At 46.2% G+C, this 57,671-nt stretch carries 54 protein-coding genes and 1 riboswitch (2 of these 55 running past the window's edge); of the genes, 32 read left to right on the top strand and 22 right to left on the bottom strand.

Annotation, left to right across the window (positions count from 1 at the left end; all coding sequences use genetic code 11):
• A protein-coding gene (locus ACRD67_RS14865; RefSeq protein ID WP_430967999.1) for a TonB-dependent receptor plug domain-containing protein crosses the window boundary here: on the bottom strand, positions 1-273 show its beginning. 1,590 nt of this gene lie to the left of the window's left edge; the window shows 273 of its 1,863 coding nt (coding positions 1-273); its start codon is at positions 271-273; its stop codon lies beyond the left edge, outside the window.
• 72 nt (positions 274-345) lie between these two features.
• Positions 346-567: riboswitch (cobalamin riboswitch) on the bottom strand.
• A 69-nt stretch (positions 568-636) separates the two neighbouring features.
• Here ACRD67_RS14865 and ACRD67_RS14860 point away from each other — a divergent pair.
• From ACRD67_RS14860 to ACRD67_RS14835, 6 genes are all read left to right on the top strand, one after another.
• Positions 637-1,782 (top strand): ABC transporter substrate-binding protein, encoded by a 1,146-nt coding sequence (locus ACRD67_RS14860; RefSeq protein WP_430967998.1) that lies wholly within the window; start codon positions 637-639, stop codon positions 1,780-1,782.
• Entirely contained in the window at positions 1,783-2,814 is a 1,032-nt protein-coding gene (locus ACRD67_RS14855) for a FecCD family ABC transporter permease (RefSeq protein WP_430967997.1), read from the top strand.
• 23 nt (positions 2,815-2,837) lie between these two features.
• The gene (locus ACRD67_RS14850) at positions 2,838-3,632 is read left to right on the top strand and encodes an ABC transporter ATP-binding protein (protein WP_430968050.1); all 795 of its coding nucleotides are present in this window, start codon (positions 2,838-2,840) and stop codon (positions 3,630-3,632) included.
• Positions 3,633-3,695: 63 nt separating this feature from the next.
• Complete coding sequence (locus tag ACRD67_RS14845) at positions 3,696-5,027, top strand: DNA recombination protein RmuC (RefSeq protein WP_430967996.1); 1,332 nt, start codon at positions 3,696-3,698, stop codon at positions 5,025-5,027.
• A 93-nt stretch (positions 5,028-5,120) separates the two neighbouring features.
• Positions 5,121-5,456, top strand: a complete 336-nt coding sequence (locus tag ACRD67_RS14840) for an avidin-fold protein (protein ID WP_430967995.1) — start codon at positions 5,121-5,123, stop codon at positions 5,454-5,456.
• A gap of 11 nt (positions 5,457-5,467) precedes the next feature.
• The gene (locus tag ACRD67_RS14835) at positions 5,468-6,016 is read left to right on the top strand and encodes an acyl-CoA thioesterase (protein WP_430967994.1); all 549 of its coding nucleotides are present in this window, start codon (positions 5,468-5,470) and stop codon (positions 6,014-6,016) included.
• Here ACRD67_RS14835 and pgl read toward each other — a convergent pair.
• Complete coding sequence (pgl, locus tag ACRD67_RS14830; protein ID WP_430967993.1) at positions 6,000-6,722, bottom strand: 6-phosphogluconolactonase; 723 nt, start codon at positions 6,720-6,722, stop codon at positions 6,000-6,002. The two genes, ACRD67_RS14835 and pgl, sit on opposite strands and share 17 nt — an antisense overlap.
• A 49-nt stretch (positions 6,723-6,771) precedes the next feature.
• A complete protein-coding gene (gene zwf, locus ACRD67_RS14825) occupies positions 6,772-8,304 on the bottom strand; it encodes a glucose-6-phosphate dehydrogenase (protein WP_430967992.1) in 1,533 nt (510 codons plus the stop codon).
• A gap of 203 nt (positions 8,305-8,507) precedes the next feature.
• On the opposite strand from zwf, the gene gndA reads away from it, so the two are divergent.
• The gene (gene gndA, locus ACRD67_RS14820; RefSeq protein ID WP_430967991.1) at positions 8,508-9,920 is read left to right on the top strand and encodes an NADP-dependent phosphogluconate dehydrogenase; all 1,413 of its coding nucleotides are present in this window, start codon (positions 8,508-8,510) and stop codon (positions 9,918-9,920) included.
• Positions 9,921-9,978: 58 nt separating this feature from the next.
• Here the strand turns inward: gndA and ACRD67_RS14815 are convergent, their stop codons facing one another.
• Positions 9,979-10,650, bottom strand: coding sequence for an RNA polymerase sigma factor (locus tag ACRD67_RS14815; protein WP_430967990.1), 672 nt, complete (start codon positions 10,648-10,650; stop codon positions 9,979-9,981).
• Positions 10,651-10,761: 111 nt separating this feature from the next.
• On the opposite strand from ACRD67_RS14815, the gene ACRD67_RS14810 reads away from it, so the two are divergent.
• The gene (locus tag ACRD67_RS14810) at positions 10,762-11,145 is read left to right on the top strand and encodes a hypothetical protein (RefSeq protein WP_430967989.1); all 384 of its coding nucleotides are present in this window, start codon (positions 10,762-10,764) and stop codon (positions 11,143-11,145) included.
• 152 nt (positions 11,146-11,297) lie between these two features.
• On the opposite strand, the gene carB is transcribed toward ACRD67_RS14810, so the two are convergent.
• On the bottom strand, positions 11,298-14,150 hold the full coding sequence (carB, locus tag ACRD67_RS14805; RefSeq protein WP_430967988.1) for a carbamoyl-phosphate synthase large subunit: 2,853 nt from the start codon (positions 14,148-14,150) through the stop codon (positions 11,298-11,300).
• A 90-nt stretch (positions 14,151-14,240) separates the two neighbouring features.
• A complete protein-coding gene (gene rpmH / locus ACRD67_RS14800) occupies positions 14,241-14,399 on the bottom strand; it encodes a 50S ribosomal protein L34 (RefSeq protein ID WP_430967987.1) in 159 nt (52 codons plus the stop codon).
• 170 nt (positions 14,400-14,569) lie between these two features.
• Between rpmH and ACRD67_RS14795 the strand changes: the two genes are divergently transcribed.
• Complete coding sequence (locus tag ACRD67_RS14795; RefSeq protein WP_430967986.1) at positions 14,570-15,451, top strand: DUF6263 family protein; 882 nt, start codon at positions 14,570-14,572, stop codon at positions 15,449-15,451.
• 4 nt (positions 15,452-15,455) lie between these two features.
• Entirely contained in the window at positions 15,456-15,971 is a 516-nt protein-coding gene (locus tag ACRD67_RS14790) for a DUF2892 domain-containing protein (RefSeq protein ID WP_430967985.1), read from the top strand.
• A gap of 12 nt (positions 15,972-15,983) precedes the next feature.
• Here the strand turns inward: ACRD67_RS14790 and ACRD67_RS14785 are convergent, their stop codons facing one another.
• Together ACRD67_RS14785 and ACRD67_RS14780 are read right to left on the bottom strand one after the other, a co-directional pair.
• On the bottom strand, positions 15,984-16,928 hold the full coding sequence (locus tag ACRD67_RS14785; protein WP_430967984.1) for a lytic transglycosylase domain-containing protein: 945 nt from the start codon (positions 16,926-16,928) through the stop codon (positions 15,984-15,986).
• 44 nt (positions 16,929-16,972) lie between these two features.
• Positions 16,973-17,635, bottom strand: a complete 663-nt coding sequence (locus ACRD67_RS14780; protein WP_430967983.1) for an alpha/beta fold hydrolase — start codon at positions 17,633-17,635, stop codon at positions 16,973-16,975.
• 170 nt (positions 17,636-17,805) lie between these two features.
• Here ACRD67_RS14780 and ACRD67_RS14775 point away from each other — a divergent pair, with 170 nt between their 5' ends.
• Positions 17,806-18,099: a GNAT family N-acetyltransferase gene (locus tag ACRD67_RS14775; protein WP_430967982.1), complete on the top strand. Its 294-nt coding sequence runs from the start codon at positions 17,806-17,808 to the stop codon at positions 18,097-18,099.
• A 31-nt stretch (positions 18,100-18,130) separates the two neighbouring features.
• Here the strand turns inward: ACRD67_RS14775 and mtaB are convergent, their stop codons facing one another.
• From mtaB to ACRD67_RS14760, 3 genes are all read right to left on the bottom strand, one after another.
• Positions 18,131-19,459: a tRNA (N(6)-L-threonylcarbamoyladenosine(37)-C(2))-methylthiotransferase MtaB gene (gene mtaB, locus ACRD67_RS14770; RefSeq protein WP_430967981.1), complete on the bottom strand. Its 1,329-nt coding sequence runs from the start codon at positions 19,457-19,459 to the stop codon at positions 18,131-18,133.
• A 109-nt stretch (positions 19,460-19,568) separates the two neighbouring features.
• Positions 19,569-20,744, bottom strand: a complete 1,176-nt coding sequence (locus tag ACRD67_RS14765; protein WP_430967980.1) for a GlmU family protein — start codon at positions 20,742-20,744, stop codon at positions 19,569-19,571.
• A gap of 79 nt (positions 20,745-20,823) precedes the next feature.
• Complete coding sequence (locus tag ACRD67_RS14760) at positions 20,824-21,096, bottom strand: type B 50S ribosomal protein L31 (RefSeq protein ID WP_430967979.1); 273 nt, start codon at positions 21,094-21,096, stop codon at positions 20,824-20,826.
• Between the two features lie 168 nt (positions 21,097-21,264).
• On the opposite strand from ACRD67_RS14760, the gene ACRD67_RS14755 reads away from it, so the two are divergent.
• From ACRD67_RS14755 to ACRD67_RS14720, 8 genes are all read left to right on the top strand, one after another.
• The gene (locus ACRD67_RS14755) at positions 21,265-21,792 is read left to right on the top strand and encodes a DUF4199 domain-containing protein (protein ID WP_430967978.1); all 528 of its coding nucleotides are present in this window, start codon (positions 21,265-21,267) and stop codon (positions 21,790-21,792) included.
• A 35-nt stretch (positions 21,793-21,827) separates the two neighbouring features.
• A complete protein-coding gene (locus ACRD67_RS14750; protein WP_430967977.1) occupies positions 21,828-22,802 on the top strand; it encodes a glycosyltransferase family 2 protein in 975 nt (324 codons plus the stop codon).
• 30 nt (positions 22,803-22,832) lie between these two features.
• Positions 22,833-24,542: a phospho-sugar mutase gene (locus tag ACRD67_RS14745; protein ID WP_430967976.1), complete on the top strand. Its 1,710-nt coding sequence runs from the start codon at positions 22,833-22,835 to the stop codon at positions 24,540-24,542.
• The gene (locus tag ACRD67_RS14740; protein ID WP_430967975.1) at positions 24,542-26,368 is read left to right on the top strand and encodes an ABC transporter ATP-binding protein; all 1,827 of its coding nucleotides are present in this window, start codon (positions 24,542-24,544) and stop codon (positions 26,366-26,368) included. The genes ACRD67_RS14745 and ACRD67_RS14740 overlap by 1 nt, the downstream gene beginning before the upstream one ends.
• 57 nt (positions 26,369-26,425) lie before the next feature.
• Positions 26,426-26,968 (top strand): RNA polymerase sigma factor, encoded by a 543-nt coding sequence (locus tag ACRD67_RS14735; RefSeq protein WP_430967974.1) that lies wholly within the window; start codon positions 26,426-26,428, stop codon positions 26,966-26,968.
• Between the two features lie 33 nt (positions 26,969-27,001).
• Positions 27,002-27,517, top strand: coding sequence for a hypothetical protein (locus ACRD67_RS14730; RefSeq protein WP_430967973.1), 516 nt, complete (start codon positions 27,002-27,004; stop codon positions 27,515-27,517).
• On the top strand, positions 27,507-27,947 hold the full coding sequence (locus tag ACRD67_RS14725; RefSeq protein WP_430967972.1) for a hypothetical protein: 441 nt from the start codon (positions 27,507-27,509) through the stop codon (positions 27,945-27,947). The genes ACRD67_RS14730 and ACRD67_RS14725 overlap by 11 nt, the downstream gene beginning before the upstream one ends.
• 191 nt (positions 27,948-28,138) lie before the next feature.
• Complete coding sequence (locus ACRD67_RS14720; protein ID WP_430967971.1) at positions 28,139-28,486, top strand: DUF6515 family protein; 348 nt, start codon at positions 28,139-28,141, stop codon at positions 28,484-28,486.
• A gap of 57 nt (positions 28,487-28,543) precedes the next feature.
• On the opposite strand, the gene ACRD67_RS14715 is transcribed toward ACRD67_RS14720, so the two are convergent.
• The 9 genes from ACRD67_RS14715 to ACRD67_RS14675 all read right to left on the bottom strand — a co-directional run bounded on the left by ACRD67_RS14715 (position 28,544) and on the right by ACRD67_RS14675 (position 35,106).
• Positions 28,544-29,572: a WD40/YVTN/BNR-like repeat-containing protein gene (locus ACRD67_RS14715; RefSeq protein WP_430967970.1), complete on the bottom strand. Its 1,029-nt coding sequence runs from the start codon at positions 29,570-29,572 to the stop codon at positions 28,544-28,546.
• 101 nt (positions 29,573-29,673) lie between these two features.
• Complete coding sequence (locus ACRD67_RS14710) at positions 29,674-31,053, bottom strand: cytochrome-c peroxidase (RefSeq protein WP_430967969.1); 1,380 nt, start codon at positions 31,051-31,053, stop codon at positions 29,674-29,676.
• A 168-nt stretch (positions 31,054-31,221) separates the two neighbouring features.
• A complete protein-coding gene (locus ACRD67_RS14705; protein WP_430967968.1) occupies positions 31,222-31,908 on the bottom strand; it encodes an SCO family protein in 687 nt (228 codons plus the stop codon).
• Positions 31,877-32,440, bottom strand: a complete 564-nt coding sequence (locus ACRD67_RS14700; protein ID WP_430967967.1) for a toxin-antitoxin system YwqK family antitoxin — start codon at positions 32,438-32,440, stop codon at positions 31,877-31,879. Before ACRD67_RS14700 ends, ACRD67_RS14705 begins: the two co-directional genes overlap by 32 nt.
• 4 nt (positions 32,441-32,444) lie before the next feature.
• Positions 32,445-33,215, bottom strand: a complete 771-nt coding sequence (locus ACRD67_RS14695; protein ID WP_430967966.1) for a YHYH protein — start codon at positions 33,213-33,215, stop codon at positions 32,445-32,447.
• Between the two features lie 42 nt (positions 33,216-33,257).
• Positions 33,258-33,563, bottom strand: coding sequence for an EF-hand domain-containing protein (locus tag ACRD67_RS14690; protein WP_430967965.1), 306 nt, complete (start codon positions 33,561-33,563; stop codon positions 33,258-33,260).
• A 127-nt stretch (positions 33,564-33,690) separates the two neighbouring features.
• Positions 33,691-34,146, bottom strand: coding sequence for a Spy/CpxP family protein refolding chaperone (locus ACRD67_RS14685; RefSeq protein ID WP_430967964.1), 456 nt, complete (start codon positions 34,144-34,146; stop codon positions 33,691-33,693).
• A 6-nt stretch (positions 34,147-34,152) separates the two neighbouring features.
• Positions 34,153-34,473 (bottom strand): hypothetical protein, encoded by a 321-nt coding sequence (locus tag ACRD67_RS14680; protein WP_430967963.1) that lies wholly within the window; start codon positions 34,471-34,473, stop codon positions 34,153-34,155.
• 51 nt (positions 34,474-34,524) lie between these two features.
• Entirely contained in the window at positions 34,525-35,106 is a 582-nt protein-coding gene (locus ACRD67_RS14675) for an RNA polymerase sigma factor (protein ID WP_430967962.1), read from the bottom strand.
• A 76-nt stretch (positions 35,107-35,182) separates the two neighbouring features.
• On the opposite strand from ACRD67_RS14675, the gene ACRD67_RS14670 reads away from it, so the two are divergent.
• The 8 genes from ACRD67_RS14670 to ACRD67_RS14635 all read left to right on the top strand — a co-directional run bounded on the left by ACRD67_RS14670 (position 35,183) and on the right by ACRD67_RS14635 (position 48,721).
• On the top strand, positions 35,183-36,397 hold the full coding sequence (locus ACRD67_RS14670) for an RsmB/NOP family class I SAM-dependent RNA methyltransferase (protein WP_430967961.1): 1,215 nt from the start codon (positions 35,183-35,185) through the stop codon (positions 36,395-36,397).
• A 117-nt stretch (positions 36,398-36,514) separates the two neighbouring features.
• Positions 36,515-40,183 carry a phosphoribosylformylglycinamidine synthase gene (gene purL / locus ACRD67_RS14665; RefSeq protein WP_430967960.1) on the top strand — a complete coding sequence of 1,223 codons (3,669 nt, stop codon included), beginning with the start codon at positions 36,515-36,517 and terminating at the stop codon, positions 40,181-40,183.
• Between the two features lie 6 nt (positions 40,184-40,189).
• Positions 40,190-40,645, top strand: coding sequence for a GNAT family N-acetyltransferase (locus ACRD67_RS14660; protein ID WP_430967959.1), 456 nt, complete (start codon positions 40,190-40,192; stop codon positions 40,643-40,645).
• Positions 40,646-40,785: 140 nt separating this feature from the next.
• Entirely contained in the window at positions 40,786-42,558 is a 1,773-nt protein-coding gene (locus ACRD67_RS14655; RefSeq protein WP_430967958.1) for an AMP-dependent synthetase/ligase, read from the top strand.
• A gap of 144 nt (positions 42,559-42,702) precedes the next feature.
• A complete protein-coding gene (locus ACRD67_RS14650; protein WP_430967957.1) occupies positions 42,703-43,152 on the top strand; it encodes a MarR family winged helix-turn-helix transcriptional regulator in 450 nt (149 codons plus the stop codon).
• Positions 43,153-43,165: 13 nt separating this feature from the next.
• Complete coding sequence (locus tag ACRD67_RS14645; RefSeq protein ID WP_430967956.1) at positions 43,166-45,571, top strand: 3-hydroxyacyl-CoA dehydrogenase/enoyl-CoA hydratase family protein; 2,406 nt, start codon at positions 43,166-43,168, stop codon at positions 45,569-45,571.
• Between the two features lie 67 nt (positions 45,572-45,638).
• Positions 45,639-46,829: an acetyl-CoA C-acyltransferase gene (locus ACRD67_RS14640; RefSeq protein ID WP_430967955.1), complete on the top strand. Its 1,191-nt coding sequence runs from the start codon at positions 45,639-45,641 to the stop codon at positions 46,827-46,829.
• An 80-nt stretch (positions 46,830-46,909) separates the two neighbouring features.
• The gene (locus ACRD67_RS14635; RefSeq protein WP_430967954.1) at positions 46,910-48,721 is read left to right on the top strand and encodes an acyl-CoA dehydrogenase FadE; all 1,812 of its coding nucleotides are present in this window, start codon (positions 46,910-46,912) and stop codon (positions 48,719-48,721) included.
• 89 nt (positions 48,722-48,810) lie between these two features.
• Here ACRD67_RS14635 and ACRD67_RS14630 read toward each other — a convergent pair whose 3' ends face one another.
• Complete coding sequence (locus ACRD67_RS14630; protein ID WP_430967953.1) at positions 48,811-50,079, bottom strand: hypothetical protein; 1,269 nt, start codon at positions 50,077-50,079, stop codon at positions 48,811-48,813.
• 94 nt (positions 50,080-50,173) lie between these two features.
• Here ACRD67_RS14630 and ACRD67_RS14625 point away from each other — a divergent pair, with 94 nt between their 5' ends.
• Positions 50,174-51,604, top strand: a complete 1,431-nt coding sequence (locus tag ACRD67_RS14625) for a pyridoxal phosphate-dependent decarboxylase family protein (RefSeq protein ID WP_430967952.1) — start codon at positions 50,174-50,176, stop codon at positions 51,602-51,604.
• Here the strand turns inward: ACRD67_RS14625 and ACRD67_RS14620 are convergent.
• On the bottom strand, positions 51,585-53,384 hold the full coding sequence (locus ACRD67_RS14620; protein WP_430967951.1) for a glycoside hydrolase family 15 protein: 1,800 nt from the start codon (positions 53,382-53,384) through the stop codon (positions 51,585-51,587). The genes ACRD67_RS14625 and ACRD67_RS14620 overlap by 20 nt on opposite strands.
• A 103-nt stretch (positions 53,385-53,487) precedes the next feature.
• Here ACRD67_RS14620 and ACRD67_RS14615 point away from each other — a divergent pair, with 103 nt between their 5' ends.
• The 4 genes from ACRD67_RS14615 to ACRD67_RS14600 all read left to right on the top strand — a co-directional run.
• Positions 53,488-55,692, top strand: a complete 2,205-nt coding sequence (locus ACRD67_RS14615; RefSeq protein ID WP_430967950.1) for a bifunctional alpha,alpha-trehalose-phosphate synthase (UDP-forming)/trehalose-phosphatase — start codon at positions 53,488-53,490, stop codon at positions 55,690-55,692.
• 7 nt (positions 55,693-55,699) lie between these two features.
• The gene (locus ACRD67_RS14610) at positions 55,700-56,083 is read left to right on the top strand and encodes a nuclear transport factor 2 family protein (RefSeq protein WP_430967949.1); all 384 of its coding nucleotides are present in this window, start codon (positions 55,700-55,702) and stop codon (positions 56,081-56,083) included.
• Positions 56,084-56,089: 6 nt separating this feature from the next.
• Positions 56,090-57,253 (top strand): MFS transporter, encoded by a 1,164-nt coding sequence (locus tag ACRD67_RS14605; RefSeq protein WP_430967948.1) that lies wholly within the window; start codon positions 56,090-56,092, stop codon positions 57,251-57,253.
• A gap of 62 nt (positions 57,254-57,315) precedes the next feature.
• Positions 57,316-57,671, top strand: partial view of a M28 family peptidase gene (locus tag ACRD67_RS14600; RefSeq protein WP_430967947.1) — the beginning only. 982 nt of this gene lie beyond the right edge of the window; the window shows 356 of its 1,338 coding nt (coding positions 1-356); it begins with the start codon at positions 57,316-57,318; the stop codon falls past the right edge of the window.

Below are 57,671 nucleotides of genomic sequence, written 5' to 3'. Positions count from 1 at the left end.
TACCGTTCCGTCTCGGCCCCGGCTCCCGGTAATCTCCAGGCCACTTTTGGTGTTGATAATCTCTGCAAGGGTCTTGCCCTGGTTCTTCGCCAATTCATCGGCACCGATTTTGATGACCGTTTTACCCGAATTTTCTCTTTTTAAAGGGAAACGGGAATCACTTACCACCACTTCGTCCAATTTTTGAAGTCGCGTAGAATCGTTTTGTTGCTGTGCGGCAACTCCCGTGCACGCCATTACGGCGGTACAAAGGCCAAAAAGTCTTTTGTTCATTTCGTTTAATCGAATAAACGGGAGGTTAGTATGTCTGTACCCATACGCAAACTTTTATCCCGAAAGTTTAACATTATTGTTTTGAATTGGGCAGGTCTCCTGACTTGCGTCTTGCTACGTACCTTCCCACCGGGACCAAAAATGGTTTTACACCGGCAGTGGTTTTGAAGATGTAGCAAGCATCCCTAAAGGGACTTAGCTTACAGTTGCGGGAACAGTTCCGGATTTGCACCGGATTCCCTTTTAATCATATCCATAATTGTACGGATACGAACCTAAATTCGATGCGAAGGTAAACATTTTGTTTAATCTTTTTGGCAGAATTTAAATAATGCTACTTTTGAACGGTAAACAGAACGGGCCTTGAAAAACACCTCCATCTTACTTTTTCTTTTTATCCTTTTTGCCTGTAAGCAGGAAAAAAAAGAGGGCTTCCCTGTGGTGGAAGAATCCCGAAGTGTCAGCATTACCCATGCAAAAGGTTTCCGCATAGAGCACTCGGGTACGGGCCTAACGCTTATCAAAATCACCTCGCCATGGCCCAATTCGGAAACGGCCTTTACCTATGCCTTGGTACCCAAGGAAAAAATGGCATCCATTTCCCTCAGCAGGGATGCCTATGACGCCATCGTCGCAGTTCCCGTGGAACATATCGTGGTCACTTCCACGACCCATATTCCAGCGCTGGAGGCGCTTGGGGTAGCGGACCGTTTGGTGGGCTTTCCCCAAACGGATTTTATTTCATCTGACTATACCAGGAAGCGCATCGATCAGGGCAAGGTACAGGAACTGGGCAGTAATGAAAATATAAACACAGAACGGGTAATTGCCCTAAATCCCGAGGTGGTCGTAGGTTTTGGAATCAACAACAAAAACAATGCGTATACCACCCTGAAAAAATCCAGGGTTCCCGTGGTCTACAATGGGGATTGGACCGAGGAAACTCCTTTGGGCAAGGCCGAGTGGGTCAAATTTTTTGCGCCCTTTTTCGGGTTGGAGAAAGAAGCCGATAGTATTTTCGGGCAGATTGAAAGCGCCTATAACGATGCCAAAAGCCTAGGAAAAAAGGCCGGAGAAAAACCTACGGTCCTAACAGGCGGATTGTTCAAGGATGTTTGGTACGTTGCCGGTGGTAAAAGTTGGATGGCCCGCTTTTTGGAAGATGCGCATACCCAATATTTGTGGAATGAAAACCAAGAGACCGGAAGCCTATCCCTAAGCCTGGAAAGTGTCCTTGATCGGGCAAGCGAGGCAGAATTTTGGTTAAATCCCTCCATGCTTACCAGCTATGACGCCATGAACGAGGCCAACAAGCATTATCAGGAGTTTGGAGCCTTTAAGAACAAAAAAGTGTATTCCAATACGATTGCAAAAGGCGCTACCGGCGGCCTGCTCTTCTATGAACAGGCCCCCAACCGTCCCGACCTGGTTTTAAAGGACCTTATCCATATTTTTCATCCAGAACTGCTACCGGACCATGTCCCTGTTTTCTTTAAGCCCCTAAACTAAGTGTCGACCTCAAAAACATATCGTTCCTCTTTTCTTGTTTTGACCCTTGTACTACTGGGTTGCCTGGGTCTCAATGTTAGTTTGGGGTCCGTGTCCATTCCGTTGAAGGATACGTTCAACGCCATTGTAGGCGGCAAGGTATCCCAGGATTCCTGGAGTTACATCATATGGAACTATAGGATGCCCAAGGCGTTTACCACAATTCTGGTGGGGAGCGGGCTGTCCCTTAGCGGCTTGCTCATGCAGACCTTGTTTCGCAACCCTTTGGCCGGTCCCTTTGTTTTGGGAATCAGTTCTGGCGCCAGTTTGGGCGCGGCATTGCTTATCATGGGGTCTTCCCTCCTTTCTGGCCTATTTTCCTTTGGAATCGTTAGTGATGTTTCCTTGGCCATAGCCGCCAGTATAGGTAGCTTTTTGGTGCTCTTGGCCGTTACCATTGTGGCTTCGCGAATAAAGGACACCATGGCCCTGTTGATCATTGGTCTTATGTTTGGGAGCATCACGGCGGCCATTGTAAGCGTGCTGTCCTATTTTACGGATGCCACCAAGCTGCAGCAGTTTGTCTATTGGTCCTTTGGCAGTGTGGGCAACCTGTCGTGGCAGCAATTACTACTTCTGGCCATAATCATAATAATCGGACTGCTACTCAGTATCTTGTCCATGAAACCGCTGAACGCATTATTGCTGGGGGAAAATTATGCTAGAAGTTTGGGTGTGAACATCAAAAAATCACGACTGATCATCATCATCGCAACAGGCTTACTGGCTGGTGGTATTACAGCTTTTGCAGGCCCCATAGCCTTTATTGGCCTGGCTGTTCCACATCTGACCCGACAGATATTTGATACTACCGATCACCGGGTGCTGATACCCGCGGTGTTGATCTACGGGGCCATTCTATTGCTACTCTGCGATATACTGGCCCAGTTACCTACATCGGCCTATATTCTACCTATCAATGCCATTACCTCCATTATTGGGGCACCTGTGGTCATCTGGTTGTTGGTACGAAAAAAGAAAATGATATTTTAGCATGAACGCAAAGCACCTTATCCATTAGCACAAGCAACCCACATATCGCCCTGGAGGCCCGTGACCTAGGCATAGGATATAACGCCAAGAAAGTACAAAACTACATTCTTAAGGGCATCCGTTTTTCCATACTGCAAGGAGAACTTGCCGCCATAGTCGGCATCAATGGGGTAGGAAAATCCACCCTTTTGAGAACCCTGGGCCGGGTACAGCGCAAATTGGCAGGAAGCATTTGGGTAAACAATATTCCTCTGGAGCACCATACCCCTTTGGAACTTGCATCCAAGATCAGCATTGTACTGACCGAGCCCATAGCGTCCAAAAATCTTACCGTAAGGGAATTGATCGCCTTGGGCAGGCAACCCTATACCAACTGGTTGGGGACCCTTTCCCCGGACGATGCGTCAAAAATTAAAAATGCCATTGCCATGGTAGGCCTGGAAGCACTGCAATACAAAAAGTGCTACGAGCTTAGCGATGGGCAATTGCAGAAGGTAATGATTGCCAGGGCGCTGGCCCAGGACACCTCCCTGATATTGTTGGATGAGCCCACCACCCATTTGGACCTCTACCACAAGGTGCATATCTTAAAGTTATTGAAATCCATTGCGCACGAAACGGGGAAAACCATTTTGTTCACCACTCATGAGATAGACATGGCCATACAACTGTGCGATAAAATGGTATTGTTGGATCAAAAAGGAAATACTTTTGGTACCCCTGGGGAATTGATCCAACAAAAACACTTTGAAGGTCTGTTCCCTCCCGACACCATCCGATTTGACCCGGATACCGCCTCCTTCAAGGTGAACAAATAGCCTTCTTGTCGGGATCTTTTTTTAACGGCAAAGCTTTATCTTTACTCCAAAGACGTTGAACACATGAACGATTTGCTTGTTTATATTATCCTTGGAACACTCTTTCTGGCCATTGGTTACTTTTTAGGCGCTTATATCCAGAATCTCAAGACAAAATCGAAGCAGAGTACACTTGTAGAACGGGAAAAGCAACTGCAACACCATGTAGCCGCATTGGAAGGAAAATTGGAAAACGCAACAGAGGAAAAGGGACAGTTGCGGACAGAAAAGGAGTTCCTTGGCAATAAAATTACCCGCTACGAATCTGACCTGGAAAACCTACAACAAAAAAACGAGGAGCAAAAGGAGGAAGTGGAGCGTTTGCAGGAAAAATTTACCAAGGAATTTGAAAATTTGGCGAACAAGATCCTCGACGAAAAAAGTACCAAGTTTACCGAACAAAATCAGAAGAACATTAAAAATATCTTGAATCCGCTCCAAGAAAAAATACAGTTGTTCGAGAAAAAAGTGGAAGAAAGCCAAAAAGAGAACATCAGCATTCATTCTGCCTTAAAGGAACAGCTGCTTCACCTGCAAAACCAAAACCTCAAGATTACCCAAGAAGCCGAAAATTTGACCAAGGCTTTAAAAGGAGATAGCAAAATGCAGGGAAATTGGGGAGAACTGGTGTTGGAGCGGGTTCTGGAAAAGTCAGGGCTGGAGAAAGACCGTGAATACTCCATACAGCAAAGCTTTACCTTGGACGACGGAACCCGCGTACTGCCCGATGTCATCATCCATCTGCCCGATGGTAAAAAAATGATCGTCGATTCCAAAGTTTCACTGACAGATTACGAGCGCTATGTAAATGCCGAGGACGAAGAGCGGGAGAAATTTTTAAAGGACCATATCCATTCCCTGAGAAAACATGTGGATCAATTATCGGCAAAAAAATACGAAGACCTTTACGAAATGGAAAGTCCCGATTTTGTGCTGATGTTCGTACCCATAGAACCGGCTTTTGCCGTTGCGATCAACAATGACGCTAACCTTTATAATAAGGCTTTTGAGCAAAACATCGTAATCGTTACCCCGTCCACCCTTTTGGCCACGCTGCGGACCATTGACAGCATGTGGAACAACGAGAAGCAGCAAAAGAACGCCATTGAAATTGCCCGACAGGCCGGTGCATTATATGATAAATTTGAAGGTTTTGTGTCCGATTTGACCAAGGTGGGCAAAAAAATGGATGAGGCCAAGACAGAATATAAGGGGGCCATGAACAAATTGGTAGAAGGCAGGGGCAACATCATAATCAGCATCGAAAAACTGAAGAAAATGGGCGCCAAGGCAAAGAAATCCATTCCGGAACCCATCCTTAAAAGGGCGGAAGAGGATGATTTTGATGAAGAGTAAAAAAACAGTTGATGGGATATGGTTAACGGTTGTTGGTTGGATCGCAATCCGAAACGTATGTATCTCCAGTGTTTAATTCCCAATCACATATAAATGAACTACAATAACAAACGATTCAGGCCCATCAGGAATACCAAAAATGCGGAAACCTCCGAAGAAACCATTTTTTGTTATACCCAAGAGGGCAACATACTGACTTCAGCGTATGAAGGGGGCGGAATTCTAAAGGGCCATCTTATCGGATTGGTGGATGAAGCGGGGACTATAGAAATGAGGTATCACCAGGTCAATAAGGATGGTGTGCTAATGACCGGTATCTGTACCTCCCGACCCCAAATTGCTCCTAACGGAAAAATTCGCTTACATGAAAGTTGGCAGTGGACCTCAGGAAATAATTCAAAGGGGAATTCCATTCTGGAAGAATTGTAAACAGGTGAAAAATGGAAAAATATAAAACGGCCCGGGAGTCGCGGGTATCCATTACGGAACTGATGCTGCCCTCCCACTCCAATTTTAGCGGTAAGATCCATGGTGGCTATATTTTAAACCTGATGGATCAAATTGCTTTTGCTTGCGCGTCCAAACATTCGCAAAGCTATTGTGTAACGGCTTCGGTAAACAAGGTGGATTTTAGGAACCCGATAGAGGTGGGCGAGCTGGTAACGCTAAAAGCTTCCATCAACTATACGGGAAGGACCTCCATGGTTGTAGGCGTCCGCGTAGAATCGGAGAATATTACCTCAGGCAAGAAAAAACATTGTAACTCTTCGTATTTCACCATGGTTGCCAAAGATGCCGAGGGGAAAAGTATCCCTGTGCCCGGTCTGATCGTGGTAGACAAACAAGGGATTCGAAGATTCGCAAGGAGTATACAACGAAAGGAACAGGCATCCTCCAGAAGTACCCTTTTTGACGCTTCCAAATTTAAGATGGAGGCCCATTTGGAGTCTTTGGGCAAGGAAAATATCAAAATTAGGTTGAAGCGCTAATTCCTTGGGCAGCGTCTTGATCTAAGAACCACAACAAATTGCCAGATTCTGGGGAAACCAAAGCTGCGGGATAGGCCTCAAAACCTGCTTCCCTATGCATTATTTCCCTGACCTTTTCCGATTTGCTGCTCCCCGTCACAAGAAAGGCCACATTTTTGGCATTGTTGATAATCTTTCCATTTATGGTGATTCTTCGTTGTCCGGAATCGGGGTGCACAGCTACTTTACAATTTTCATCGGCATGCCACAGCCCGATCTCATGCGGAAAAATGGATGCAGTATGTCCATCATCGCCCATGCCCAGGATGACCAAATCAAACTGGGGTATTCCATTCGCCTTGGGTAGCTCGGTGTCCAAAAGTGCACCATAGGCCTTGGCTTCTTCCTCAGGATCTCGCTCACCTTTGATGCGAAAAACCTGCGTGGAGGAAACCGCTACCTTGGACAACAAATGATCCATGGTCATTTTGTAGTTGCTCTCCACATGATCTGGGGGCACACAACGTTCGTCTCCCCAATAGAAACGAACTTTGGTCCAATCGATTACGGTTCCAAACTGCTCGGCCATGAAATCAAAAACCACTTTTGGGGTACTCCCCCCGGACAGGGCCACATGTACTACGGCCGAGTCCTGTGCCAGCGATGCAAAATAACGTGCAAAATGTTCGGCTACTTCCTGCTTATCGGTATAAATTCGTTTTTCCATGTTTTAATTATTGGTTGATGGTGTTGGGAACTTCATTGCCATTCCGTATCTAGCAAATAACACAGAAGCCGGGATCATCCGAGAGATTCTCCCCTGGGTTTCGCCACATGTAGAGGCCGTCAATAAGCTCATCGGCATTGGTTGGTCCCCAAACTCCCGCAGAATACCCGTACACTTTTACATCCTTTCCATCTTCCCAATAGTTTAAGATCGGGTCCACAAACTCCCACGCGGCCTCAACCTCATCCGCCCGAGCATACAAAGTAGCATCGCCTTGCATAGCATCTAGCAAAAGGCGCTCATAGGCTTCCATGACATGGGTCTCTACCAGGCTGGAATAGTAAAAATCCAAATTGGCGCGTTCTACTTTAAAGCCCTGACCGGGAACCTTGACCCCAAACTTCATCAAAATACCCTCATCGGGCTGAATACGGATGATGAGTTTGTTATCCTTATTGTTGGCACTGGAATCCTGAAAAATATGGTGATGGGGCGATTTAAAATGAATAACCACCTCGGTGACCTTTGTCGGCATCTTCTTGGCCGTACGCACATAAAAAGGTACGTCCTTCCACCGCCAGTTATCCACAAAAAATTTAATGGCCGCATAGGTTTCTGTGGTAGACTCGGGGTCCACACCGTCCTCTTCCCGATATCCCTTCACTTTTTCACCATTAACCACGGAAGACACATATTGTGCCCTTATCGTGTTTTTAAAGAGGGTCTTCTCATCGTTCATGATGCGAAGCGACTTCAGGGCCTTGACCTTCTCATTACGGATTTCCTCCGCACCATCGGCGATAGGGGGTTCCATAACCACCAGGGACACAATCTGCAACAAATGATTTTGGAACATATCCCGCAATGCCCCCGATTTATCATAGTAGCCGCCCCGTTTTTCAACACCCACACTTTCGGCATTGGTAATTTCCACATGCCTTATAAAATTTCGGTTCCACAAGGGTTCAAAAATACTGTTGGCAAAGCGCGTCACCAGAAGGTTCTGTACCGTTTCCTTGCCCAAATAGTGATCTATTCTATAAATCTGCGATTCGTTGAAGTATTGTTGCAACCCTTGGTTCAGCTTTCTGGCCGTTTCCAAACTATAGCCAAAGGGCTTTTCAACAATCAAGCGTTTCCATCCTTGCGATTCGTCAGAAAGGCCCTGATCAAAGAGGTTCTTGGCGATTACCTCGTAAATCCCGGGCGGGGTGGACAAGTAGAAGATAAAGTTGTTTCCCGTGCGGTATTTGGAATTTAGATCGGAGATCCGCTTATGGAGTCGATCATAACTTATGTCGTAATCCCTCCCCAGATCCTCATAAAAGAGCTTATCGGAAAACGCTTTTATGAAATCCTCGGCCTCTCCATCCATTTTTTCTTTCAGATAGGTACTTTCCAACACCACTTTTTTTCGGAACTCCTTGTCTGTGAGGTCACTGCGGCTAACACCCAAGACCACAAAATTTTCTGGGAGGTGTTTTCCTTTGTATAAATTGAAGAGGGCTGGTATTAATTTTCTGGCGGTAAGGTCTCCGGATGCACCAAAAATAACGAGCATCTGATGGGCTGTCTTATTCATTTGCGATGGATGGTTCAATGGTTTGTATCATAATCAAAGGTTCCACGTATAAGCAGGAGTTTACAAAACAATAATGTTAAAAGTCGATATTTTAAATTATTTTTGATTTTTGGCTTTACGAAGATAAAGCATATTACGAAATACTTTTTACAAGCAGCATACATAAGCCTTAAAAAGTGGTTGAGCAATCTTAAACCAAACTGATGGAGTACAATACATATGATTTTGGACTGGTAGGCCTTGGAGTCATGGGACGTAATTTTATTTTGAACGTTGCGGACAACAATTTTAAGGCTTTCGGGTACGATTTGGACGCAGAAAAGGTAAATGCCCTGCGTGAAGAAGGTGGGAATACCAAAAAAGTAGATGCGTCCACAGATATCAAGACCTTTGTGAACGCCCTGGCCCGACCGAGAAAAATTATGCTGTTGGTGCCCGCGGGAAAGATTGTCGATGCCGTAATAGACAGTTTGCTGCCCCACCTGGACAAGGATGACATTATCATAGATGGGGGCAATTCCTTCTTTACCGACACCGACCGTCGGGAGGCCTATCTGCAGGAGAAAGGCATTCATTTTTTTGGCGCCGGGGTATCCGGAGGCGCCAAAGGGGCCAGAAAGGGTCCAAGTATCATGCCCGGGGGATCTAAACCCGGTTATAAAGAGGTACAGCCCATTTTTGAGGCCGTCGCCGCCAAGTTCAACGGGGAACCCTGCGTGGCCTACCTAGGACCTAAATCGGCAGGCAACTACGTAAAAATGGTCCACAACGGTATTGAATATGGATTGATGCAGCTAACCTCAGAAATATACGACCTGCTGAAAAAGGCGGGGGATTTCAACAACGATCAGCTGCATGAAACCTACAAGAAATGGAACCAAGGCAGGCTGCAGTCCTTTTTGGTGGAGATTACCGCTCAGATATTCCAGCAGGAGGATGATCAGGGAAACGGACGCCTGGTCGATAAGATTTTGGATCGCGCCAAGCAGAAAGGTACTGGGAAGTGGACCTCCCAAAACGCTATGGACCTCGGAATTCCCGTACCTTCCATAGACGTGGCCGTGAGCATGCGGGAGCTATCCGCATTAAAGGAAGAACGCCTTAGGGCAGATGCCCTGTATGGCAGACCTGTGGTTGAAACCATAGCGCAAAACAAACTGTCCGCCTTGGCCGAAAAAGCCTTGTACTTTTCCTTTATCATTACCTATGCGCAAGGTCTGCACCAATTGGCAGACGCCTCCAAGGAGTACGGTTATGACCTGGACCTGGCCACTATAGCCAAGATATGGAGGGCAGGCTGTATCATACGGGCTGCGCTTTTGGAAGATATTACCAAGGCCTATAAAGAGGATAGCGAACTGCCCAATTTATTGCTTTCCCCTTCCTTTGTGGACAAAGTATCCTCCACCGTGGATGCAGCTCGTGAACTGGTTTCCCATGCCGCCAAAAATGGTATCCCCCTACCAGGGCTTTCCAATTCCCTGACCTACTTTGATGCCTATACCTCGGGGAGACTCCCTTTGAACCTCATACAGGCCCAACGCGACCACTTTGGATCACATACCTACGAACGGGTAGATGTGGAGGGTATTTTCCATACGGAGTGGGGCGAATAGGTTGATGCCCGGAAGGCTTGGGACGGAATTAGGGCCATCGGCATCCCTAGGCTCCAACTTAGTATTCCTTTAGGCCCAGCATTACTTTTTGGACCAAGCGATCACATTTGGTAGACCCAAATTCAAAGACCTCTGTAGTGATGGAGGATTCGTACAGCGCATCCTTGATCATCTTTTTAGCCCGGTGTAGACGGACCTTGACATTGGCATGGGTAAGGCTCAGGCAGTCCCCAATCTCGGCAATGGACATCCCTTCAATCTCCCTCAAAATATAAACTACCCTATACTTAGATTCTAGTTTTGCTATGGTTTTCTCTAACATTTGTTTCGCCTCTTGTTGAATAATTCTTTTTTCGGGATCGAGTTGCGAAGCCTCTGGAATTTCCAGGACCATGGCATCCCCAGCCTTCCGATTAAGTTGCGCGTACTTGCCCTTGTAACGTATTTTAGCCAAAGCCTCGTTAATGGCAATTCGGATCAACCAGGTAGAAAAACTTGCATTGAACTTAAATTGATATAGCTTCTCGTAGGCTTTTAAATAGCTGTCCTGCATAACATCGGCAATATCTTCCCCATCCTTTAGATACCCTATGACCACCCGATAAAGCTTTTGATTATAACGCCGCATCAATAGTTCGTACAGTTCTTTTTCACCTGCCAGTATTCTTTTAATGGCATCTTCATCCGAAATGGTACTGCTACCAAAATCTTGTACACGTATGACCTTCATGAGCATTGGTTTTAGTCTTTGGATGCAAATGCGCCAAAAAAGTTACAAAACTTTGTAACCTTTTTGCACTTCCGCTATCAAAAGCTGTAGAAACTAAAAACAAATAGGACTATGGATTCAAACAAAAACCTTGTTATCAACGTATTAAAATACACCTTCGGACTTGTGCCGATCGTAGCCGGACTGGACAAATTTACAAACATTCTGACCGATTGGTCCCAATATGCCGCTTCAGGAATTGCAGGTGCACTTCCATTTGAATCGGGAACATTGATGGGAATCGTAGGGGTCATAGAAATCGTTGCGGGTGTCCTAGTGCTGGTCAAGACGAAAACTGGATCTATTATTGTCGCCCTGTGGTTGGTCTTGATCGCTTTGGTCCTTATCACAAGCGGTAACTATCTGGATGTTGCTGTCCGGGACATTGTCATGGCCATTGCGGCATTCTCGCTGTTTAAACTGGTAAGTCCGGAAGTTGTTCGCGCCAATAACTAAATGAAGATGAAAGCGGTCTGAAACATTTCCAATAGGGCAATTGCGAGATGGGGTTTGTTCATCAAATCGGAATACTAAAAGAGATGGTATAAAAGGCCATTGAACGTCCGTTCGAGCGCCTGCCTAAGGCACGGCGCTCGATAAGACCGCTTTTATTTACTCAGGTACATCTTACGCCTGGTATACAGATTGTAGAATTCATCATCCTTTAAGTTATCTATAAAAAGGATACTCTCCCCGGTACTCTTCATCTCAGGACCCAAATTTTTATTTACGTTCGGAAATTTGTTGAAGGAGAAGACCGGTTGTTTAATGGCATACCCTTCCAATTCTGGCTTAAAGTCAAAATCCTTCACCTTTTTCTCGCCCAGCATTACCTTAGTAGCATAATTTACATAGGGTTCATTGTAGGCCTTTGCAATAAAGGGAACGGTCCGCGAAGCCCTGGGATTGGCCTCAATGATGTATACCATATCGTCCTTAATGGCAAATTGTATGTTGATCAGACCAACCGTCCTTAACGCCAACGCAATCTTTTTGGTGTGGTCCTTGATCTGCTGCATCACGAATTCTCCCAGGTTAAATGGCGGCAAGGTTGCATTGGAATCCCCGGAATGGATACCGCAAGGTTCTATGTGCTCCATAATACCAATGATGTAAATTTCCTCTCCGTCGCAAATAGCATCGGCCTCGGCTTCAATGGCACCATCGAGATAATGGTCCAGGAGTAGTTTGTTATTGGGTATTTTACGCAGCAGATCAACCACGTGTTCTTCCAGTTCTTCCTTGTTGATTACAATTTTCATGCCCTGCCCACCCAAAACGTAGGAAGGTCGTACCAAAAGGGGGAAATGTAGTTCATCGGCCAGCTGCAAGGCCTCATCGGCAGTTTCGGCCACACCAAATTGGGGATAGGGAATATTGTTCTCCTTTAATAATTTGGAGAAGCTACCACGGTCTTCGGCGAGGTCCAAGGATTTAAAGCTGGTCCCAATGATCTTTATTCCGTATTTGTCCAGTTTTTCGGCAAGTTTCAAAGCGGTTTGTCCGCCCAGTTGCACAATGACCCCTTCCGGTTTTTCGTGGCGGATAATATCATAGATATGTTCCCAGAAAACCGGCTCAAAATAGAGTTTATCCGCAGTATCAAAATCTGTAGAGACTGTTTCGGGATTGCAATTGATCATGATGGTCTCATAACCACATTCCGAAGCGGCCAGTACCCCATGTACACAGCAATAATCGAACTCGATTCCCTGCCCGATCCGGTTGGGTCCTGAACCCAGCACAACGATTTTTTTTCTGTCGGTAACCACACTGTCATTGGTTACGTAACGTACCCCATCGGCCGTTTCCACTTCCGCTTCAAAAGTAGAGTAATAATAGGGCGTCATGGCCTTGAATTCCGCCGCACAGGTGTCTACCAATTTATAAACCCTGTTAATGCCGAGCGCAGATCGTTTTTTGTGTACCTCACTCTCATAACAGGACAGCATATGGGCAATCTGACGATCTGCAAAGCCTTTTTGCTTTGCTTCCAATAATAGTTCCTTGGGTAAGGTTTCAATGTTGTAACCAGAAATTTCTTTTTCCAAAAAGTGTAGTTCCTCGTACTGTTTCAGGAACCACATATCTATTTTGGTGATGTCATGGATCCGTCCCAGTGGAATGCCCAATTGAATGGCGTCATAAATCACAAAGACCCTGTCCCAACCAGGTATGGTGAGTTTTTTAATGATCTTATCATAATCGGTATATCCCTTGCCATCCGCACCTAAACCGTTCCGTTTGATTTCAAGGGATTGCGTGGCCTTGTGCAGCGCTTCCTGAAAGGAGCGTCCAATGCCCATCACCTCTCCCACCGATTTCATTTGCAAGCCCAAGGTCCGGTCAGATCCCTCAAACTTATCAAAATTCCACCGCGGGATTTTAACGATCACATAATCCAAGGTAGGCTCAAAGAGTGCAGAGGTAGACTTTGTTATCTGATTTTCGAGCTCGTCCAAGTGATATCCAATGGCCAATTTGGTCGCAATTTTGGCAATGGGGTATCCTGTAGCTTTTGATGCCAACGCTGAAGAACGGCTAACCCTAGGATTTATTTCTATGGCAATGATATCTTCTTTTTCATCCGGACTAACGGCGAACTGTACATTACAGCCCCCGGCGAAATCACCGATGCTCCGCATCATCTTTATGGCCATGTCTCGCATTCTTTGGAAGGTAGTATCCGACAAGGTCATTGCCGGCGCAACCGTGATGGAGTCACCAGTGTGGATTCCCATAGGGTCCATATTCTCAATCGTACAGATGATGACTACATTGTCATTTTTATCGCGCAGCAACTCCAGTTCATATTCCTTCCAGCCCATAAGCGCCTTGTCTATCATCACCTCATGGATCGGGGAAATCTCCAGCCCACGACTAAGGAGCTCATCAAAATCCTCGGGTCTGTAGACGATGGAGGCTCCTGCACCACCTAAGGTATAGGAGGCCCGTATCACCAGGGGGAAACCAAACTCTTGGGCGATTTCCTTCCCCTGAAGAAAAGAGGTCGCCGTGGCCTGCGGTGCCATCCCAATGCCAATTTTTAACATGAGCTCACGGAACTTCTCCCGATCTTCCGTAATATTGATCGCATTGATATCTACCCCTATGATCTCAATATCAAAGTCCTCCCAAATTCCTTTTTCATCGGCTTCGATACATAAATTCAGTGCAGTCTGTCCTCCCATGGTGGGCAATACCGCATCAATATTCGGATGATCCTTTAAAATCTGAATGATCGACTTGGTGGTCAATGGCTTTAGGTACACATGATCGGCCATGGAGGGATCGGTCATAATCGTAGCAGGATTGCTGTTGATAAGGACAGTTTCAATACCATCTTCGCGCAACGAACGCAGGGATTGTGATCCAGAATAGTCGAACTCACAGGCCTGTCCAATGATGATCGGGCCCGAACCAATGATCAAAATAGATTTCAGATCTTTTCTTTTAGGCATAGGGTATTTTTTTATTTTTAATGGAATAGGACAAAAAAAAGGTGTTACTTTCAGAAAAGTAACACCTAATTATTTTAAAAAGTTCTGTCATTATTTTTTATGTCTCAGCTCAGAGGATACGGATAATTTTTTTCTTCCTTTAGCTCTTCTTCTGGCAAGAACCTTTCTACCACTCACTGAAGCCATACGCTCCCTGAAACCATGTTTATTCTTTCTTTTCCGCTTAGATGGTTGATATGTTCTTTTCATCCCAGAGTATTTTAACTATACAATAACTATTTCGTAGCAGTATGCTTCGACCTTTGCAAAATCTGGGCGCAAATATACGAAGAGTTTTTGCTTTGCCAAACCGAAATATGAAAATGTTTCGAATTGTTTTTAGTACTTTTGCCGCAACGGAATTAGAATCCCTTCCCAGCATGAAATTTTTGATCCCCACACTGTTTTTTGTTCTCTGCAGCACGGTACTCCTTGGGCAGACCTCCTTGCGGTACCAACTTAATACCGGCGACGTTTTTACCATAAAACAGGATGCAGAGCAAATCATTACCCAGGAATTGGACGGTGCCGCCCATGAAATTACAAATCAGATCAGCGGCATCCTCGAATTTAAGGTAATCGGTGAAAAAGAAGAGACTTATCTTATAGAACTTACCTTTAGGGATTTAAACCTGAGGATGAGCTCTAGCATACAGGGGTTGTTGATGAATGTCAACGCCAAGGAAATTGTGGAGGGCGACATGCAATCCAAGGTTTTTAACAGCCTATTGAACACCCCGGTGCAACTCTCTTTGGCAAAAACAGGGGATATCCTGGCCGTACAGGGCGGGGATAGCTTAGTCACCAAGATGGCGCAAGCCTCTGGCCTGGAGGACGAATTCTCCTTGAACCTTTGGAAAAGGTCCCTGTCCAAGGATTTTGGTTCTGAAGCCCTTTCCAATAGCTATAAACAAATGACCTTTATTTATCCGGTTGCGGAACAAAAGATCGGGAACAGTTGGGAGAACGAATATGCGGGCAAGCTCAGCGCGAAAAATACGTGGACGTTGGACGAGGTAACCACAGAAAATGCGAGCATCAGTGGCATCTCCCAGATCATTATGGATGTGAAGGAGCCCGCAACGACCATGAAACTCTCCGGGACCCAGCAAACCAAGATCATCACTGTTTTGGCCAGTGGGTTTATAAAGTCCATGCAGGTGGAAGGGCTGGCCAAGGGTGTCTCCACCGTGGCACAAATGGGCGATCAGGAAATACCTACCACCATAAAATCAAAAATAACCTACGAGTTAATCCAATAGCAACATGTTCAATAAAAATATTAAACTGGTCATTGCAGCCTTGATCATTGCCTATTCAGGCTATCAATTTGTAGAGGGAAACATTGGCAATGGCATTTTCCTAATTCTGCTTTCCCTAATTTTCATCTTCCTTTATTTCAGGAACGAAATGATTCTCCTGGCATTTCTTCGCATGCGCAAACAGGATTTGGAAGGCACCCAGAAATGGTTGGACAGAATCAAAAAGCCAGAGGCGGCCCTAACGACCAAGCAGCAGGGATATTACAATTACCTCCACGGTATCATCTTTTCCCAGAAGAACCTTACCCAAGCGGAGAAGTACTTTAAAAAAGCGCTGAAATTGGGATTGACCATGGATTATGACGTGGCCATGGCGAAATTAAGCTTGGCCGGCATTGCGATGCAAAAACGGAGAAAGCGGGAAGCCACTACCCTGCTACAGGAGGCCAAAAAATTGGACAAGAACAACATGCTTACCGAACAAATAAAGATGATGCAACAGCAGATGAAAAAAATCTGAGGTGGTCTTTCGTTATTTGGACAATTTGTAGTACCCCTTGTTAGGGATTTCAATGATGTATTTCTTTCCGGAACTGTTGTTCAAATGAGGCTCACGGAGCCAAGGATTATGCCTTTTTAGGATCTTATAGTTGATTTCGTATTGTTGGGCAAAATCGGCAAAATTAAATACCGGTTCATCTACCTCTACCCTAAAGGTGGGTATGGCATTATACATGTCTTCCTTGCCAATATCAAAACCGTATTTTTCAGGATTCGATAGGATTTCCTTGATGGCCAATATTCGAAAAACGTAACGTCCGGTCTCCTCGCCCAGGAGCAGATCGTAATAATCTTCCGCCTTTTGAATGCCCATAAATTTGTTTATAGCGCCCGGGCCGGCATTATAAGCGGCGGCGGTTAGTGTCCAACTGCCATATTTTTTCTTATATCTTTTTATATAGTTGCAGGCTACTTCGGTAGCCTTGGCAATATGGTAGCGTTCATCTACATTGGAGTTGATTTCCAAGCCGTATTCCCGGCCTGTGGCTTTCATTATTTGCCAAAAGCCGGTGGCACCTGCCGGTGAAACAACTTGCTGTAAGCCGCTTTCCGCAACCGCAAGATATTTAAAATCCTCAGGGACACCGTTCTTTGCCAAAATGGGTTCTATGATAGGAAAATATTTATTGGCACGTTTCATCAAGAGTAGCGCATTGGACTGCCAATAGGTGTTCACCAAAAACTCCCGGTCTACCCGTTCCATAATCTCCGGGTCTTCCACAGGAACGGCCTCTCCGGCAAAATTCAGGTCTTCGGGAATATCGATTGCAGAAATTCTATATCCGTTAGTATCGGCCTGGGTGTCTTTTTCCGTGGGAGGGTTAGCTTCAAAGGCCTTGTGCTGTACGGCAAAAATTAAGGACCCGACAACAAAAACCACCCCCAAAACCATCAAAACATTCTTCAAAAACTTCATAACACGTATTTTTTCGTTACCCAAAGGTATAAAATAGAACTCCCTTATTCCAAAATAATTGTTGGCAGGTGTTCATTGAACCATTTAAATCGGTGAATGATCATGGTATGGGTGCCATTTTTGACAATCGTGCATTTTTTTATATGGGACAAAGGGAATACCGCATCCTTTTCCCCGTGGATGTGAATCAGGCCAGGAAGCTGTTCGGACTGTTTCCAATTTACAATCTGATCAATGGCCCAATCAATATAATACTTGTCACGAATGGATAGATATTGCTCGTACAGTTCCAGGCGCTTGGTGACGGTTTCCCCAAAGGCGTATTTCGCCAAAAGCTCCACGTTGTTCACCAATCCCGTTGGCAACAGTTTGTGGATTTTGGTGTATTTGGCAAAGATCATCCGTTTGGGAAGTTCGGAACTGTGCTTCACACTGGAGACAATAATTACTTTTCTGGTTGGGATATGTTTGGCCATCTCCTGCACAAGCATGCCCCCAAATGAAACGCCCACAAGAACAGGATTTGGATGTTTCACCGCTTTGCACATCGCTAAGGCGTAGGCTTCCAAGCTCATACCCTTATGGGGAACGAACCAATTGAGCAGGTGTTGCTGGAACCTTTCCGGAGGTAGCGCAATGTTGCCAAAAATGGAGGAATTGGCCGCCATGCCAGGCATAAAGTAGACATGTATTTTGTCGCTGGTCATGTGCTGTTAACGCTATAAAAATCTAGGAAAATAGCTTTTTTTTTGTTACCTTTGCTGTCCTGATTCAAATTTAACCTCAATTTAAGAATAATACAAACCAACTAAGGCTTTAGATTACGATTCGAGAGCGTTGTGATCGCCAAACCTAATCAATTTTAAAATCAAACTATATGAATGAAGTAGAAATTAAGGACAATAGTTTCTTGCGCCAATTTGAAACTAGGGTTGATGGACATTTAGCTAAGATTGAGTATTCTTCCCAGGAGCGCAAGGTCTTTTTGACCAAGCTGGTCATTCCGGAAGAAATCACCGACGAAAGTTTCAAAGAGGACTTTATCAAAGGGGTACTTCACCAGATTCAAGAGAAAAACCTACGGGTTGTTCCAACCAGCCCCCAGATAGCTGGTTTTTTGAGAAAGAACCGACAGTATAAGGAAATGCTTCCGGTCGGAATCCGAATCTAACGATCTTCAACCTCTCCTTCGAGAGGTTTTTTTATGCCTTGACGGCTTCGGCCATCCATTGAAATCGCACTACTCCATCTTCCCCAATCTCGCTTAGCTGCACCTTGTGCAGTGTATTCACAAGCTTGGGGTCCCATGGAGCCTTTACCTTTATGTAGTTTTCCGTAAAGCCATGGATGTACCCTTCCTTGTTTTCTCCCTCAAAAAGTACGGTCCGTTCGCTACCCAATTGACCCTCGTAGAAAGCCCTACGTTTTTTTGCGGATAGCCCTCGCAGCATCCTGCTGCGTTTGCTCCTAATATTTTTGGGTACAGCTCCTGGCATGGAAGTGGCCAGGGTATTGTCCCGTTCAGAATAGGTAAAGACATGCAAATAGGAAACATCCAATTCCTGAAGAAAGTGATAGGTTTCCAAAAAATGTGCTTCCGTCTCGCCCGGGAAACCTACAATGACATCCACCCCGATACAGGCATGGGGCATGGTCTGTTTTATATGGTGTACCCTATCTACGTACAGATCTTTCCGATAACGTCTTCGCATAAGTCCAAGTACGGTATCGCTACCACTTTGTAGGGGAATATGAAAGTGGGGCACAAATGTTTTGCTGCCCGCAACAAAATCTATGGTTTCGTTCTTTAGCAAATTGGGCTCTATGGAAGAAATTCGTAGGCGGTGTATCCCCTGGACCTGATCAAGCGCCCTGACCAAATCCAAAAAGGTGTGCTCGTGCTTTTTGTTCCCAAACTCCCCTTTTCCGTAATCGCCTATGTTGACCCCAGTAAGTACTATTTCCTTGATGTCCTGTGCCGCGATCTGCGCTGCATTTTCCAACACATTCGATAATGTGTCGCTGCGTGATATTCCCCTAGCAAGGGGAATTGTACAATAGGTACACTTATAGTCACATCCGTCCTGTACCTTTAAAAAAGCCCGGGTGCGATCACCGATGGCATAACTGCCCACATAAAAATCGGCTTCTTCTATTTCACAGGAATGTACCTCCCCAAAATCGTTCTTGGAAAGGTCGTTGATATAATCGGTAATCTTGAATTTTTCCGTCGCCCCCAAGACCAGATCTACTCCGCCCACGGCCGCAAGTTCCTCCGGTTTTAACTGGGCATAACATCCTATAGCGGCCACAAAAGCCTTTGGATTGGACTTCTGCGCCTGCTTTACGACAGTCTTAAAACGTTTATCGGCATTTTCGGTCACCGAACAGGTGTTGATCACATACATGTCGGCCGGTTCGGAGAACGGCACACGTTCAAACCCCTCTTCCGTAAACCCTCTGGCAATGGTAGAGGTTTCCGAGAAGTTCAGCTTACATCCCAACGTGTAAAATGCGACCTTTTTTTTCATCTCAATTCGGTAATCCTGTTTTTGGGACTGCAAATATACCAACTTATGGTGGAAGTATAAAGTGTGCAGTGTTTACGGGCTAGCGACCATCGAGCAGCTCCAGGGAAAACTACTCGTTCCGCCATTTTTTGGACGTTTCAAAGACGTGCTCAAGAATCGCAGCCTCCTTGTCATCGAATACCACATTGCGGCGTGCCATCATTACCTCGGCGGCCTCAAAAGCTTTTTTGGTGGAATAGGTAGAAAAACCCGATGCCCCACCCCAACTAAAACTGGGGATAAAATTCCGGGGAAAGCCAGGGACGTATACATTGACATTGACTCCGATTACCGTTCCCGTATTGAACATCGTATTGATGGCCGTTTTACTGTGGTCGCCCATCATAAGGCCACAGAACTGTAGTCCGGTATGATCAAACTTCTCGGTTTCGTAATTCCATAGGCGTACCTTGGCATAGTTGTTTTTAAGGTTGGAATTGTTGGAATCGGCGCCAATATTGCACCATTCCCCCAACACCGAATTCCCCAGATATCCGTCATGGCCCTTGCTGGAATATCCAAAGATGACCGAATTATTGATCTCCCCACAGACTTTTCCATAGGGGCCCACTGTGGTTGGCCCATAAATCTTGGCGCCCATTTTGACGACAGCATTTTCACAAAGTGCAAAACCTCCCCTGATCATATTGCCCTCCATGACCAAGGTGTTCCGTCCCAAGTAGATAGGTCCTTCGGAGGCATTTAAAATACTGTATTCCACCTCGGCTCCCTCCTCAAGAAAAATTTGGTCTGGCCGGATCAACTTATTGGTTTTGGAAATTGGAGCACTTTTTCGGCCCCGGGTAATCAGATCAAAATCGGCTTTTATGGCCTCCCCATTTTTGGAAAAGATATCCCAGGTGTGCTGCAGGCGAAATACCTCTTCCTTGAAGGTGATGGTATGGTTATCCGAATAATCGGTTTTCACCTCGGCCTTCCGGGCATAACAGGCAACCAGTGTTCCCTCATGAAAAATGGCCTCGTTCTCCTTTAACTGTTTCACCTGTGCTACCAAAGCCTCAGTAGGTAAATAGGACGCATTGATCAAGACATTTTCCTCCTTTTCCACAAGGGGGTATTTAGCGGAAAGATAGTCCTCGGTGAGGGTGCTTGTTTTCAATTGAAGATGGTTTTCCCACTTCTCCCGGATGGTCAATATTCCAATTCTAATATCCGCTACCGGTCGGGTATAGGTAAAAGGTAGAAGTGCCTTGCGCACGCTTCCATCAAATAGAATATAGTTCATGGTCGGATTTTGAATAAAATTAAAAAAATAACGCCCTCGATGATCATCGAGGGCGTTATTTTATCGAAGCATATAATTATTATTCTTCCTCTGTTTTGGTATCCTTGGCAAATTTCTTGTATTTGCTCTTAAACTTATCGATACGTCCTGCAGTATCTACCAATTTAGCCTTACCGGTGTAGTAAGGGTGAGAGGTTCTGGAAATTTCCAATTTAACCAAAGGATATTCCACACCATCTACCTCCAAGGTCTCCTTGGTATTCGCTGTGGACTTTGTTATAAAAACATCGTCGTTGGACATATCCTTAAATGCCACCAATCTATAATTCTCTGGGTGTATGCCTTTTCTCATCTTGGAAAACTTTTTCTTTTCTAAATTTTTAGCCGTGCAAATTTACGGTTTTTTCTTTAATGAACAATTTAATTGCCAAAAAATAGAAATAAAAAATAACGGTTTTCATTGTAACAAAACCCTGCATCTTGTAACTAATGAAACAAACAACCTTAAAACCCTTGTAAAATGGAAGAAAATCAACCAAAAACCGGAAAGTATGCCATGACCTTTGGGCTTATACTGGGCGCGGTCAATGTCGTCTTCGGGCTAATGCTGTTCGCCTTGGATATGCACTATCAGGGCGGTATCCCCATCTTTGTGGTGAGCGTTTTGTTAATGCTTACCCTCATCATTATTGGCATGGTTCAGTTTAAAAAAGCCAATAACGGACTTATGTCCTTTGGACAAGGCCTAAAAATCGGGGTAGGTATCTGTCTGATAGGCGGTATCGTTGGGATTATTTTTAATCTGTTGATCACCAATGTGTTGGATCCCGATACCGTGCAAAAGGCCCTGGAATACCAGAAGGGCCAGCTCATGGAGAGCGGGAAACTCACTTCGGACCAAATTGAGGCCCAATTGGATGGGCAAAAGCAGTTCTCCACACCCTTTTGGCAAGTTACCTTTGGTCTGCTTTTCAGCGTAATCTTCGGATTCCTATTGTCCCTAATTCCAACATTGGTAATCAAAAAAAAGGACGAAACTCTTAAGTAATTTGTACTTTTGGGTAGATTTCTCAGAAGTATTCAATGAATTTATCCATAGTAATTCCTTTACTGAACGAAGAAGAATCGCTTAAAGAACTACATGATTGGATTGTACAGGTGATGCAATCCAATCATTTTTTATACGAGATTCTTTTTATCGATGACGGGAGCACGGACGACTCATGGGAGGTTGTTTCACAACTTTCCCGGGAAAACCCAAATGTAAAGGGAATTCGTTTTCTGAAAAACTTTGGAAAATCGCAAGCCCTGCATGCCGGTTTTAAGGCAGCCACCGGCGAAGTAGTCGTGACCATGGACGCCGACCTACAGGACAACCCTGAGGAAATTCCGGCGCTTTACGCGCTGATAACCGAAGAAAGGTTCGACCTGATTTCCGGATGGAAAAAGAAGCGCTATGATGCCATAATCACTAAAAATATCCCCTCAAAGCTGTTCAATTGGGCAGCGAGGAAAACCTCGGGGGTCAAGTTGCATGATTTTAATTGTGGGTTAAAGGCCTATCGAAAGCAGGTAATCAAGACCATTGAAGTTTCTGGTGAAATGCACCGTTATATTCCCGTTCTGGTAAAAAGTGCAGGGTTCACAAAAATTGACGAGAAAGTGGTACAGCATCAGGCGAGAAAATACGGCAAAACCAAATTTGGTATGGAGCGATTTATCAACGGTTTTTTGGACCTCATCACCATCTGGTTCGTTTCCAAATTTGGAAGGCGCCCTATGCACCTCTTTGGGGCCCTTGGAGTAGTCATGTCGCTCATTGGCTTTGGCTTTGCCCTTTATTTGGGTATAGACAAACTCTTCTTAAATCCTACCGGGCGTTTGATCACAGACCGGCCGCAATTCTTTATTTCACTTACGGCCATGATCATGGGAACGCAGCTTTTTTTAGCCGGTTTTTTGGGCGAGATCATGGTGCGTTCCAGAAAAGACCAAAAGCGGTATGAAATTTCAGAAGAAATAAACCTCAGGGCAAGTGAAAAACAATATTCTTCGTAATTTTGGCCCAAAGCTAATCCTCTTCCCACTATGGACCCAGTTATAGATACCGCCAAGACCTGGCTCACGGACACCTTTGATGCCGATACCCAAAAAGAAGTATCCCAATTATTGGAAACCGATATTGAAGAACTCAAAGATCGATTTTATCGGAGCCTTGACTTCGGCACCGGAGGTATGCGTGGTATCATGGGCGTGGGTACCAATAGAATCAACAAATATACCCTGGGGAAAAACACCCAGGGACTTAGCAACTATCTAAAAAAGACCTATGGCGGGCAGCAGATCAAAGTGGTCATTGCTTATGACTGCCGTCACAATAGCGATACTTTGGCCAGAACGGTGGCCGAGGTTTTTGCAGCGAACGGGATAAAGGTTTTTCTGTTCTCCGAACTCAGGACAACACCCGAACTCTCGTTCGCAGTAAAGGAGCTTAACTGTCATGCCGGTATTGTACTAACGGCCTCCCATAATCCTCCGGAATACAACGGGTACAAAGTGTATTGGACCGATGGCGGACAGATTGTCCCCCCGCAGGATAACGAGATCATAGATGAAATCAACGCCCTGGATTATAGCGACGTTAATTTTGATGCGGCACCGGACCTCATAGAATTAATAGATAAGACCGTTGATGAAGCTTTTTTGGAAGCCTCCGTGGCCAACGGAAGTTTTGGTGCCAGGGAAAAAGACAACTTTTCAGTAGTATTTACCTCTCTGCACGGCACTTCCATAACGGCCATACCCGAGGTGTTGAAAAGGGCCGGCTATACAAATGTCACCATTATTGAGGAACAGGCGGTCCCTGACGGTAACTTCCCTACCGTAGCATCGCCCAATCCGGAAGAACCGGAAGCCCTTGCCCTGGCCATCAAAAAAGCGGAAGACATTGGGGCCGACATGGTGGTAGGCACCGACCCGGACAGCGACCGCTTGGGTATCGCGGTGAGGAACCATGATGGAAAGCTAGAATTGCTCAACGGCAACCAGACCATGGTCCTCATGACCAAATTTTTACTGGACCGGCAAAAGGAAAAGGGATTCAAGGGGAACGAGTTTATTGCATCCACCATCGTTTCCACTCCCATGATGGATCAAATGGCGGCCGCCTACGGCGTGGAATGTAAAATTGCACTGACCGGATTTAAATGGATTGCCAAAATGATCAAGGATTTTCCCGACCAACATTTTGTCGGGGGCGGCGAAGAGAGCTTTGGTTTTATGGTGGGCGATTTTGTAAGGGACAAGGATGCCGTGACAGCAACACTCTTGGCATGCGAAATAGCGGCCGATGCCAAGGCTCGAGGGAGCTCGTTTTACCTGGAGCTGCTCCAGTCCTATGTGGATTATGGTTTTTATAAGGAAAAATTGATTTCCCTTACCAAAAAGGGCATGAGCGGGGCGGAGGAAATAAAGCAGATGATGGTCGATTTCCGTGAAAACCCAATCGGTGCACTAGACGGTTCCAAGGTGGTTTGGGTAGAAGACTACAACACCTCTGTGGCAAAAAATAGGGTCACAGGAGAAGAAAGAGCCATAACAATTCCAAAATCGAACGTACTCATCTACAGCACAGAAGATGGCACCCGGATGGCGGCACGCCCCAGTGGTACCGAACCCAAAATAAAATTCTATTTCAGCGTTAATGCGCCCTTGGAACGGGTAGCGGATTTTGAGCAGGTAGAACGTCTATTGGAGGGTAAAATAAACCGCATTCTCGCTGAACTGAAACTCGTTTAATGGATTATTTCAAGAAAATCCTTCGTTTTGCCCTACCCTATCGTAGGTACGGTTATCTCAACATCTTTTTTAATATTCTGTATGCGCTGTTCAGCGCGCTCTCCTTTGCCGCCCTGATTCCCATGCTGGATGTCCTTTTCAAACAGGATGTGAAAATACGGACGGCCCCGCAATACACCAATCTTGGGCATTTAAAGGACTACCTGCAGGATTATATCAATTATCGCGTTACCCAATACTCCGGCGATGATGCCATGAAAGGTCTTGTCTTGGTCATTGGACTGGTGTTGGTGTTGTTTTTACTCAAAAATTTCTTCAACTACCTCGCCATGTACTTCATTACCTTTTTGAGGAACGGGGTACTAAAGGATGTTAGGAACCGCATGTACCAAAAAATCGTGGACTTGCCCATATCCTACTTTTCCGAAAAACGAAAGGGCGATGTAATCGCCCGTATAACTTCCGATGTGTTGGAGATCCAGCATTCCTTTCTTTCCGTTTTGGAACTTATTGTAAGGGAGCCATTGACCATACTCTTCACCATCTTGATCATGTTCGGCATCAGCGCCAAACTCACCCTATTTGTATTTATCTTCATTCCCATCGCAGGGATGATTATTTCCCGTATAGGAAAATCCTTAAAAAAGAAATCTGATCGGGTGCAACGGGAACAAGGTGAGTTTTTGTCCATTGTAGAGGAGACTTTGGGCGGACTCAGGGTCATTAAGGCCTTTAACGCGGAGTCGCGATTTTACCATGTCTTCAAAAGTTCCACGGATCGGTTTTTTAGGTTCTCCAACAAACTGTTGAATCGGCAGAACTTGGCGTCACCCACAGGGGAATTCCTTGGTATCCTAGTGATAGGCGTCCTGCTTTGGTTTGGTGGCAAGATGGTGTTGGTAGACAAGACCTTGGATGCTTCTTCCTTTATTGCCTACATGGGCCTTGCCTATAACATCCTTACCCCGGCCAAGGCCATTAGTAAGGCGTCCTATGGCGTTAAAAAGGGCAATGCGGCGGCCGAGCGGGTCCTGGAAATCCTGGAAACCGAAAACCCCATTGTTGAAAAGGAAAACGCACTTATAAAATCCGGATTGGATACCGGCATCCTGCTGGAAAACATAGCATTCAAATATGAGAACGAATATGTACTAAAGGATTTTACACTTTCTGTCCCCAAAGGGCATACGGTGGCCCTGGTAGGGCAGTCGGGAAGCGGAAAAAGTACCATAGCCAATTTGATTACCCGTTTTTACGATGTTAGCAAGGGCAGTATAAAAATCGACGGACAAGATATACGAGATCTTACCAAAAAATCGCTTAGGGATATGATGGGTCTGGTCACCCAGGATTCCATTTTGTTCAATGATACGGTCAGGAACAACATTGGGTTGGGAAAAAGTGACGCGACCGACGAGGAGATCCAGGCTGCCGCCAAAATTGCCAATGCCCATGAGTTTATTATGGAACTCGAAGGGGGCTACGACTTCAATATTGGGGATGGAGGCACTAAACTTAGTGGGGGGCAAAAACAACGGCTTTCCATTGCCCGGGCCGTATTGAAGAATCCGCCCATCATGATCCTGGACGAGGCTACTTCCGCGCTCGATACCGAAAGTGAGCGCTTGGTGCAGGACGCCTTGGAAAATATGATGCGCAACCGCACCTCCATCGTTATCGCCCACAGATTGTCCACCATCCAAAAAGCGGACACCATTGTGGTACTGCAAAAGGGCAAAATCGTGGAACAGGGCACCCATGACGAGTTATTGGCGGCCAATAAGGTCTATAAGAAGTTGGTGGCGATGCAGTCTTTGGACGCCTAGGAGTTAAACCTTTTGCCATAAAGTGGGTCTTATTTAAAATAATTAAGCCAAATTACGTTGATTACCGAAGCAACTTTAGTACATCAATTGCAACAACCGGATACCCGGGCAAAGGCCTTTGAGGTGCTGGTAAACACCTATAAGGAGCGGTTATACTGGCATATTCGGAGGATTGTTCTGGACCATGATGATACGGATGATGTGCTCCAAAATACCTTTATCAAGGTGTTTCGGAATATCGATGGGTTTAAGGGCGACAGTAAGTTGTTTTCCTGGATGTACAGGATCGCTACCAACGAATCCCTTACCTTTTTAAAGGTGAAGTCAAAAAAATTGGGGATAAGCGATGGGGATCTGCACCAGCGGATGACCGACAAATTGCAGGCCGATGTGTATTTTGAGGGCGATGAGATCCAACTGCGGTTGCAAAAAGCAATTGCCCAACTTCCGGAGAAACAGAAACTGGTGTTCAATATGAAGTACTTTGAGGAACTGAAATACGAGGAGATTTCCGAAATATTGGACACCACGGTAGGAGGGTTAAAAGCGTCCTACCATCTGGCGGTAAAAAAATTGGAGGCCTATTTAACCGAAGACTAAACCTTTTAATATATTGAGGGTCAAATTATACACATGAAAAAAAGCAATAAAAAAGAACCGTTTAAAACACCCGATGGGTACTTTGAAGGTTTTGCCGACCGACTTTCGGATCGCCTGTCCGAAGAAGGGCCCGCATTGCCCAAGAAGGAAGGGTTTAAAGTGCCTGAAGGGTATTTCGAAGGACTTGATGCCAAATTGGCGGAAAAGGTAAATCCATCGGAAACCAAGGTGGTACAGCTGCGCTCTTATAGGAAGTACTATTACATTGCAGCATCGGTAGCTGCAATAGCGGTGTTGGTTTTTACGTTGCAACCCAAGAGTCCTCAGGGAGTTGGCTGGGACGATTTGGCAAATTCGGACATTGAAGCGTATTTTGAGGACAATGAATTTGACATGACCTCCGCTGAACTTGCCGATGTACTCCTGCTCGATCAACTTGAACTCAATGATGTCCTGGAAGATCAGCTGAATGAGGAAAGCATAATTGAATATTTGGATGATCATATTGATGATCTGGAAGACCTAAACCTTATTGAAGATGCATATTAAAAACAAAATAGTGTTGTTCCTTGTTTTGCTCGGTACGTCCATGTGCTTTGGGCAGCAAGGGGAACGGATAAAGACACTTAAAGTGGCCTTTATTACAGAACGTTTGGATTTGACCTCCAAGGAAGCCCAGGCTTTCTGGCCCATTTACAACGCCCATGAGGATAAAAAGGCGGCGCTACGCAGGAAGGAACGTGTGGAGATTCGCAGCAAATTAATCGATTTTGGGACCCTTTCCGAAAGAGAGGCCAATGCACTCCTGCAACAGATGATCGCCCTGGAGACCGAAAAGCACAAATTGAATGTGGCTTTTATCAACGAGTTGGGGACCATTATTTCGGCCAAAAAGACCTTCCTATTGATCAAAGCGGAAGAGGATTTTAAGAAACGACTCCTACAACAGATCCAAAAAAGAAGAAAACTAGGGAATTAAGGGTTTAAAAGCCTACGATTTTCGAAAAAAGCTGTCCAAAAAGTAGTTCGATGTCCGTTCGAGCGCCGTGCCTAAGGCAGGCGGGCCCTCGATGCGACATTTTTAACATGTTATACTTTTTTAGACAGTTTTTTATTAAACCTTTTTCCGGTTTCGGAGTCAAAGCACTATAAACCAATAAAATTTAGGTTATGAAAAATTTAAAAATCGCAATGGTCATATTGGCCATGTTCGGAACTTTGGCTTCGATCAGCGCCCAACGGATAGTAAAAATCTACCCTGCATATGGTACCGTGGTGACCACCATTCACAAACCCAAATTGGTGGTACACCGGGGAACGAGCTTTCATTTTGCCAACGGGGTCTGGTACAGGGCCCAAGGAAGGAAATATGTGGTCTGTGCTGCTCCGCTGGGCGTCTCCGTACGCTTTTTACCCAAGGGAAACCGCGTGGTGTACCATAAGGGCAGAAAACTGTATACCTATAAAGGCGTTTGGTACAAGAAAAGAGGAAGAAACTACATTGTGGTTAATGTATAGTGATTTGGTTTGGTTAATTGGTCAAAAAAGGGGAGGTTGTTCGCAATCTCCCCTTTTTTATTTGAAGGTCAGCTTGGCAATACGACCTCTTCCGGCAGCATAGGCTGTACTGTCATTCAAAAATCGAATGGTATAAAAAGACTCCTCCGAAAGTGTCTCCCAGGTCTTTCCCATGTCCTTGGAGTATGAAATCCCGGTAAAACCCAAAGCAACAATGTCGTTCCCGCCAGCATGGGGCACAAATTGTACACAACTCTTGTATCCAGGTGTTTCTCCATCTGCTATCAAGTGCCAACTACGTCCCCCATCTTTGGTAATGGCCTTATTGGCCTTAGCGTTATCCGGGTCCGTATAATCCCCTCCAAAAACCACCCCCAAATCCGCATTGTAAAAATCAATGGAATAAATACCTTGGGTTGGGGCATCTGCCACTATTGGGGTTTTTACCACCTTCCAGCTTGCCCCCTTATCCTCGGAAATATAGATGGTACTACTTGTCGTAACCAGATAAGTCATATCTCCCACCACCTCAATATTCGTATTGCTGGCCGCAAAAGCCCCCTCCCCTTCCGGGACTTCGGGAAGCTCTGAGCAGGGCGTTTTTTTCCAACGGGTTCCACCATCCCTTGTAATAAGAATGGACAAACATCCCTCCCTACTATCGCCCAGCGCAATACCTTCGTTGTCGTTCCAAAAGGTCATGGAATCGTAAAAAACCCCTTCCCCTTCCTCGGTATAGACCAATTCCATACGTCCCTGATCCCCGGTTTTGTACAAAAGGGCAGGATTCCCCACCGAAAGCATAAAAAAATCCGTTGCCGTATGGGCCACAGATCTAAAGGCAGGCGTTATGCTGTCGTATTGCTGCGTATTTGTACGCACTTCACCACTTTGTAGGTCCACCGAGCCAAAAATACCCCTATTGGCGGCAAAGGCCAGACTTCCGGGCATAAGTTCAATGGCCCGGATACCTATGGAATCCGTATAAAGCGTTTCGATATGGACCGAAGAAAAATGGTGACTACCTTCCTGCGTACCGCAGGAGGCCATCACTACAAGAAAAACAAGGGGAAGAAAAATGCGCATGTCCAAAAGTAGGGATAATTGCCAAACCAATGTGTTGTGCGAAGAAAAAAAGGGAGGGGAAAAAGCCACCTCCCTTTACACACAAATCAACCTCAAAAACCCTAATCGCAACCTAAGTCTTGTTTGGACAGTTCATCATTGGCGGGAAAACAAAAGCCCGAAAGCACTTCCTCGGGCACATACCGTTGCAGATTGGGGTCGCGCAGGGCACTTGCCAGAAAAGCCGTCAGATCTGCCATTTCATCATCTGTTAAATTTAGGTTCCCAAATTCCTCTGCCAACTGCGAATTAGGCACCCTATCGTTTTGTTTTCTCCCATTGTTCTTATAGGTCACCACCTCAAGGATACTGGTAAAGGTCCCGCCATGGCCATAAAAAGGATTGTCGGCCAAATTGTATAGGTTGGGTACCTTAAACTTAAAGTTGTCCTCCTCCCTTTCCGTAAAGGCGCCCCTTCCCCTGGTTACGTCCTTTCTAAAACCCCGCCGGTCCAGGATGATGGCTCCATCGCCTATCAGATCGCCCATACCGAAGGCGTGGAATTCGTTGGATTTCAAGGACGGCCCGGTATGACAATTTACGCATTGGCCCTTGCCCATAAACACCAGGGCCCCACGTTTTTCCTGTTCGCTCATGGCGTCAAAATTCCCTTTCAACCATTCTTGCCAAGGTGCCTGATTGGCCAGGACGGTCCTATTAAAAGCCGCTATGGCAAGTGCGCCCGTGAGGCGGGAATACCGTTCGCCCACCGGAACATCCGGAAAGGCGGCATCAAACATTTCCGTATACCCGAATGCCTCGGCAAATTCCTGATCAATTTTTAGCCGATGCACATCCTGTCCGGCCATTCCCTGTACTTCCAGACCTTCAAAGCCCAATAGGTTATCGGGCAAATCGGTGGCGTTGGTCCCCACGTTTATAAACGGTTCATTAATTCCCGTACCGCCCAGGGCTCCGTTCCACAACATCACTTCCTGATAGGCCACATTGATCAGCGTAGGAACCTTTATGGGCAGGATATCCACGGAATCCAAGGGTACATTGGGGTCAACACTTCTTCCCTCACCCGCCAGACCGAAACCGATACCGCCCTCGCTGATGCCCTGTCTGGCACCTGCATAAAATCCCGAAGCCACAGGATGGCAGGTAGCACAGGCATAGGTGAATTTGGTCGACGCCGTCTTAGGTGCCCCACCAGTAGCTGTTTCATGCACCAAAAGTTTGCCCAGGGCTACTTTTTCGGCGGTAAGCGGATTCATCGGATCCTGGGGGATGCTGGCCAAATCGGTTTCCGAGGGCAAAATAAAGAAAGAGGTGCCCAGGCCGTCCGAAGCAACATCCAAAGCTGTGAGCAATTCCTCATCCAAATCAGTGGGGTCGGTAACTACTTCATCCGGATTGGCATCCACATCCACAAACTCCTCATCGGGCCCGCATGAATACAGGGCCATAAAAACGAAGACAACAAAATACCTTTTCATATAAATACGTGTTAACGGGGTTACTAAATTTTGAAAGGTAATTTTCTGCCATCTTTTGTTTTTTGCTGTATTCTTTTAGATGTGTTCTCCTGAAAAAACTTGTGTTCTTTGGAAATAAAAAAACATTATCCCCAACGAAGCCCTTACGCCACTTGCTTCATTGCCATTTTAGTTTTCAGATTTTAAAGTCTTTATATCGGCGATCAACTGTGCAATCGCAGTTTTATTAAGGCCATTGTAAATGCCCCTTATGTGCCTTTCCGTATCTATAAGTACAAAATTCTCGGTATGCAAAAAATCGTTTACATCCTTAGGAACACCTAAATCCTCCTCGACAAAATAGGCATCCCGTCCCAAATCGTAAATCTGCTTTCGTTCCCCGGTCACCAGATGCCATTTGTTGGGGTCTACCCCTTTGTTTGCCCCATAGCTTTTTAAAACGGGTACCGAATCCCTTTCCGGGGTTACTGAATGGGATAGTAATAAAACCCCATCATCGGCTATAAATTCCTTCTGTAAAAGGGACATGTTGGCCGTCATTTTAGGGCATATGCCCGGACAGGAGGTAAAAAAGAAATCGGCCACATATATTTTATTCCCAAAGGTCTCTTGGGTAATGGTGTCGCCCAATTGGTTCACGAATTCAAAATCGGGAATACGGTGAAAGGACCTGATAGTGTCGCTGTCCTTTTCCAACCAATGGGGGCTAAAGGATGCATCCCTATAATACGGTAGATGGGCTGTCCTACTCAATTTTTCGGTTTCCTTGGTGTCTTTACAGGCAGCTAGGGACCATAAGGCGATGAACACCAAGAAACAGCCATTACCGTTGCACCACTTCATCTTCCAATGCATAACATAAATTTGAACGTTTAAGGCCAAAAAAACGACCGTCCCTGGCCTCATAGTTGGCGTAAAGCTTTCCATTCCTCAGCCAAGCCTGTTGCATCCCCTCTTCCCTACCAAGATTCAATCGGGTTTGTCGGGCCAATTGTCCGTTGGGGTACCATTTTCTCTGGACTCCGTGGGCCACTCCATCCACATAATTGGATTCCATGCTTAACACCCCATTGGGCCACCAACTTCGTACCCTTCCGTTTAACCGATTTGCATGGTAGGTTGCCCACCTGCGAAGGGTGCCATCGGCAAACCATTTCTGGGTCCTTCCCTGTTTTTTCCCCTGATAGTATCCCACGCGCTCTGCAATAGCCCCATTGGGATGGTATACCATAGTATAACCGGTAAAGGCCTTATCCCTATAGAACCATTTGCCCAACTTGGGTCGTAGGGTCAATTCGTTTTTGGCCACTTCCACAGGAGCTATTACTAGCTCCTCCGATCCCCGCCCATTGCCCAAAAGGCTAAAAATTAGCACCGGAATGAGCAATAGCTTAGTTAATACTACTTGGCGTACCCTGATAATCGCCCGGAAAAATGATATAGTATGCATTGAGATATAATTCGTTTTCTATGTGATAATGATACTCCGCCTCCGTAGTATGCTGCGTGGCTGCGGTATGGCCACCAGAGGCGTCAAGATCTGTTGGGTAATCCCCAGTGGAGTTGCACTTTCTGCCGTAGATAAAAAATCCGTCGGCCAGAATACCGATCAGGTTCTCATCGTCTTCCGAAAAGGCCGTGGGTTCCAAATGATAGTGATATTCGGCCGGACCAATATGCCCTCCTGTATAATCCAAACTGACGATGGCATCATCCAGTGCCCCATTTGCCTCCTGATCATTAAAAATAGCGGCACCGCTGACGGATATCCCAATCGCACCCATGTTGGTGGACGTGGATGTATTTGCCAAGTTGGGACTGCTCGAAACCCGCAGGGTGTTAGAACCATCGTAGTTGGGAATAAGGCTGGGCGTTAGGCCAGTTGCCACTGTGGGCTCCACATAAAGCGCATTCCCCTCACCCCAATAAGGTGTCGTATGATTGGGGAGTCCGTTGGTCTCAATGACCACATTGGAGCCATCTAGATAAATATCCGTATTATCGGTGTCAAAGTCCTCAAAAGCAGCGTGTAGCTCTGTGACCACAATATCATCGTCATCTTCGGCTTCCCCATCGGACGTGCTATCACTACTACAGGAGATAAAGGCAAGTATCAGTACCGTGATAACAAAACAAACCGGTAAGATTACCTTGAGCTTCATCAATTCGTTTTTTGTTTTCGCAATCATCATTCAATATTTAAGTTATTGTTTTCCTTTGGGGCCCTTTTTTGGGCGTTTTGATCTGGGCGCGTCCTCCAATTCCTCTTTGGAAAGGTATCCGTCTTCATTGGTGTCGATCTTGGCAAAATGTTTTTTTAAGGGACCCTTGCATTCCTCCTCTGAAATTTGCCCATCCTCGTTCACATCCATTTTGGCAAACAGCTCTTCCACCGTTGGAGGTTTGTTTTTTCCCTTCCTCTCATCCGGGGATTGCCCACAAGCGGTATAACACCCCATTAAGGATGAAAGACCCAGTATCAATACAAATTTGGAACTCCTAATCTTCATGTTTTAAAACTTTTAAATGTTATATGAATCTTTAGAGACCTTTTCCAAAAAAAACTTGCGTTTTATAAAAAAAAAGCCTTTCACAAAAGTGAAAGGCCATGCTTATTGCCAAGGGGGCTGGTTTGTGCTATCTTGGTGGGGGACCGTGGCCGTTTTTCCCAGGACCATGAAGCGCATCCTTGAGAATTCTTCGAAACTGGCGCTTTTGTTTTTCATCACAAAGTTCGTAGATGGCCCTAAAGTGACGGGCCACCTGTTGGTCCTCCTCTTTTGCCAAGGTGCCTATAATCGAGGTCAGGGAATCTATTGCCCTTTCCGCATACCTTTCTTTGGAAATACTGTTGAACAAGGCATCCTTAGTAGTTCGCGTCCTTTCCCTAAGTGGCCTCATGGCACTTTCAAATTCATCTTGAAGCGAATCGTACTGTTGCATCTGCGATGGACTAAACCTCAGTTCCTTTACAATAAACAAATGAGGGGGTGCCGGACGTCCGGGAGCTTTGCTAAAAAACAGGTAGAGCAGGGTGCCGTTCATCAGCACCAGGAAAATTAGCAAAATGAATAGAAGTAAATTTTTTTTCATACCTATTTAGTTCACATTAAAAAAAGAATCATTATCCGAGTTGGAAATACCGTAGGCCTGGGCAAAATTCGCCACACTCTGATCGTAATTATCCGAAGCGTACCAAAGCAGGACAAAGGCATTGACCATAATAATACAAATAAGGGCAGCAACCTGATATTTGGGGGTAAACCACGGTATCAGAGGTCTTTCCTCTTCTCCTTTCCCAGTTCTCATTCGGTTCAGGACCCCTTCCTTAAAAAAAGGCGGCGCTTTTACCTGAGCTATTCGGGAAGCAGCTTCCAGGGTCTCTTCCACTTGCTTTTCTACATTTTCTTGATCCATCATAAATTAGTTTGTTCTTATGTTTTAAGATGTCTTTAACAACAAAAACATGCGCTAAAATCCCTCTTTTTTATAATAGGCCTCCAACAATTGCCTTAAACTTTTCTTGGCCCTGAACATAAGTGATTCAACGGATGAAATGCTCTTCCCGGTCACCTCGGCGACCTCTTTGTAACTTCTGCCTTCGATATTGTGCAGGGTAAAAACCACCCGCTGACTGTCCGGTAGGCTATGAATGGCCCTAAACAGTATTTCATTTTTTTCCTTGTTCTCCAAGAGTATGCCCGGATGGTCAAATTCCGTGAAATAGGAACGTCTGTCTATTGGTATATCATTACCCAGAATGGACTGCATAAAGCCAAAACGTTTTTTTGCCTTTTTCTTTCTAATGAACTCCAGGCTCTTGTTCACCGATATGCGATAGATCCAGGTAGAAAGTTTGGCATCACCCTTAAATTTGGAAACTGAATTGAACACCTCTATAAACACTTCCTGGGCAATATCTTCCGCATCGGCAGCATTGGGCACAAAAGAGATACAGGTATTAAACACCTTTTGCTGATATGCCTCCAGCAATTGAAGGTAGGCCCGCTGATCTCCCTGCCTCAGGGCAACAATAAAGAGCTCTTCTTCCAATGGTTAGCTTTACGGCCAAATTACATAATTTAAACGATTTCAAAATGGTACCTTTGCGGCCAGAATTTATTTCGATATGCGATTACATAGAAATCTAGTGTTTGCGGTCATCAATGCCCTAGAGCTCATTTTCAATGAGGGCAAGTATGCCGACAAGATGGTGGAAAAAGTTTTGAGGTTCGATAAACGTTGGGGTTCCCGGGATAGGGCCTTCATTGCCGAAACCACCTATGACATTGTTCGTTGGAAGCGATTGTATATGGAGATTGCAGAGGTAAAACCGCCTTTTAGTCGACCCAATCTGTTTCGTATGTTCGCCGTTTGGGCTGTTTTGCGCGGTATCACACTTCCAGATTGGAAGCAGCTAGAGCCCACCCCTTCCAGAAAAATAAAAGGAAAATTTGACGAACTCTCCAAAATCAGGAAGTACAGGGAGTCCATTCCCGATTGGTTGGATGTTTTGGGAGAAAAAGCACTGGGAAACGAACTTTGGACAAAGGAAATCCACGCCTTAAACCAGCCGGCGGAGGTAATCCTCCGAACCAACACCCTTAAGACGACCAAGGCGGAGCTCGTAAAGCTTTTACGCGAGGACGCTATTGAGACCGATTCCATTAAAGGATATCCCGATGCACTCAAGTTAAGGGAACGGACCAATGTGTTTGTAACGGAAGCATTCAAAAAGGGTTTTTTCGAAGTACAGGATGCCTCATCGCAACTAGTATCCCGATTGTTGGATGTAAAACCCGGTCAACGGGTCGTGGATGCCTGTGCCGGAGCGGGAGGAAAATCCTTGCACCTGGCAGCGCTCATGGAAAACAAAGGACAAGTGATCGCACTGGATATCTATGCCAATAAACTGAAAGAGCTAAAAAGACGCGCCAAGCGGAACGGTGCTCATAATGTGGAGACACGGGCCATAGATTCCACCAAGGTCATAAAAAAACTGCATGGAAGTGCTGATCGGGTACTGATCGATGCCCCTTGTACCGGTCTGGGCGTACTACGCAGAAATCCGGATGCCAAATGGAAACTACAACCCGAGTTTTTGGATAAAATTACCGAGACCCAACAGCAAATCCTCCAAAGCTATAGCAAAATGGTTAAAGATGGCGGGAAATTGGTATATGCCACTTGTTCCATTTTACCGCAGGAGAATCACGAGCAGGTGAAACAATTTCTGTCCTCGGAGAGCGGTGCCGATTTCAAACTGGCAGAGGAAAAGCACATTTTCGTTTCCCGGCAAGGTTTTGATGGCTTTTATATGGCCCTTTTGGAACGGAAGGCATAGGCAAGTAATCAACAATACCGTGCAAAAACTGTTAGAAACTGCCCCTTCTTTTCGGGTACATAGTTTGGGATAATAGTGTAAATTTGTGTTTTCTTAAACTTAACACGTACCGATCCAATGATTCACTTCTTCGGGGATGTAACCACCAAGGTCTTTGCAGTTCAGACCGAAGCCGAACTGTCACAGGAAGATTTTTTAAAACTTACGTGGTTGTTCGGCAACCAACCTAAAATAAACACGGCGTCTCTGGACGCCTTTTTTGTTGGTCCCAGGGCCGCCATGATCACCCCATGGAGTACCAACGCCACGGAGATTACCCAAAATATGGGTCTTGTGGGCATTATGCGTATCGAGGAATATACTGCGGTAACAGCCGATTTTATGGACTTCGATTCCATGCTCTTGCAAAAATACAAGGGGCTCTCCCAAAACATTTTCAATATCGATGTTGAACCCGAACCTATTTTGGAGGTCGACGACATTGCTGTCTATAATAAACAAGAGGGGCTGGCCTTAAGTCCGGAAGAGGTTAGCTACTTGGAAGAAGTAGCACGGAAAATGAATCGAAAACTGACGGATTCTGAGGTTTTTGGATTTAGTCAGGTCAACTCCGAACATTGTAGGCATAAAATATTCAACGGTACCTTCGTTATTGACGGAAAGGAAATGCCCGCTTCGCTGTTTAAAATGATCAAAAGGACCTCGAAGGAACATCCAAACACCATTGTATCGGCTTACAAGGACAATGTGGCTTTTGTTAAAGGCCCCAAGGCCGTACAATTTGCGCCCAAGCGTGCGGACATCCCCGATTATTACAAGGAGACCGAATTTGATTCGGTCATCTCACTGAAAGCTGAAACCCATAACTTCCCCACAACGGTAGAGCCTTTTAACGGCGCGGCTACCGGGTCTGGGGGAGAGATAAGGGATCGACTCGCAGGCGGAAAGGGATCCCTTCCCCTTGCCGGCACGGCAGTTTATATGACCTCCTATTCGCGCCTCGAAGAAAACCGCCCTTGGGAAAAAGGCATGGAAGAAAGGGAGTGGTTGTACCAAACTCCGATGGACATTCTCATAAAAGCTTCCAACGGCGCATCCGATTTCGGGAATAAATTCGGGCAACCCCTGATCGCAGGTTCCGTGCTCACCTTTGAGCACCAACAAGAACTCAGGCGCCTGGGCTTCGATAAAGTGATCATGCTCGCCGGCGGCATAGGTTATGGGCGAGCGGAGCAGGCGCTTAAGGAGACACCAAAAAAGGGTGATAAAATTATGATATTGGGGGGCGACAACTACCGCATTGGCATGGGTGGTGCCGCGGTGTCCAGTGCAGATACCGGTGCCTTCGGGTCGGTGATAGAACTCAATGCGGTGCAACGCTCCAATCCTGAAATGCAAAAAAGAGCCGCGAACGCTATACGGGGCCTTGTGGAAAGTGAGGAAAACCCCATAGTCTCCATCCACGACCATGGAGCGGGAGGACACCTCAACTGTCTTTCCGAACTGGTGGAGGATACCGGGGGCAAAATAGATCTGGACAAACTTCCCGTGGGCGACCCCACACTTTCGGCCAAGGAGATTATCGGTAATGAATCCCAAGAACGTATGGGCTTGGTCATCGGCGAAGCGCATAAAAATCTGTTACAGCGGGTAGCCATACGGGAGCGATCGCCCATCTACGAGGTGGGCCAGGTAACCGGTGACCACCGCTTTACCTTTCAATCCACTAGCACGGGTAAAAAGCCTATGGACGTGGAACTTTCCGATATCTTCGGCAGCTCTCCCAAGACCATCATGGAAGACCGCTCCGTAACAACTACCTATGACGCTCCCTCCTATGCCCTGGAACATTTCCACGATTACCTGGACCAGGTATTACAGCTCGAAGCCGTGGCCTGCAAGGACTGGCTTACCAACAAGGTAGATCGCTGTGTTGGGGGAAGGGTGGCCAAGCAGCAATGTGCAGGGCCGTTGCAGCTACCCCTGAACAACTGCGGGGTCATGGCAATGGATTTTAAAGGCAAGGAGGGCATAGCAACCTCCATAGGACATTCGCCCATTTCTGGATTGATAGACCCCATGGCCGGGAGCCGAAATAGTATTGTTGAGGCGCTGACCAATATTGTTTGGGCTCCATTAAAAGATGGACTGCAGTCCGTTTCCCTTTCGGCGAATTGGATGTGGCCCTGCAAGAACGAAGGGGAAGATGCACGTTTGTACAAGGCCGTGGAGGCCGTCTCCGACTTTGCTATAGCCCTGGGCATCAACGTACCTACGGGAAAAGATTCCCTATCCATGAAACAACGCTATCCGGATGGGGAGGTCATAGCACCTGGAACCGTAATCATCTCTGCGGGAGCCCACTGCAGTGATATCACCCAAGTGGTAGAACCTGTTTTGAAAAGGCAGGGGGGCGACATCTACTACATTGGCCTATTGAAAGACACTTACAAGCTTGGCGGATCTTCCTTCGCCCAAGTCTTAAACGCTATCGGAAACGAGGCTCCCGATGTTGCCGATGCCCCTTATGTGAAAAGGGTCTTCGATACCATGCAACAACTGATCAAATCGGGTCAGGTCCTGGCAGGTCATGACGTAGCCTCTGGTGGCTTGATAACCACACTGCTGGAGCTGTGTTTTGCGGACACCGATTTAGGTGCGACCTTGGATCTTTCCGACCTCCGTGAACCCGATACCATAAAACTCCTATTTGCCGAAAATGCCGGTATCGTTTTTCAGGCCAAGGATGCCAGCATGGAAAAAGTGCTGGAGGCGGCCAATATCCATTTTGTAAAAATTGGAAAGGTACTTCCCCAGGGAGAACTGCTGCTTAAAAATCATGGTATGGAAATGGGACTGAACATTGCGTCGCTCCGGGACACCTGGTATAGAACTTCATATCTTCTGGATACCAAGCAAACTGCAAATAACCTGGCACAGGACCGATTTGAGAACTACAAAAAACAGCCCCTGGGCTATAGTTTCCCAAAGCAATTCGCTGGCAAATTGCCCCAAAGGGCAACAACAGGCACCAGACCCAAGGCGGCCATTCTCAGGGAAAAAGGAAGCAATTCGGAACGGGAAATGGCCAATGCCATGTATTTGGCCGGATTCGATGTGAAAGACGTGCATATGACCGATTTGATCTCAGGGAGGGAAACCCTGGAGGATATCCAATTTATTGGGGCTGTGGGCGGCTTTTCCAATTCGGACGTATTGGGAAGTGCCAAAGGATGGGCAGGTGCCTTCAAATACAATGAAAAGGCCAACAGCGCGCTACGGAAATTCTTTGCACGGCCCGATACCCTCTCCGTAGGAATTTGTAATGGTTGCCAGCTTTTCCTGGAGTTGGACCTTATCAATCCCGATCATGCGCAACTGCCCAAAATGACCTATAACGATTCCCAAAAACACGAAAGCAGTTTTACCTCGGTCAAAATTCAGGAGAACCATTCGGTAATGCTGTCCTCCTTGGCCGGACATACCCTTGGAGTATGGATTTCCCATGGGGAGGGCAAGTTTAGCTTGCCACTTTCAGAGGACCACTATGCCATTGTGGCGAAATATGGTTACGAGGGCTATCCTGCCAACCCGAATGGCAGTGATTATAACACGGCTATGCTTTGTGACCCCACAGGAAGACATTTGGTCACCATGCCGCATATAGAACGTTCTACCTTCCCTTGGAATTGGGCCCATTACCCTGTAGAACGAAAGGATGAAGTCTCTCCGTGGTTGGAAGCTTTTGTCAACGCAAAAAAATGGGTGGAGAAAAATAAAATGTAGCATCGTATGATCATCAGAAAAGCAACCGAAATAGATATCCCTGCCCTAGTGGAGATGATGGCTAACGATCCCCTGGGCCGTTTGCGAGAGGATTACCGGGATCCATTGCCACAAACCTACTATGAAGCTTTTTATCGTATCGATGCGGACCCCAATCAGGAGTTGGTGGTTATGGAAAATGAGGGCCAACAAATTATCGGAACGCTACAATTAAGCCTTATCCCCTACCTCACCTATCAGGGCGGTATTCGGGCCCAGATCGAAGCCGTTCGGGTACATGAGGACCACAGGGGTAAAGGCATTGGGCAAAAATTGTTCGAGTGGGCCATTGCGAGGGCAAAGGAACGCAGGGCACATGTGGTGCAATTGACTACGGACAAGAAAAGGCCCGAAGCCCTCAAATTCTACGAAAAACTGGGTTTTAAAGCCTCGCATGAAGGGATGAAACTACACTTATCCTGAAAATTCGATATTCGGTGTTGATGACCAATAAGGGTTAACCGCCGACCTCCTTCCATCCATTGTTAATTGATAATTGTTAATTGATAATTGATTATACCGTTCCCTTTTCTTATTTTGCGATTACCTATCAGAAACTTAGTATGCAAAACATAACCCGACTCTTTGATTTTCCGTATTACCAATTGGAGAAATTCAATCTTGAAAAAGCGCTGATTACAAAGTATGATGGTGAATGGGTGGCCACCTCCACACAGGAATACATAGATAAGGCAAATACCATTAGTAGGGCCCTACTACGGATGGGCGTGAGGCCCAACGATAAGATTGCATTGATTTCCATGACCAACAGAACCGAATGGAACATCATGGATATCGGTATTTTGCAATTAGGGGCCCAGAACGTACCTATTTACCCGACCATTTCACAAGAGGATTACGAATATGTACTCAACCATTCTGGAGCCACCTATTGTTTTGTTTCCTGTGCAGAGGTGCACGCAAAAGTAGAGGCCATTAAAGCCAATGTACCCCTCTTAAAGGAAGTATACTCTTTTGATACCTTGAGCGATTGCAAAAATTGGAGCAAGGTTTTGGAATTGGGAGCGGACACTTCCAATCAGGCAGAAGTAGAACAGCTTAAGGATGCCGTACAACCGGAGGATTTGGCTACCCTAATATATACATCCGGCACCACAGGCAGGCCAAAGGGGGTTATGCTCTCGCATAGCAATGTGGTGAGCAATGCTTTGGCGAGTTCCAAGCGACTTCCCATAGTCGGTGGAGAAACCAAAGCCTTAAGTTTCCTACCGGTCTGTCATATCTACGAACGCATGATGATGTACCTCTATCAATACGCCGGGGTAAGCATCTATTTCGCGGAGTCTATGGAGAAGATCAGTGATAATCTAAAAGAGACGGCGCCCCACGTGATGACCGCCGTGCCCCGTTTGTTGGAAAAGGTATACGATAAGATCATCGCCAAGGGAGCGGAGCTCGGTGGCATAAAAAAGAAATTGTTCTTTTGGGCCGTTGAAGTGGGCCTGCAATATGAACCTTATGGACAGAACGGCTGGTGGTACGAACGAAAACTGGCCCTGGCCCGAAAGCTTATTTTCAGTAAATGGAAACAAGGACTGGGCAACAATCTTTCCTTAATATCCTCAGGGAGTGCGGCCTTGCAACCCCGACTGGCACGTATATTCAACGCAGCAGAAATGGGTGTCATGGAAGGTTATGGACTCACCGAAACCTCGCCGGTGCTCTCTGTCAACGATATGCGCGATGGCGGGTTTAAAATTGGGACCGTAGGGAAACTCATCGAAAACACGGAAGTTAAAATTGCCGAAGATGGCGAAATCTGCGTGAAAGGTCCCCAGGTCATGATGGGCTATTACAAAGACCCGGAAAAAACGGCCGAAGTGCTCAAGAACGGTTACTTCCATACGGGCGATATCGGAGAAATGGATGCTGACGGTTTTTTAAAAATTACGGACCGCAAAAAGGAAATGTTCAAGACCTCCGGAGGCAAATATGTGGCCCCGCAACTCCTGGAAAACAGGTTTAAACAATCGCGTTTCATAGAGCAGATCATGGTGGTGGGCGAAGGGGAAAAAATGCCAGCGGCCTTGATCCAGCCCAATTTTGAGTTTCTCTATGAATGGGCAGAACGGCATCAGGTCACCTTGGGCGAAAATTCGGATATCGTCATCAACGAAAGGGTCCTGGAACGCTATCAGGAAGAAGTGGATGTCGCCAATGAGAATTTTGCCAAGTGGGAAAAGGTAAAACAGTTTAGGCTTACGCCCGATGTGTGGAGCATAGACGATGGACACCTTACCCCAACAATGAAATTAAGACGTAAAATCGTTAAGGAAAAATACATCGACCTCTACAACAACATCTATGGTCATTGACCTCTAAAAGTCCTTTTTTTACCCTACTGAACAAGGCCCACTTTTCAAAGGGTGTTTTCTGTTAAAATCTTGTGGAAACTTTTACCAAATTTATTATGCATGCATAATAAATTTTTTATATATTTGGTGTCTTATAAACCAGCCATGAAGGATTTAACGATAGATTATGCGCTTAGAGCTACTTGGCAGGCCGTGGCAAGAATGTACAATGAAGAGGCGAAAACCTTTGACTTAACCATGGCCATCGGCTTTACCTTGCTGAGTATCGACCCAAAAACAGGTACGCCCTCTACCGCCCTAGGACCTAAAATGGGTATGGAAGCCACTAGCCTCTCAAGAATATTGAAGAGCATTGAAGAAAGAGGCTATATTGAACGTAAACCCAATCCGAATGACGGAAGAGGGGTGCTGATCCATCTCACAAAATTGGGCCTTGAGAAAAGGGCCATATCCAAAGAGGTAGTGCTTCGTTTCAACAACGTGGTCAAACAACATTTGACCCAAGAGCAGTTGGATCAATTTTTTGAGGTTGTGGAGACTATTAACAAATTAATCGTGGAAAAGAAGATATATACAAAGGACAAAGCTAATTAATACGGGGTATTTGATGAAGAGACATATAAAAAAGGTAGCGGTAATAGGCTCAGGGATCATGGGAAGCGGTATCGCTTGCCATTTTGCCAACATCGGGGTAGAAGTGCTGCTACTCGATATTGTTCCAAGGGAACTCAACGATAAGGAAAAAGCGATGGGGCTCACCTTAGAGGACAAGGCGGTGCGAAATCGCTTGGTAAACAATTCGCTGGCAACTGCTTTAAAATCCAAACCCTCCCCTATTTATCATCAGAAGTTTGCGCAACGGATCACTACAGGCAACCTGGAGGATGATATTGCCAAAGTGGCCAAGGTGGATTGGATTATTGAGGTAGTCGTAGAACGCCTGGATATCAAAAAGATGGTTCTTGAAAATCTGGAAAAACACAGAAAGCCCGGAACCCTGATTACCTCTAATACTTCAGGTATTCCCATAAAATTTATGAGCGAGGGACGAAGTGATGATTTCCAGGAACACTTTTGTGGAACCCACTTCTTCAATCCGGCCCGATATTTAAAACTTTTTGAGATAATTCCCGGTCCCAAAACTTCCTCGGAAGTATTGGATTTCCTCAACGGATACGGGGAACAATTTTTGGGCAAAACCTCCGTGGTCGCCAAGGATACCCCGGCCTTTATAGGAAACCGTATCGGTATCTTTAGTATTCAGAGCCTCTTTCATGCGGTAAAGGACATGGGGCTTACCATTGAGGAAGTGGACAAATTGACCGGACCGGTTATCGGAAGGCCTAAGTCGGCTACCTTTAGAACGGTAGATGTGGTTGGTTTGGACACCCTAGTACACGTGGCCAATGGCATTGCCGAAAATTGCCCGAAGGATGAACGCCACGAGCTCTTTCAGCTCCCGGATTTCATCAAGACCATGGTAGAAAACAAATGGCTGGGCAGCAAAACGGGCCAGGGCTTCTATAAAAAGACAAAAAAGGCGGATGGCGCTAGTGAGATTTTATCGCTAGACTTGGACTCCCTGGAATACCGCTCCAAAAAACGAGCACAATTTGCCACCCTGGAGCAGACCAAGACCATCGATAAGGTCGTGGATCGCTTTAAGGTATTGGTGCAAGGCAAGGACAAAGCGGGCGAGTTTTACAGGAAGAGCTTCGCGGCCCTTTTTTCATACGTATCCCACCGTATTCCGGAAATCACGGATGAGCTTTATAAGATAGATGATGCCATGAAGGCCGGTTTTGGTTGGGAACACGGGCCCTTTCAAATTTGGGATGCCATCGGGGTGCAGGAAGGACTTGCGCTGATACAGGCAGAAGGCCTGGAAACGGCCAGCTGGATCAAGGATATGGATGCGGCCGGTATCGGCTCTTTTTATTCGGTGACCGATGGAGCGACCCATTATTACGATATTCCAAAGAAAGCCATGGAAAAGGTACCCGGACAGGATGCTTTTATCATCCTGGATAACATCAGGCAATCAAAAGAGGTCTTTAAAAATAGCGGGGTGGTGCTCGAGGATTTGGGTGATGGTATTCTGAACGTGGAATTCCAGTCCAAAATGAACACCATTGGAGGTGACGTGTTGGCCGGATTGAACAAGGCTTTCGATATTGCCGAAAAGGATTTTCAGGGGTTGGTCGTTGGCAATCAAGCGGCTAATTTTTCCGTCGGTGCCAATATCGGAATGATATTTATGTTGGCCGTGGAGCAGGAATACGATGAGCTCAATATGGCCATTAAGATGTTCCAGGATACCGTAATGCGTATGCGTTACTCGGCCATTCCCACTGTGGCGGCCCCCCATGGCATGACCTTGGGCGGAGGTTGCGAAATATCGCTGCATGCTGATAAGGTTGTGGCGGCAGCGGAGACCTATATAGGGTTGGTAGAGTTTGGTGTAGGTGTCATTCCCGGTGGTGGTGGATCCAAGGAATTTGCACTACGGGCTGCCGATACCTTTAAAAAGAACGATGTGGAACTCAATGTACTGCAGGAGTATTTCCTTACGATAGGTATGGCGAAAGTGTCTACTTCGGCCTATGAAGCCTATGATCTGGGCATCCTGCAAAAAGGAAAGGACATTGTGGTGGTCAACAAGGACAGGCAGATTGCCACCGCAAAGGCCCACGCCAAATTGATGGCCGAAGCCGGTTATACGCAACCCCCAAGGCGCAGGGACGTAAAAGTCCTGGGGAAACAAGCTTTGGGCATGTTCCTGGTGGGTACCGATGCCATGGAAGCCAGCCACTACATTAGTGAACACGACAAAAAGATTGCCAACAAATTGGCCTATGTTATGGCCGGGGGAGATCTCTCCGAGCCTACCAGGGTCAGTGAACAGTATTTATTGGATTTGGAACGCGAGGCCTTTTTGTCGCTCTGTACCGAACGAAAGACCCTGGAACGAATCCAGCACATGCTCAAAACGGGAAAACCGTTGCGCAACTAATTTGGATTCAAACCCATTTAGGAAATCAGATTTATTAGGAGGCACAAAAAAATAGAAGATTTAAAAAATGAAGACAGCATATATAGTAAAAGCCTATAGAACCGCGGTGGGCAAAGCGCCAAGGGGAGTGTTCCGCTTTAAAAGAACGGATGAACTGGCTGCTGAGACCATAGAACATATGATGAAACAACTGCCGCAGTTGGATAAAAAACGCATAGACGACGTCATCGTGGGCAATGCCATGCCCGAAGGGTCCCAAGGACTCAATATGGCCCGACTCATTTCCCTAATGGGATTGGACATCGTGGATGTCCCTGGTGTAACCGTAAATCGGTTCTGTTCCTCGGGCATTGAAACCATCGGTATTGCCACGGCCAAAATCCAGGCCGGAATGGCCGATTGTATTATTGCTGGAGGGGCCGAAAGCATGAGCGCCGTTCCCATGACCGGATACAAGACCGAGCTCAACTATGACCTGGTCAATGCCGGCCATGAGGATTATTATTGGGGCATGGGGAATACCGCTGAGGCGGTGGCCCAGGAATTTAAGGTATCTAGGGAAGATCAGGATGAATTTGCATACAACTCCCATATGAAAGCCCTAAAAGCACAGGCCGAAGATCGCTTTCAGGATCAGATCGTGCCCATTGAAGTGGAGCAGACCTACGTAAACGCAGCCGGTAAAAGAGACACCAAGACCTATACGGTAACCAAGGACGAAGGGCCACGTAAGGGCACCAACAAAGAAGCCCTGGCCAAACTACGGCCGGTTTTCGCGGCCGGTGGAAGCGTAACCGCGGGGAACTCCTCCCAAATGAGCGATGGTGCCGCCTTTGTTATGGTGATGAGCGAGGAAATGGTCAAGGAACTGAACCTGGAACCCATTGCCCGTCTGGTGAACTATGCGGCGGCAGGAGTAGAACCCCGTATTATGGGTATTGGTCCGGTAAAGGCCGTGCCTAAAGCACTAAAACAGGCTGGCCTAAAGCAGGACGATATTGAGTTGATCGAATTGAACGAGGCTTTTGCCTCCCAATCCTTGGCGGTCATCCGCGAATTGGGGCTTAACAATGACATCATCAACGTAAACGGGGGTGCCATTTCCTTGGGACATCCCCTGGGTTGTACGGGTGCCAAACTATCGGTTCAACTGTTCGATGAGATGCGCAAGCGTGACATGCAAGGAAAATATGGTATGGTCACCATGTGCGTGGGTACGGGACAGGGTGCCGCCGGTATCTATGAATTTTTAAATTAACAGAATGAAAATAATTGCGGGGAGGAATAAGACGTTCTTGACCCTGCTATCCCAAATACAATATATTAAATACTAGAACCATGAGTACGCAAACTATAGAAAAGGACCTTTTAAGAGGTGGACAGTTTCTGGTAAAGGAGACCAAATGCGAAGACGTATTTACCCTTGAGGATTTGTCCGAAGAGCAAAAAATGATGCGCGACAGCACCAAGGAATTTGTGGATCGCGAATTGTGGAGCCACTGGGAACGCTTTGAAAGCAAGGACTACGCTTATACCGAAGAGACCATGCGGCACGCAGGCGAACTGGGACTTTTGGGCATTGCCGTGCCAGAAGCCTACGGCGGTCTGGGCATGGGCTTTGTATCCACGATGTTGGTATGCGATTATATTTCGGGGGCCACAGGTTCCTTTAGTACGGCTTTCGGAGCGCATACCGGAATAGGTACCATGCCTATAATTCTCTATGGAAATGAAGAGCAAAAGAAAAAGTACGTTCCTAAATTGGCCACAGGCGAATGGTTCGGTGCGTATTGCCTAACCGAACCCGGAGCCGGATCGGACGCCAACTCAGGCAAGACCAAGGCCGTACTTTCGGAAGATGGAAAATTCTACGCCATCACCGGTCAGAAGATGTGGATTTCCAATGCGGGCTTTTGCAATATGTTCATTGTGTTCGCGCGTATAGAGGATGACAAGAACATTACGGGTTTTATCGTGGAAAACGACCCGGAAAATGGAATCACCATGGGCGATGAAGAAAAAAAATTAGGAATCCATTCTTCCTCCACCCGGCAGGTATTCTTCAACGAGACCAAGGTGCCCGTGGAGAACATGCTATCGGAGCGTGGAAATGGATTCAAAATCGCCATGAACGCCCTCAACGTGGGGCGGATCAAATTGGCAGCTGCCTGTTTGGAGGCACAGCGCCGCGTGATTACGGAAGCGGTTAAATATGCCAATGAACGCCTACAGTTTAAAACGCCCATTATCAATTTTGGCGCCATTAAATCCAAAGTGGCCACCATGGCCACCAATGCCTATGCGGGCGAATCGGCCTGCTATAGGGCTGCAAAAAACATTGAGGACAGAATTACCCTCCGGGTGGCCCAAGGTAACCCACACCAGGAGGCCGAGCTGAAAGGTGTAGAAGAATACGCCATTGAGTGCTCGATCCTTAAGGTGGCGGTTTCAGAGGACTGCCAGAGTACCACCGATGAGGGCATACAGATTTTCGGAGGCATGGGCTTTAGTGCAGACACCCCCATGGAATCCGCGTGGCGCGATTCCCGTATTGCCCGTATCTATGAGGGTACCAATGAGATCAATAGAATGTTGGCCGTAGGCATGTTGGTCAAAAAGGCGATGAAAGGACATGTAGATCTTTTAGGACCGGCCACTCAGGTGGGCGAGGAACTGATGGGCATTCCTTCTTTTGATGTGCCCGACTTTTCAGAACTGTTCTCCGAGGAAAAAGATTTGCTGGCACGTTTAAAGAAGGTCTTTTTAATGGTAGCAGGAAGTGCCGTCCAAAAATTCGGACCGGAATTGGAAAAGCACCAACAACTGTTGATGGCCGCCTCCGATATACTTATCGAAGTGTACATGGCCGAATCAACCTTGTTGCGAACCGAGAAAAATGCAAAACGTTTTGGCGAAGAGGCACAAGAGGCCCAAATTGCCATGTCTAAATTATACCTGTACAACGCCGTGGATATCATTATCCAAAAAGGAAAGGAAGCTATTGTTTCCTTTGCCGAAGGCGACGAACAACGTATGATGCTCATGGGGCTAAAGCGTTTTACAAAATATACCAATCAACCCAATGTTGTAGCCTTGCGCACTTTAATTGCGGACAAAGTAGCAGCAGATCAGGGTTATACCTTTGACTAATTCAAATTGAACTTTTGTTTTGAGACAGAAGCTAAACCGCTCCATTATCGGAGCGGTTTTTTATTGTAGCATTCCCAAACAACGCCCCATTACCAGAAAGCATAACCCAGAGAAAGTGCGATGCGGGAGACTTCATCCCTGTTGATTACGCTCAAACCCGGAACGATAATGTTTTGGTTGGTTATAAAGTTGAAACGCAAATAAACTCGCCGGTTATAACTATAGCCCAATCCAAACGAAGCCCCCGAGTCATTATCCTGGGCGGTAGAAACCTCCGAGGTTTCCGTGGGACGATCAATGAGAAGGAATGTCCGCCTGTTATTGAGAACCGAATTGGGATACAAGTTGGTAACAAATCCAGCCTCAAGGAAAACATTGCTTTTTTCAGTAATATCGAAGTAATATCTTGCCCCGAGCATGAGTTCGAGAATCGAAAAATCCCCTGTTAAAATCTGCTCGGTCGATGGGTTGTAAATGAAATCATCCGGTTGCACCAAATAGTCGCTGGTAAATGAGCCGTATTGTGCCGATAGAATCACCGAAGCTTTTTTATAACCGAAATACGGGAAAAACGCTTCCACCTCACCTCCAAATTTGGCACCCGAAGCATTCTCGAATTCATAAACCTCGCCGGGTCGACTGGTTAAGCCCACTTCATAACCGTATTGCTGTACGCCTCCCCAAACCTTAAGTGTTATAGGGAAATTTGCCTTTTGCTTTGCCGTTCTTTCATAGACAACAAAGCTATTGTCCCCTAGGCAGGTGTTGATTTCCTCGAAATATTTAATCAAGGATTTTCTGGAATATTTCACTTTTTGGATATCCAATCTATTATCACAGGGAAAATCCTTAAGTAGTTGTCTCTTAAATATGTTGTTTTCTCGCACCTTCAGATCATCCCCAACATACTTTTTGTAAAGGAGCACTTCAATTGGCCCGTCTTCCTTGCTAAACAGATAAACAATATCAATATCTCCCACATACCAGTAAAATGACGCCTTGCCTTCTATGATGTTTTGGACGAAAACGGTTTTCCTGACCAATTCGGGTTCGGGGTTTTTTTCTTTCTTCTTTAATGTGGACTGGGTAATGGGAAAACCTGCACTTACTCGTTTGTAAGCCCCTTGGCCAGCAATTTTGAACTCCTTGCAGTCGCCTACACTAAAAGACCGTATGTCTGTGCTTCCGTTTAAACGGTAGGATACAATTTCAGGGGAGAAAAGCCATCTTTCATTTTGGATAAGACATTCAATTTTGTTGTCGTCATTGTCAATAAAATAGCCAGGCTCAAATGTAATTTGGGCAATTAGGCCATGAAATGTTAACAAGCAAATAAATAGTGCAAAACAGTTTTTCATTTTATAAGTTTGGTTCAAGTTTTAATTTTTGTCAAAAATGGTGCTTTAATTTCGATTCCGCTAATTTTTGTCGTCAAAAGCTGTAGTATATTATATGAAATACACTATTCTAGAAAAAGCATATTCTCCAGGAGATTTCAGAAAAAGAGGACATAAGCTAATAGATGAACTGGCCGATCATTTGGATCGGACCCTCCATGAAAAATCGGAAAAGGTCATCGAGTGGAATCCGCCCGAAAAGGAACAAATCTTTTGGAAGGATTTTCTAAAAAATGGGGACGCGGAACAGTTCTTCCCAGAAGTATTGAAACATACGATCCATCTGCACCATCCCAGGTATATGGGACATCAGGCAAGTCCAACCGCACCCCTTACCGCCTTATCGAGTATGGTGAGCGCGCTATTCAACAATGGGATGGCCGTTTACGAAATGGGAATGGCCCCTACCATGATCGAGGAAGCCGTCACCGGCTTTCTGTGCGAAAAAGTGGGCTACGGGCCTAATGCCAACGGGTTTCTAACCTCTGGTGGCACCTTGGCCAATCTCACAGCCTTGCTTGCCGCGCGCCGGGCAACCGCCTCCTATGATGTGTGGAACAAAGGCAACGGCAAAGCCTTGGGTATCATGGTCAGCGAGGAGGCCCACTACTGTGTGGACCGGGCAGCCAAGATTATGGGACTTGGAGAACAAGGGGTCATCAAAATTCCGACTACGGAAGATTTCAAAATGGATACCACCTTACTGGAAACCTACTACGAACGTGCAAGCAAAAATGGTATTGAAGTATTCGCCGTCGTGGGCAGTGCCCCAAGTACAGCAACCGGTATCCACGACGATTTGGAAGTGCTCGGGAATTTTAGTAAAAAGCATAAGCTCTGGTTCCATGTGGATGGAGCTCACGGTGGGGCCGCCATTTTTTCACCAAAATACCGTCATACCCTAAAAGGTGTCGAAATGGGGGATTCCATCGTCATAGACGGCCACAAAATGATGATGATGCCCATGATTACCACCGCCCTCCTGTTCAAGGAGGGTGTAAACTCCTATGCCACCTTTAGCCAAAAAGCCGATTATCTACTGGGGCAAACACAACAGGACTGGTTCAATTCGGGCAAACGTACCTTTGAGTGCACCAAGACCATGATGTCCATGAACTGGTACCTGTTGCTCAAAAGCTATGGTGAAGAACTCTTTGATGCCTACGTGACCACCCTATATGATCTAGGGCACCAGTTTGGAGGGCTCATCAATGAGGATGCCCAGTTTGAGCTGGCGGTAAACCCTATGTCCAATATCGTATGTTTTCGCTATATCGAACCTGGTAAGGACAATACTACCTTGGATCGGTGCAATGAGGCCGTTCGGCAAGCCCTTTTGGAAGAGGGGGAATTCTACATTGTGCAGACCAAACTAAGGCAAAGGCACTACCTGAGGGTAACGCTCATGAATCCCTTTACCACGACCACCCATCTTCAACAATTGTTGTCCAAAATAAAGGAGAAGGCTAGCGAATGGACTCCATAATAACCTCCTCGCTTTCTTTTCTCGAAAAATTGAGGGCGCATTCGATTAAGGCAAGATGTGAATAGGCCTGGGGAAAATTCCCGAGCAAACGTTTGGTCTTAAAATCGATATCCTCACTGAAAAGGCCCAAATGATTGCTATAGCTCAACAATTTATCAAAATGGCGCATGGCCTTTTCTTCCTCCCCGATCTTGAAGAGGCTGTTGATGAACCAGAACGTGCAAATGGTAAAGGAAGAGGAGGGCAATCCAAAATCGTCCTCATTTTTATAGCGGTACAATAGGCCATCATTGCAGAGGTTGTCCTCTATGGCCCGTACGGTGCTTACAAACTTGGGGTCTTTGGCATGGATAAAACCATAGGATTCCATTAACAGTACCGAAGCGTCCAAATGTGCCGAACCGTACGACTGGGTAAAGGCGTTTACCTCCGTGTTCCAAGAATGCTTAAGAATGTCCTCCTTGATTTCCTGTTCCAGTTTGGTCCATTTTTCGATCTTACGGGTCTTTCTGAAAATTCTTGCAATCTTTACGGCCCGGTCAATGGCCACCCAACAGAGCACTTTTGAAAAGGTAAAATGCCGATCTTCGGCCCGAAATTCCCATATACCCTTATCGGCCTCCTGCCAATGCTTGGCTACGATCCATACGATGCCCTTGGTAAGGCCCCAAAGTTCCTCCCCATTTTCAACGTCCGTACTAAACTTTGCCAATTGCTCATAGATGACGTCCATTAGGATGCCATAAATGTCGTTTTGCCGTTGTTGATAGGCGGCATTACCGATCCGCACCGGTTTGGAGCCCTTATAACCCGAAAGGTGGTCCAGGGTTTCCTCGGTCAGCGTCTTCTCCTTGTTGATGCCGTACATGATCTGGAGCTTCTCATCCTTGTCGGGAATCAAATCGATGATAAATTGCAAATACCTTTTGGCTACATTTTTGTGTCCCAGTTCGGAGATGACCTTGATGACCATGGAGGCATCGCGTATCCAGCAAAAGCGATAGTCCCAGTTGCGCACCTCTCCGATAGTCTCGGGCAAGGAAGTGGTAGCCGCGGCCAGAACGGCACCCGTCTTATTGTAGCTCAATAGCTTTAAGGTTACGGCACTTCTACTGATCTGGGCGTTATATTTTTTGTAGTTGGGCGTCTTACTGCTCCAATTCAGCCAATACACTTTGGTACGTTCCAATTCCAGATACATTTTACGGGTGGTGGGCAAAAATATTTTTTCATTGTAGCCCAACAGAAAAAACCCGTCCTTTTTAAGCTCTATATCCCGCCCTTCTACCACGGCATTTTTATTGAACGAGGTATACAAAAAAACTGTATCGAATTTTTCCGCATGGGTAAGGCTTACCACAAAATTTCGCTTAACAAAGGTTTCGGTCTTCCCCAGTGCGTATTCCAGCTTGGGATCATAGTGCGCCTTAAAAACAGGCCTTCCGCTGATATGCTTCACGTAACGCACAATTTCCGGAGGGGCGTTGTACCCACCGCCTTCCTTGTGGTACCTAGGCATAAAATCATGTAGTTCGAAGGTGTTCTCCCCATCCGAAAACCGGGTAATAAGGACTGCTGTGTGTTTTTTATAGCGTTGTTTAACCGTATAGCCATCTCCCACCTGTATCTCAAAACTCCCCCCTATTTTCTCATCCAGTATTTTGGCAAAGACAGAAGAGGAATCAAATTCGGGCAAGCAACACCAATCCAAGGAACCCATTTCGGAAATCAATGCTGCACTCCTACAATTTCCGATGATTCCGTAATTTAAATTGTCCATATTTTAAATAATCTTAAAAACGCTTTTGTTTAATAGGTTTTGCTGTCCTTTTTGTCGAAATTTAGGAAAATTTCAATCGCCACCCTCCAAAATCAGTGAATTTATGGGCAAAACTATCATAATCTCAAATAGACTACCCGTACAATTGCAAATTCACAAGGGTTCCATTACCGCGGTGCCCAGTGTAGGTGGATTGGCCACTGGGATGAAGTCCGTACACTCTGGGGGCGACAGCCTCTGGATCGGGTGGAGCGGACTCACGGAAGAGGAAATCCCACAAGAACTTGAATCCGATATTGATAAGGCGCTGCAACAGCACGACTGCGCCAAGGTGAAACTGAGTTCCGAGGAAGTAGACGGATTCTATTTTGGTTTCAGCAACCGCACCATCTGGCCGCTTTTCCATTACTTTTTGGAATATTCGGAGTTTACGCTGGATAACTGGACAACCTACCAGGAGGTGAATCAAAAGTTTGCCGACACCATTCTGGAAAAGGCGGGAGCAGAGGATACCATATGGATCCATGATTACCAATTGATGCTGGTACCGCAAATGGTGAAGAAACAGCGCCCCAATACCTCCATAGGTTTCTTTTTACATATCCCCTTCCCTTCTTATGAGATTTTTAGGACCCTTCCTTGGCGGGAGGAAGTGCTACAGGGGCTCCTGGGGTCGGACCTCATTGGTTTTCACACCTATGATTACGAAAGGCATTTTCTGAGCTCCGTGCGCAGACTCCTGGACTTGGAAGTGAGCTTCAACGATATTTATCTGGACAACAGGGTCATTAAGGTAGATTCGTTTCCCATGGGCATCGATTACAAAAAATTTAGCGAGGCTGCCAAGGAGCACGCCAAACGGACAGCCGCCCAACAATCAGAACTACAGCGTAGACTAAATACCCATAAAGAGTCGACCCCAGATGCCAAATTCCTGCTTTCCATAGACCGATTGGATTACAGTAAGGGTATCGCCAAACGCCTCAACGCCTTTGAATATTTCCTCAACAAATATCCGCAGTACAAGGAAAAGGTACGTCTAATCATCCTGGCCGTACCCTCTAGATCTAACGTGCCTCAATACCAATTGCTCAAAAAGGAGATCGATGAACTGGTGGGTCGCATCAATGGGGAGCTGGCAACCGTTAGCTGGACCCCGATCTGGTATTTTTACCGCTCCATGCCCTTTGAAAATCTCATCGATCTATATACTTCCTGCGATATTGCCTGGCTGACCCCTATCCGTGACGGAATGAACCTGGTCGCCAAGGAGTACGTAGCTACCCGTACCGATAAGACCGGGGTATTGATTCTAAGTGAAATGGCAGGTTCGGCCAACGAAATGAACGAATCGCTATTGATCAACCCCAACAATTTTGAGCAGATTGCCGATACCTTGTACGAAGCTATCAATATGCCTATCCAAGAGCAAAAGGAGCGCAACGAACAGCTCCAAAAACGCCTGGAGCGCTATAATGTGGAAAAATGGGCAAATGACTTCATGACTTCCCTAGAACGGCAGAAACATCTGGATGCGGCGAATATTTCCAGGCGCCTCACCGAAAATTTGATTACCTCTGTAGTATCGGATTATACCAAAGCAAAAAAAAGATTGTTGTTTCTGGATTACGACGGTACCTTGGCCGGGTTTCATACCGACCCCCAAAAAGCTTCCCCAGATGTTGCACTTTACCAACTTCTGGACAGAATAAAAGCACAAAAAAATACAGACCTCTATCTGATAAGCGGTCGGGACAAGGACACCTTTAAACGCTGGTTCATGAAAAAGGAATACAATATGATCGTGGAACACGGGGTTTGGATCTCCAAGAAGGGCGGGGAATTTGACCTTTTGGAAAAAGTGAAAAACGATTGGATGGAAAAAATAAGACCCGTGCTGGAATCCTTTGTGGATAGGACGCCGGGGTCTTTTGTGGAGGAAAAAAATTACTCCCTGGCCTGGCATTATAGGAATACCGATCCCGATTTCGGCAACAAAAGGGCCACGGAATTGACCACAGTGCTTACCAGTCTTATCGCCAACGACAACCTCAGCGTGCTTTCGGGAAACAAGGTGTTGGAAATAAAGAACAGCGGAGTGAACAAGGGCCGTGCGGCCATGCGCGTGCTGGTCGAGGACGATTACGATTTTGTATTTGCCATGGGCGATGACTGGACAGACGAATTTATGTTTCAGGAACTGCCCGAGACTGCCATCACCGTAAAGGTGGGCAGGCAAAAAACACAGGCCAAATATTACGTAGAAAACACAAAAAGGGTCAGAGAACTGTTGGAACGCTTTAAATAACGAACGGATGAAAAATTTACTCGGGCTGGTATGCCTCTTTTTTAGTATGCAACTTCTTGCACAGCAAGGTCCGGAAACCATTGTACAACAACAACTGGATGCCTACAACGCCCGCGATATTGATGCCTTTATGGCTACGTATACAGAAGACATAAAGCTGTACAATTTTCCAAACGAATTGCGCTCCGAAGGACAGGAGACCATGAGACAATCCTACGCAGACTTCTTTGAGGCCACGCCCGATCTGCACTGCGAAATAAAGAACCGGATCTTTATAGGCAATACCGTAATCGATGAGGAATACCTTACTGTAAACGGGAAGCATTTTAGTGCAGTGGCCATCTATGAGGTGGAGAACGGAAAAATTGCCAAGGTCACCTTTCTTCGGTAGCAGCTCTTGAAACCAAAACCACATATCCTTCCTACCATTGTGCTGGCCCAATTTGCATGTACGGCTACCTGGTTCGCTGGCAATGCCATCATTGATGAACTGGCCTCAAAGACCGGTTTGGGCCCGGAAATCATCGGGCATGTCATATCGGCTGTACAGTTTGGTTTTATCACCGGTACCCTGGTCTTTGCTTTGCTGATGATCGCCGATCGCTATTCGCCCTCCAAAGTGTTTTTTGTTAGCGCCCTGTTGGCCTCACTGTGCAATTTTGCACTGCTCTTGGACGCTATTTCAACAACGACCCTGCTCATGGCCCGCTTTGGTACCGGCTTTTTCCTGGCAGGAATCTATCCTGTGGGGATGAAAATTGCTTCGGACTATTACCAAAAGGGATTGGGCAAGGCACTGGGCTTTTTGATCGGTGCCCTGGTCCTCGGTGCTGCTTTCCCCTATTTTATAGCAGGTCTTGAATGGGGAACGGACCATATCACCGTGATACGATTAACCTCCTTGCTTGCCCTTGGCGGCGGTCTGGCCATGCTTCTATGGGTACCCAACGGACCTTACAAAAAACCGAGTCCGCCCTTACAACTAAGTTCGGGACCCATGCTCTTTAAGCTTGTGGGTTTCAGAAAAGCGGCATTTGGTTATTTTGGCCATATGTGGGAACTCTACGCTTTTTGGGCTTTTATCCCGGTTGCCTTGGAGACCTTTATGGCCCAGCAGGAGATACCGTTTTCCGTCCCTTGGTGGACCTTCATTATCATTGGCTTGGGCGGGTTTTCCTGTATTCTGGGTGGCTATGGGTCCGTACGCTATGGGAGCAAAAAGGTGGCCTTGTTTTCCCTGGCCGTTTCCGGGGCACTGTGCTTTCTCTCGCCCCTCTTGTTCCACTTGCCCAGTGTTCTTTTTCTAGCCCTATGGTGCCTATGGGGCATGGCCGTGGTAGCCGATTCGCCCCAGTTCTCGTCTTTGGCGGCCATGGCGGTACCGGAACATCTAAAAGGAACGGCCCTTACACTCATGAACTGCATTGGGTTTGCCATCAGCATCGTAAGTATCCAGTTGCTCTCCTTCCTACTGGACAAACTGGAAGTACCGCTTCTTTTTTTGATTTTGGGAGTCGGACCTGTACTTGGTTTTTTAAGTCTTTCAAAGAAAGCCTCTTAACATTTTTTTAGGAAATAATACTCCCATATAAACGTACATTGGTGCGACTAAAAAAATCAACGATGAGACAGCTTGTTCCCACCCTTCTACTACTATTTTTTACCACCTTGTTATCCGCTCAGACCGATTCCCGCATATACGATATCATCGAAGCGGTGTCGGCGGATCGTATTGAAAAAGATGTTACCACCCTGGCCAATTTTGGTACGCGCCACACCTTAAGCGATACGCTTTCCACTACACGGGGCATCGGGGCGGCCAGACGTTGGATCAAGAGCGAATTTGAAAAGACTTCCGCCACCTGTGATGGCTGTTTGGACGTATTTTATCAAAAAGACTTGGTAAAACAGGGGGCCAATCAACGCATCGTCAAGGATGTTTGGGTAGTGAACGTGGTAGCCATTCAAAAGGGCACCAA

Origin of the sequence: Eudoraea algarum (genome assembly GCF_050589645.1) — a bacterium.
Taxonomy (GTDB): Bacteria; Bacteroidota; Bacteroidia; order Flavobacteriales; family Flavobacteriaceae; genus JBNGOQ01.
This window is presented reverse-complemented; position numbering and strand designations above follow the sequence as displayed.

Bases quoted from the DNA above. Each gene is read 5' to 3' on its own strand.
- ACRD67_RS14845 (WP_430967996.1), top strand. From the start codon at position 3,696: ATGAACGATTTGCTTGTTTATATTATCCTTGGAACACTCTTTCTGGCC.
- ACRD67_RS14840 (WP_430967995.1), top strand. From the start codon at position 5,121: ATGAACTACAATAACAAACGATTCAGGCCCATCAGGAATACCAAAAAT.
- ACRD67_RS14835 (WP_430967994.1), top strand. From the start codon at position 5,468: ATGGAAAAATATAAAACGGCCCGGGAGTCGCGGGTATCCATTACGGAA.
- pgl (WP_430967993.1), bottom strand. From the start codon at position 6,722: ATGGAAAAACGAATTTATACCGATAAGCAGGAAGTAGCCGAACATTTT.
- zwf (WP_430967992.1), bottom strand. From the start codon at position 8,304: ATGAATAAGACAGCCCATCAGATGCTCGTTATTTTTGGTGCATCCGGA.
- gndA (WP_430967991.1), top strand. From the start codon at position 8,508: ATGGAGTACAATACATATGATTTTGGACTGGTAGGCCTTGGAGTCATG.
- ACRD67_RS14815 (WP_430967990.1), bottom strand. From the start codon at position 10,650: ATGAAGGTCATACGTGTACAAGATTTTGGTAGCAGTACCATTTCGGAT.
- ACRD67_RS14810 (WP_430967989.1), top strand. From the start codon at position 10,762: ATGGATTCAAACAAAAACCTTGTTATCAACGTATTAAAATACACCTTC.
- carB (WP_430967988.1), bottom strand. From the start codon at position 14,150: ATGCCTAAAAGAAAAGATCTGAAATCTATTTTGATCATTGGTTCGGGC.
- rpmH (WP_430967987.1), bottom strand. From the start codon at position 14,399: ATGAAAAGAACATATCAACCATCTAAGCGGAAAAGAAAGAATAAACAT.
- ACRD67_RS14795 (WP_430967986.1), top strand. From the start codon at position 14,570: ATGAAATTTTTGATCCCCACACTGTTTTTTGTTCTCTGCAGCACGGTA.
- ACRD67_RS14790 (WP_430967985.1), top strand. From the start codon at position 15,456: ATGTTCAATAAAAATATTAAACTGGTCATTGCAGCCTTGATCATTGCC.
- ACRD67_RS14785 (WP_430967984.1), bottom strand. From the start codon at position 16,928: ATGAAGTTTTTGAAGAATGTTTTGATGGTTTTGGGGGTGGTTTTTGTT.
- ACRD67_RS14780 (WP_430967983.1), bottom strand. From the start codon at position 17,635: ATGACCAGCGACAAAATACATGTCTACTTTATGCCTGGCATGGCGGCC.
- ACRD67_RS14775 (WP_430967982.1), top strand. From the start codon at position 17,806: ATGAATGAAGTAGAAATTAAGGACAATAGTTTCTTGCGCCAATTTGAA.
- mtaB (WP_430967981.1), bottom strand. From the start codon at position 19,459: ATGAAAAAAAAGGTCGCATTTTACACGTTGGGATGTAAGCTGAACTTC.
- ACRD67_RS14765 (WP_430967980.1), bottom strand. From the start codon at position 20,744: ATGAACTATATTCTATTTGATGGAAGCGTGCGCAAGGCACTTCTACCT.
- ACRD67_RS14760 (WP_430967979.1), bottom strand. From the start codon at position 21,096: ATGAGAAAAGGCATACACCCAGAGAATTATAGATTGGTGGCATTTAAG.
- ACRD67_RS14755 (WP_430967978.1), top strand. From the start codon at position 21,265: ATGGAAGAAAATCAACCAAAAACCGGAAAGTATGCCATGACCTTTGGG.
- ACRD67_RS14750 (WP_430967977.1), top strand. From the start codon at position 21,828: ATGAATTTATCCATAGTAATTCCTTTACTGAACGAAGAAGAATCGCTT.
- ACRD67_RS14745 (WP_430967976.1), top strand. From the start codon at position 22,833: ATGGACCCAGTTATAGATACCGCCAAGACCTGGCTCACGGACACCTTT.
- ACRD67_RS14740 (WP_430967975.1), top strand. From the start codon at position 24,542: ATGGATTATTTCAAGAAAATCCTTCGTTTTGCCCTACCCTATCGTAGG.
- ACRD67_RS14730 (WP_430967973.1), top strand. From the start codon at position 27,002: ATGAAAAAAAGCAATAAAAAAGAACCGTTTAAAACACCCGATGGGTAC.
- ACRD67_RS14725 (WP_430967972.1), top strand. From the start codon at position 27,507: ATGCATATTAAAAACAAAATAGTGTTGTTCCTTGTTTTGCTCGGTACG.
- ACRD67_RS14720 (WP_430967971.1), top strand. From the start codon at position 28,139: ATGAAAAATTTAAAAATCGCAATGGTCATATTGGCCATGTTCGGAACT.
- ACRD67_RS14715 (WP_430967970.1), bottom strand. From the start codon at position 29,572: ATGCGCATTTTTCTTCCCCTTGTTTTTCTTGTAGTGATGGCCTCCTGC.
- ACRD67_RS14710 (WP_430967969.1), bottom strand. From the start codon at position 31,053: ATGAAAAGGTATTTTGTTGTCTTCGTTTTTATGGCCCTGTATTCATGC.
- ACRD67_RS14705 (WP_430967968.1), bottom strand. From the start codon at position 31,908: ATGCATTGGAAGATGAAGTGGTGCAACGGTAATGGCTGTTTCTTGGTG.
- ACRD67_RS14695 (WP_430967966.1), bottom strand. From the start codon at position 33,215: ATGAAGCTCAAGGTAATCTTACCGGTTTGTTTTGTTATCACGGTACTG.
- ACRD67_RS14690 (WP_430967965.1), bottom strand. From the start codon at position 33,563: ATGAAGATTAGGAGTTCCAAATTTGTATTGATACTGGGTCTTTCATCC.
- ACRD67_RS14685 (WP_430967964.1), bottom strand. From the start codon at position 34,146: ATGAAAAAAAATTTACTTCTATTCATTTTGCTAATTTTCCTGGTGCTG.
- ACRD67_RS14680 (WP_430967963.1), bottom strand. From the start codon at position 34,473: ATGATGGATCAAGAAAATGTAGAAAAGCAAGTGGAAGAGACCCTGGAA.
- ACRD67_RS14670 (WP_430967961.1), top strand. From the start codon at position 35,183: ATGCGATTACATAGAAATCTAGTGTTTGCGGTCATCAATGCCCTAGAG.
- purL (WP_430967960.1), top strand. From the start codon at position 36,515: ATGATTCACTTCTTCGGGGATGTAACCACCAAGGTCTTTGCAGTTCAG.
- ACRD67_RS14660 (WP_430967959.1), top strand. From the start codon at position 40,190: ATGATCATCAGAAAAGCAACCGAAATAGATATCCCTGCCCTAGTGGAG.
- ACRD67_RS14655 (WP_430967958.1), top strand. From the start codon at position 40,786: ATGCAAAACATAACCCGACTCTTTGATTTTCCGTATTACCAATTGGAG.
- ACRD67_RS14650 (WP_430967957.1), top strand. From the start codon at position 42,703: ATGAAGGATTTAACGATAGATTATGCGCTTAGAGCTACTTGGCAGGCC.
- ACRD67_RS14645 (WP_430967956.1), top strand. From the start codon at position 43,166: ATGAAGAGACATATAAAAAAGGTAGCGGTAATAGGCTCAGGGATCATG.
- ACRD67_RS14640 (WP_430967955.1), top strand. From the start codon at position 45,639: ATGAAGACAGCATATATAGTAAAAGCCTATAGAACCGCGGTGGGCAAA.
- ACRD67_RS14635 (WP_430967954.1), top strand. From the start codon at position 46,910: ATGAGTACGCAAACTATAGAAAAGGACCTTTTAAGAGGTGGACAGTTT.
- ACRD67_RS14630 (WP_430967953.1), bottom strand. From the start codon at position 50,079: ATGAAAAACTGTTTTGCACTATTTATTTGCTTGTTAACATTTCATGGC.
- ACRD67_RS14625 (WP_430967952.1), top strand. From the start codon at position 50,174: ATGAAATACACTATTCTAGAAAAAGCATATTCTCCAGGAGATTTCAGA.
- ACRD67_RS14620 (WP_430967951.1), bottom strand. From the start codon at position 53,384: ATGGACAATTTAAATTACGGAATCATCGGAAATTGTAGGAGTGCAGCA.
- ACRD67_RS14615 (WP_430967950.1), top strand. From the start codon at position 53,488: ATGGGCAAAACTATCATAATCTCAAATAGACTACCCGTACAATTGCAA.
- ACRD67_RS14610 (WP_430967949.1), top strand. From the start codon at position 55,700: ATGAAAAATTTACTCGGGCTGGTATGCCTCTTTTTTAGTATGCAACTT.